The 56,554-nt window shown below is 76.1% G+C and carries 54 protein-coding genes and 1 pseudogene (1 of these 55 cut by a window edge); 32 read left to right on the forward strand and 23 right to left on the reverse strand.

Annotated features, from left to right (window positions below; translation table 11 throughout):
* Positions 1-84: 84 nt before the first annotated feature.
* The 4 genes and pseudogenes from ACRYMN_RS07230 to ACRYMN_RS07245 form a co-directional block, all read left to right on the forward strand.
* Complete coding sequence (locus ACRYMN_RS07230; protein WP_432493481.1) at positions 85-744, forward strand: enoyl-CoA hydratase/isomerase family protein; 660 nt, start codon at positions 85-87, stop codon at positions 742-744.
* A 344-nt stretch (positions 745-1,088) separates the two neighbouring features.
* Complete coding sequence (locus tag ACRYMN_RS07235; RefSeq protein ID WP_432493483.1) at positions 1,089-1,919, forward strand: helix-turn-helix transcriptional regulator; 831 nt, start codon at positions 1,089-1,091, stop codon at positions 1,917-1,919.
* 237 nt (positions 1,920-2,156) lie between these two features.
* On the forward strand, positions 2,157-2,687 hold the full coding sequence (locus tag ACRYMN_RS07240) for a YybH family protein (RefSeq protein ID WP_432493485.1): 531 nt from the start codon (positions 2,157-2,159) through the stop codon (positions 2,685-2,687).
* A pseudogene (locus ACRYMN_RS07245) lies at positions 2,606-3,304 on the forward strand (SDR family NAD(P)-dependent oxidoreductase); the annotation flags it as partial. The gene ACRYMN_RS07240 and the pseudogene ACRYMN_RS07245, both read left to right, overlap by 82 nt.
* A gap of 323 nt (positions 3,305-3,627) precedes the next feature.
* On the opposite strand, the gene ACRYMN_RS07250 reads toward ACRYMN_RS07245, so the two are convergent.
* Positions 3,628-4,386 carry an SDR family NAD(P)-dependent oxidoreductase gene (locus tag ACRYMN_RS07250; RefSeq protein ID WP_432493487.1) on the reverse strand — a complete coding sequence of 253 codons (759 nt, stop codon included), beginning with the start codon at positions 4,384-4,386 and terminating at the stop codon, positions 3,628-3,630.
* Positions 4,387-4,910: 524 nt separating this feature from the next.
* On the opposite strand from ACRYMN_RS07250, the gene ACRYMN_RS07255 reads away from it, so the two are divergent.
* The 4 genes from ACRYMN_RS07255 to ACRYMN_RS07270 all read left to right on the forward strand — a co-directional run bounded on the left by ACRYMN_RS07255 (position 4,911) and on the right by ACRYMN_RS07270 (position 7,963).
* Complete coding sequence (locus ACRYMN_RS07255) at positions 4,911-5,663, forward strand: SDR family oxidoreductase (protein ID WP_432493489.1); 753 nt, start codon at positions 4,911-4,913, stop codon at positions 5,661-5,663.
* A 96-nt stretch (positions 5,664-5,759) separates the two neighbouring features.
* Entirely contained in the window at positions 5,760-6,767 is a 1,008-nt protein-coding gene (locus tag ACRYMN_RS07260) for an MBL fold metallo-hydrolase (RefSeq protein WP_432493491.1), read from the forward strand.
* Between the two features lie 293 nt (positions 6,768-7,060).
* On the forward strand, positions 7,061-7,258 hold the full coding sequence (locus ACRYMN_RS07265; RefSeq protein ID WP_432493493.1) for a Rossmann-fold NAD(P)-binding domain-containing protein: 198 nt from the start codon (positions 7,061-7,063) through the stop codon (positions 7,256-7,258).
* A 15-nt stretch (positions 7,259-7,273) separates the two neighbouring features.
* Positions 7,274-7,963 carry an SDR family NAD(P)-dependent oxidoreductase gene (locus ACRYMN_RS07270; protein ID WP_432493495.1) on the forward strand — a complete coding sequence of 230 codons (690 nt, stop codon included), beginning with the start codon at positions 7,274-7,276 and terminating at the stop codon, positions 7,961-7,963.
* A 216-nt stretch (positions 7,964-8,179) separates the two neighbouring features.
* Here the strand turns inward: ACRYMN_RS07270 and ACRYMN_RS07275 are convergent, their stop codons facing one another.
* The 3 genes from ACRYMN_RS07275 to ACRYMN_RS07285 all read right to left on the reverse strand — a co-directional run bounded on the left by ACRYMN_RS07275 (position 8,180) and on the right by ACRYMN_RS07285 (position 12,811).
* Positions 8,180-9,673, reverse strand: coding sequence for a sensor histidine kinase (locus ACRYMN_RS07275; RefSeq protein ID WP_432493497.1), 1,494 nt, complete (start codon positions 9,671-9,673; stop codon positions 8,180-8,182).
* Positions 9,670-10,413 carry a response regulator transcription factor gene (locus tag ACRYMN_RS07280; protein WP_432493499.1) on the reverse strand — a complete coding sequence of 248 codons (744 nt, stop codon included), beginning with the start codon at positions 10,411-10,413 and terminating at the stop codon, positions 9,670-9,672. Before ACRYMN_RS07280 ends, ACRYMN_RS07275 begins: the two co-directional genes overlap by 4 nt.
* 151 nt (positions 10,414-10,564) lie before the next feature.
* A complete protein-coding gene (locus ACRYMN_RS07285) occupies positions 10,565-12,811 on the reverse strand; it encodes an MMPL family transporter (RefSeq protein WP_432493501.1) in 2,247 nt (748 codons plus the stop codon).
* Between the two features lie 688 nt (positions 12,812-13,499).
* On the opposite strand from ACRYMN_RS07285, the gene ACRYMN_RS07290 reads away from it, so the two are divergent.
* A complete protein-coding gene (locus ACRYMN_RS07290; RefSeq protein WP_432493503.1) occupies positions 13,500-14,330 on the forward strand; it encodes a helix-turn-helix transcriptional regulator in 831 nt (276 codons plus the stop codon).
* Positions 14,331-14,399: 69 nt separating this feature from the next.
* Here ACRYMN_RS07290 and ACRYMN_RS07295 read toward each other — a convergent pair whose 3' ends face one another.
* On the reverse strand, positions 14,400-15,374 hold the full coding sequence (locus ACRYMN_RS07295) for an SDR family oxidoreductase (RefSeq protein ID WP_432493505.1): 975 nt from the start codon (positions 15,372-15,374) through the stop codon (positions 14,400-14,402).
* Positions 15,375-15,691: 317 nt separating this feature from the next.
* Between ACRYMN_RS07295 and ACRYMN_RS07300 the strand changes: the two genes are divergently transcribed.
* Positions 15,692-16,537, forward strand: a complete 846-nt coding sequence (locus ACRYMN_RS07300) for a helix-turn-helix transcriptional regulator (protein ID WP_432493507.1) — start codon at positions 15,692-15,694, stop codon at positions 16,535-16,537.
* A 27-nt stretch (positions 16,538-16,564) separates the two neighbouring features.
* Here ACRYMN_RS07300 and ACRYMN_RS07305 read toward each other — a convergent pair whose 3' ends face one another.
* Both ACRYMN_RS07305 and ACRYMN_RS07310 read right to left on the reverse strand, forming a co-directional pair.
* A complete protein-coding gene (locus ACRYMN_RS07305; protein WP_432493509.1) occupies positions 16,565-17,236 on the reverse strand; it encodes a class I SAM-dependent methyltransferase in 672 nt (223 codons plus the stop codon).
* A gap of 89 nt (positions 17,237-17,325) precedes the next feature.
* Positions 17,326-17,991: a TetR/AcrR family transcriptional regulator gene (locus ACRYMN_RS07310; RefSeq protein ID WP_432493511.1), complete on the reverse strand. Its 666-nt coding sequence runs from the start codon at positions 17,989-17,991 to the stop codon at positions 17,326-17,328.
* Positions 17,992-18,110: 119 nt separating this feature from the next.
* Here ACRYMN_RS07310 and ACRYMN_RS07315 point away from each other — a divergent pair, with 119 nt between their 5' ends.
* Positions 18,111-19,010 carry an SDR family NAD(P)-dependent oxidoreductase gene (locus tag ACRYMN_RS07315; protein ID WP_432493513.1) on the forward strand — a complete coding sequence of 300 codons (900 nt, stop codon included), beginning with the start codon at positions 18,111-18,113 and terminating at the stop codon, positions 19,008-19,010.
* 30 nt (positions 19,011-19,040) lie between these two features.
* On the opposite strand, the gene ACRYMN_RS07320 is transcribed toward ACRYMN_RS07315, so the two are convergent.
* Positions 19,041-19,934, reverse strand: coding sequence for an SDR family oxidoreductase (locus ACRYMN_RS07320; RefSeq protein ID WP_432493515.1), 894 nt, complete (start codon positions 19,932-19,934; stop codon positions 19,041-19,043).
* Between the two features lie 84 nt (positions 19,935-20,018).
* On the opposite strand from ACRYMN_RS07320, the gene ACRYMN_RS07325 reads away from it, so the two are divergent.
* The 3 genes from ACRYMN_RS07325 to ACRYMN_RS07335 all read left to right on the forward strand — a co-directional run bounded on the left by ACRYMN_RS07325 (position 20,019) and on the right by ACRYMN_RS07335 (position 22,478).
* Positions 20,019-20,591 carry a TetR family transcriptional regulator gene (locus ACRYMN_RS07325; RefSeq protein ID WP_432493517.1) on the forward strand — a complete coding sequence of 191 codons (573 nt, stop codon included), beginning with the start codon at positions 20,019-20,021 and terminating at the stop codon, positions 20,589-20,591.
* Positions 20,592-20,720: 129 nt separating this feature from the next.
* On the forward strand, positions 20,721-21,479 hold the full coding sequence (locus tag ACRYMN_RS07330) for a DUF3159 domain-containing protein (protein WP_432493519.1): 759 nt from the start codon (positions 20,721-20,723) through the stop codon (positions 21,477-21,479).
* 48 nt (positions 21,480-21,527) lie between these two features.
* Positions 21,528-22,478 (forward strand): SDR family oxidoreductase, encoded by a 951-nt coding sequence (locus ACRYMN_RS07335; protein WP_432493521.1) that lies wholly within the window; start codon positions 21,528-21,530, stop codon positions 22,476-22,478.
* Positions 22,479-22,578: 100 nt separating this feature from the next.
* Here ACRYMN_RS07335 and ACRYMN_RS07340 read toward each other — a convergent pair whose 3' ends face one another.
* Positions 22,579-24,444, reverse strand: coding sequence for an AMP-dependent synthetase/ligase (locus ACRYMN_RS07340; protein ID WP_432493523.1), 1,866 nt, complete (start codon positions 24,442-24,444; stop codon positions 22,579-22,581).
* 257 nt (positions 24,445-24,701) lie between these two features.
* Here ACRYMN_RS07340 and ACRYMN_RS07345 point away from each other — a divergent pair, with 257 nt between their 5' ends.
* From ACRYMN_RS07345 to ACRYMN_RS07385, 9 genes are all read left to right on the forward strand, one after another.
* Positions 24,702-25,214: a GNAT family N-acetyltransferase gene (locus ACRYMN_RS07345; RefSeq protein ID WP_432493525.1), complete on the forward strand. Its 513-nt coding sequence runs from the start codon at positions 24,702-24,704 to the stop codon at positions 25,212-25,214.
* An 81-nt stretch (positions 25,215-25,295) separates the two neighbouring features.
* On the forward strand, positions 25,296-26,123 hold the full coding sequence (locus tag ACRYMN_RS07350; protein ID WP_432493527.1) for an amidohydrolase family protein: 828 nt from the start codon (positions 25,296-25,298) through the stop codon (positions 26,121-26,123).
* An 88-nt stretch (positions 26,124-26,211) separates the two neighbouring features.
* Positions 26,212-26,769 carry an MSMEG_0572/Sll0783 family nitrogen starvation response protein gene (locus ACRYMN_RS07355; RefSeq protein WP_432493529.1) on the forward strand — a complete coding sequence of 186 codons (558 nt, stop codon included), beginning with the start codon at positions 26,212-26,214 and terminating at the stop codon, positions 26,767-26,769.
* A 9-nt stretch (positions 26,770-26,778) separates the two neighbouring features.
* Entirely contained in the window at positions 26,779-27,870 is a 1,092-nt protein-coding gene (locus ACRYMN_RS07360; protein ID WP_432493531.1) for an MSMEG_0568 family radical SAM protein, read from the forward strand.
* A complete protein-coding gene (locus ACRYMN_RS07365) occupies positions 27,867-29,291 on the forward strand; it encodes an MSMEG_0567/sll0787 family protein (protein ID WP_432493533.1) in 1,425 nt (474 codons plus the stop codon). The genes ACRYMN_RS07360 and ACRYMN_RS07365 overlap by 4 nt, the downstream gene beginning before the upstream one ends.
* The gene (locus tag ACRYMN_RS07370; protein WP_432493535.1) at positions 29,288-30,241 is read left to right on the forward strand and encodes a carbon-nitrogen hydrolase family protein; all 954 of its coding nucleotides are present in this window, start codon (positions 29,288-29,290) and stop codon (positions 30,239-30,241) included. The genes ACRYMN_RS07365 and ACRYMN_RS07370 overlap by 4 nt, the downstream gene beginning before the upstream one ends.
* The gene (locus ACRYMN_RS07375; protein WP_432493537.1) at positions 30,234-31,550 is read left to right on the forward strand and encodes an MSMEG_0569 family flavin-dependent oxidoreductase; all 1,317 of its coding nucleotides are present in this window, start codon (positions 30,234-30,236) and stop codon (positions 31,548-31,550) included. The genes ACRYMN_RS07370 and ACRYMN_RS07375 overlap by 8 nt, the downstream gene beginning before the upstream one ends.
* A complete protein-coding gene (locus ACRYMN_RS07380; RefSeq protein WP_432493539.1) occupies positions 31,547-32,413 on the forward strand; it encodes a carbon-nitrogen hydrolase family protein in 867 nt (288 codons plus the stop codon). Before ACRYMN_RS07375 ends, ACRYMN_RS07380 begins: the two co-directional genes overlap by 4 nt.
* Positions 32,410-33,585 carry an MSMEG_0565 family glycosyltransferase gene (locus tag ACRYMN_RS07385; RefSeq protein ID WP_432493541.1) on the forward strand — a complete coding sequence of 392 codons (1,176 nt, stop codon included), beginning with the start codon at positions 32,410-32,412 and terminating at the stop codon, positions 33,583-33,585. The genes ACRYMN_RS07380 and ACRYMN_RS07385 overlap by 4 nt, the downstream gene beginning before the upstream one ends.
* Here ACRYMN_RS07385 and ACRYMN_RS07390 read toward each other — a convergent pair.
* Positions 33,524-34,033, reverse strand: a complete 510-nt coding sequence (locus ACRYMN_RS07390; RefSeq protein ID WP_432493543.1) for a MarR family winged helix-turn-helix transcriptional regulator — start codon at positions 34,031-34,033, stop codon at positions 33,524-33,526. The genes ACRYMN_RS07385 and ACRYMN_RS07390 overlap by 62 nt on opposite strands.
* Positions 34,034-34,098: 65 nt before the next feature.
* Here ACRYMN_RS07390 and ACRYMN_RS07395 point away from each other — a divergent pair, with 65 nt between their 5' ends.
* The 3 genes from ACRYMN_RS07395 to ACRYMN_RS07405 all read left to right on the forward strand — a co-directional run bounded on the left by ACRYMN_RS07395 (position 34,099) and on the right by ACRYMN_RS07405 (position 36,227).
* The gene (locus tag ACRYMN_RS07395) at positions 34,099-34,353 is read left to right on the forward strand and encodes a hypothetical protein (protein WP_432493545.1); all 255 of its coding nucleotides are present in this window, start codon (positions 34,099-34,101) and stop codon (positions 34,351-34,353) included.
* A gap of 507 nt (positions 34,354-34,860) precedes the next feature.
* On the forward strand, positions 34,861-35,718 hold the full coding sequence (locus ACRYMN_RS07400) for a polysaccharide lyase (protein ID WP_432493547.1): 858 nt from the start codon (positions 34,861-34,863) through the stop codon (positions 35,716-35,718).
* 98 nt (positions 35,719-35,816) lie between these two features.
* Entirely contained in the window at positions 35,817-36,227 is a 411-nt protein-coding gene (locus tag ACRYMN_RS07405; protein WP_432493549.1) for a TIGR03618 family F420-dependent PPOX class oxidoreductase, read from the forward strand.
* 143 nt (positions 36,228-36,370) lie between these two features.
* Here ACRYMN_RS07405 and ACRYMN_RS07410 read toward each other — a convergent pair whose 3' ends face one another.
* A complete protein-coding gene (locus ACRYMN_RS07410) occupies positions 36,371-37,084 on the reverse strand; it encodes a TspO-related membrane protein (protein ID WP_432493551.1) in 714 nt (237 codons plus the stop codon).
* Complete coding sequence (locus ACRYMN_RS07415) at positions 37,081-39,177, reverse strand: MMPL family transporter (protein WP_432493553.1); 2,097 nt, start codon at positions 39,175-39,177, stop codon at positions 37,081-37,083. The genes ACRYMN_RS07410 and ACRYMN_RS07415 overlap by 4 nt, the downstream gene beginning before the upstream one ends.
* A 70-nt stretch (positions 39,178-39,247) precedes the next feature.
* Between ACRYMN_RS07415 and ACRYMN_RS07420 the strand changes: the two genes are divergently transcribed.
* Positions 39,248-39,787 (forward strand): MarR family winged helix-turn-helix transcriptional regulator, encoded by a 540-nt coding sequence (locus tag ACRYMN_RS07420; protein ID WP_432493555.1) that lies wholly within the window; start codon positions 39,248-39,250, stop codon positions 39,785-39,787.
* A gap of 12 nt (positions 39,788-39,799) precedes the next feature.
* Here ACRYMN_RS07420 and ACRYMN_RS07425 read toward each other — a convergent pair whose 3' ends face one another.
* From ACRYMN_RS07425 to ACRYMN_RS07455, 7 genes are all read right to left on the reverse strand, one after another.
* Positions 39,800-40,762: a universal stress protein gene (locus ACRYMN_RS07425; protein WP_432493557.1), complete on the reverse strand. Its 963-nt coding sequence runs from the start codon at positions 40,760-40,762 to the stop codon at positions 39,800-39,802.
* A gap of 110 nt (positions 40,763-40,872) precedes the next feature.
* Entirely contained in the window at positions 40,873-41,769 is an 897-nt protein-coding gene (locus tag ACRYMN_RS07430; RefSeq protein WP_432493559.1) for a universal stress protein, read from the reverse strand.
* Positions 41,770-42,001: 232 nt separating this feature from the next.
* Positions 42,002-42,973, reverse strand: coding sequence for a class 1b ribonucleoside-diphosphate reductase subunit beta (gene nrdF, locus ACRYMN_RS07435; RefSeq protein WP_432493561.1), 972 nt, complete (start codon positions 42,971-42,973; stop codon positions 42,002-42,004).
* A 59-nt stretch (positions 42,974-43,032) separates the two neighbouring features.
* Positions 43,033-45,165, reverse strand: coding sequence for a class 1b ribonucleoside-diphosphate reductase subunit alpha (nrdE, locus tag ACRYMN_RS07440; RefSeq protein ID WP_432493641.1), 2,133 nt, complete (start codon positions 45,163-45,165; stop codon positions 43,033-43,035).
* 35 nt (positions 45,166-45,200) lie between these two features.
* Positions 45,201-45,593: a class Ib ribonucleoside-diphosphate reductase assembly flavoprotein NrdI gene (gene nrdI, locus ACRYMN_RS07445; RefSeq protein ID WP_432493563.1), complete on the reverse strand. Its 393-nt coding sequence runs from the start codon at positions 45,591-45,593 to the stop codon at positions 45,201-45,203.
* A 10-nt stretch (positions 45,594-45,603) separates the two neighbouring features.
* The gene (gene nrdH, locus ACRYMN_RS07450; RefSeq protein WP_432493565.1) at positions 45,604-45,849 is read right to left on the reverse strand and encodes a glutaredoxin-like protein NrdH; all 246 of its coding nucleotides are present in this window, start codon (positions 45,847-45,849) and stop codon (positions 45,604-45,606) included.
* Between the two features lie 352 nt (positions 45,850-46,201).
* Positions 46,202-46,987 carry a nitrilase-related carbon-nitrogen hydrolase gene (locus ACRYMN_RS07455; protein WP_432493567.1) on the reverse strand — a complete coding sequence of 262 codons (786 nt, stop codon included), beginning with the start codon at positions 46,985-46,987 and terminating at the stop codon, positions 46,202-46,204.
* A 91-nt stretch (positions 46,988-47,078) separates the two neighbouring features.
* Between ACRYMN_RS07455 and ACRYMN_RS07460 the strand changes: the two genes are divergently transcribed.
* Positions 47,079-47,732 (forward strand): trimeric intracellular cation channel family protein, encoded by a 654-nt coding sequence (locus tag ACRYMN_RS07460; RefSeq protein WP_432493569.1) that lies wholly within the window; start codon positions 47,079-47,081, stop codon positions 47,730-47,732.
* Positions 47,733-47,822: 90 nt separating this feature from the next.
* On the opposite strand, the gene ACRYMN_RS07465 is transcribed toward ACRYMN_RS07460, so the two are convergent.
* Positions 47,823-50,222, reverse strand: a complete 2,400-nt coding sequence (locus ACRYMN_RS07465; RefSeq protein WP_432493571.1) for a beta-xylosidase/alpha-l-arabinosidase — start codon at positions 50,220-50,222, stop codon at positions 47,823-47,825.
* A gap of 243 nt (positions 50,223-50,465) precedes the next feature.
* On the opposite strand from ACRYMN_RS07465, the gene ACRYMN_RS07470 reads away from it, so the two are divergent.
* Positions 50,466-50,678 (forward strand): hypothetical protein, encoded by a 213-nt coding sequence (locus tag ACRYMN_RS07470; RefSeq protein ID WP_432493573.1) that lies wholly within the window; start codon positions 50,466-50,468, stop codon positions 50,676-50,678.
* A gap of 27 nt (positions 50,679-50,705) precedes the next feature.
* On the opposite strand, the gene ACRYMN_RS07475 is transcribed toward ACRYMN_RS07470, so the two are convergent.
* Positions 50,706-52,091, reverse strand: coding sequence for a sensor domain-containing diguanylate cyclase (locus ACRYMN_RS07475; protein ID WP_432493575.1), 1,386 nt, complete (start codon positions 52,089-52,091; stop codon positions 50,706-50,708).
* Positions 52,092-52,151: 60 nt separating this feature from the next.
* Positions 52,152-52,814, reverse strand: a complete 663-nt coding sequence (locus ACRYMN_RS07480; RefSeq protein WP_432493577.1) for an NAD(P)-dependent oxidoreductase — start codon at positions 52,812-52,814, stop codon at positions 52,152-52,154.
* Between the two features lie 151 nt (positions 52,815-52,965).
* Between ACRYMN_RS07480 and ACRYMN_RS07485 the strand changes: the two genes are divergently transcribed.
* Positions 52,966-53,919: an exopolyphosphatase gene (locus tag ACRYMN_RS07485; protein ID WP_432493579.1), complete on the forward strand. Its 954-nt coding sequence runs from the start codon at positions 52,966-52,968 to the stop codon at positions 53,917-53,919.
* A 154-nt stretch (positions 53,920-54,073) separates the two neighbouring features.
* Positions 54,074-54,373: a hypothetical protein gene (locus ACRYMN_RS07490; protein ID WP_432493581.1), complete on the forward strand. Its 300-nt coding sequence runs from the start codon at positions 54,074-54,076 to the stop codon at positions 54,371-54,373.
* Here the strand turns inward: ACRYMN_RS07490 and ACRYMN_RS07495 are convergent.
* The gene (locus ACRYMN_RS07495) at positions 54,286-55,242 is read right to left on the reverse strand and encodes a universal stress protein (RefSeq protein WP_432493583.1); all 957 of its coding nucleotides are present in this window, start codon (positions 55,240-55,242) and stop codon (positions 54,286-54,288) included. The genes ACRYMN_RS07490 and ACRYMN_RS07495 overlap by 88 nt on opposite strands.
* A 217-nt stretch (positions 55,243-55,459) precedes the next feature.
* Here ACRYMN_RS07495 and ACRYMN_RS07500 point away from each other — a divergent pair, with 217 nt between their 5' ends.
* Positions 55,460-56,554: the 5' portion of an NAD(P)/FAD-dependent oxidoreductase gene (locus ACRYMN_RS07500; protein WP_432493585.1), read on the forward strand. The gene runs 303 nt beyond the window's last position; only the first 1,095 of its 1,398 coding nucleotides appear in the window; it begins with the start codon at positions 55,460-55,462; its stop codon lies beyond the right edge, outside the window.

Below are 56,554 nucleotides of genomic sequence, written 5' to 3' on the forward strand. Positions count from 1 at the left end.
GTGGGGGGGCCCCCCCCCCCCCCCCCCCCCCCCCCCCCCGCCCACGAACGGAGAACGCTCACGAGCACCGAGCCCTTCTCGACGTTGCGCCTCACCACGACCGACGGCGTCGCCGAGATCGTCCTCGACGACCCTCCCGTCAACGTGATCTCCGCGGTCGTGGTGCGCGAGCTCGCCACCGTCCTCGACGGGCTGCGGGTCGACGCCTCCACCCGGGTGATCGTGTTCTCGTCGGCGAACCCGGGGTTCTTCCTGGCCCACGTGGACCTGCGTCTGGCGGAGCAGCTGGAAGTCCTCCGGGAGCTGGCGGCCGACGCTCCGGAGGGCACCAACGTGTTCCAGGCGCTCGGCGAGCGGATCCGGCACCAGCCCCGGGTCACCATCGTCGAGCTCGCCGGCAAGGCCCGCGGCGGCGGAGCCGAGTTCGTCGCTGCGGCCGACCTGGCCTTCGCCGCCCGGGAGAGCGCGGGGATCGATCAGGTCGAGTCGCTGATGGGCATCGTGCCCAGCGGTGGCGGTACCCGGTACCTGCTCGAGCGCGTGGGGCGTCACCGGGCCCTGGAGATCGTGCTGACCGGTGAGCTGCTCGACGCCGAGACCGCGGCGGCGTACGGGTGGATCAACCGGGCCGTCCCCGCCGCCCAGCAGATCATGAGCGCGGCGCTGCGGAACGGCGCTCAGACCCCCGACGGCGAGGCCGACCTCGAACCGCTCCTGCGCGCGCTCGCGCCCGGAGGTCGCTGACCCGGCCGCACCGGCCGCTCCCGCTGTGCCGCACCCCCTCGTCCGCCGCAGCTGCTTCCCTCGCGGGGCACCGCGGTCCTAAAATGTGCCACTCGGCTGGAGGGACCGGCGGAAGGGGACGACGGCGTGGTGACCGGATCGTGCGCTCGGGGCGCAGCTCCTGCGGCACCGGCCGCGCACTCCCGCGCCAGGTGCTCCGCCCCGTCCTCGTCGACCCCGGACCGACCCGGTCGGTGAGCACGGAGCATCTGCCGGTGGTGGCGACGGCGACGTCCTCCCACGCCGCGGGCGGGCGCGTCGTCCTGGCGAGGACCTGGTAGTGGATCGAGTGCGGAGCGCGGGACGTGGTTGACCGGGCAGGTCTGGCCGCCTTCCTCCGTCACCGACGGCAGCTGCTGCAACCGGAGGACGTCGGCCTGCCCCGCGGAGAGCGCCGCAGGACGGCCGGGCTGCGCCGGGAGGAGGCCGCGGTGCTGTGCCACATGTCCAACGACTACTACACGCGCCTGGAGCGCGGGCGCGGCCCGCAACCGTCCGCGCAGATGGTGGCGGCGATCGCGCAGGGGCTGCACCTGGCGGTGGACGAACGCGACTACCTGTACCGCGTCGCCGGGCACAACGCGCCGCCGCGGAGCGCGGTCGGTGAGCACATCAGCCCCGGCATGCTGCGCATCTTCGACCGGATCGGGGAGGACTCCCCCGCCGAGATCGTCACCGAACTGGTGGAGACGCTGCGGCAGAACCGGCTGGGCGTCGCCCTCAACGGTGACTGCGCGGTCCACGAGGGCCCGGCGCGCAGCGCGATCTACCGGTGGTTCACCGAGCCGGCCGACCGGCGGCGGTTCGCGGTCGACGACCACACGTCGTGGTCGCGGATGTTCGCCGCCCACCTGCGAGGACTCGTCGCGCTGCGCGGTCGCGGCTCGCGGGCCGCGTTGCTCGTCGACCTGCTGCAGCAGGAGAGCCCGGAGTTCCGCGAGGCCTGGGCCGTGCACGACGTCCGCGTGCCCCCCAGCGGGTCCACCCGCTTCGGGCACCCGGAACTGGGCCTGCTGGAGCTGGACTACCAGTACACGACCGACCCGGTGCAGGGGCACTCCCTCGTGGTCTTCACCGCCGTCCCCGGCAGCCCGAGCCACGCCAAGCTCCAGCAGCTGTCCGGGGTCGCGCTGTAGACCGGCCACCCCGTAGACCGGCCGCGGGACGACGCCGTCAGCGGCTGCGGGCGAGCTGCGAGGGAGGCCCACCGCCGGCCCGGGAGCTCCGGACCCGGTGGGTCGGGCCCGACCGGGGATCGGCAGACCCTGGTCGTCCCCACCCCGAGCCGCGAGGATCGGCACGAGACGCCCGCAGGACCGCACCACCCGCTCCCACCACGTCGCGGTGAACACCTCCGCCGAACAGGGGAAGACATGAGCACCACGCACCCGGACACCACGCACCCGGACACCACGCACCCGGACACCGCGCACCCGGACACCGCGGCCGAGCTCACGGTCGCTCGCTCGCAGCGCGACTGGATCCTGCGCTGGGACAAGCGCCCCGACCAGCAGCTGGGCGCGTTCGAGGACGTCTTCGCGGAGCACTACGACTTCGACGCACCGGTCATCCTGTTCGACGACTTCGACCCGCAGCGGCGGGTGTTCCGCACGGTCCGGGACTACGCCGAGGCGTTCTGGCCGGGCTTCCAGCGGATGCGCTCGGCCGAGCACGGGATCGAGGTCGAACCCGAGGTGCTCGTGTCCGGGGACCTCGCGGCCACGCGCATGGTCTTCACCGCCGTCCTGGAGCTCGCCGACGGGACGGTCGTGGCGAACCGGTGCACGAACTCCCAGGTGTGGCGGCGCACCGGTGGGCTCGGCTGGCGCATCGCCCGCGACTACACGAGCGTGGCGGCGGTGGAGATCGAGGCGGCGCGGCGGCTGGTCGCAGCCGGACGTTGAAGGGCCGACGGCTGCGGGCACCCGGGGCGGGCGCCACCGCGGTGCAGGGCGACATCACCCGCCCCGAGGACCTCGATCGCCTCTACGCCGCCGTCGCGGCCCGTGGTCGGGGACTGGACGTGCTCTTCGCCGACGCGGGCACCGCGTCGTTCGCGACCATCGAGACGATGACCGGTGACGGCATCGACCAGGTCTTCGACGTCAACGTCAAGGGCACCGTCCTGACGGTGCAGAAGGCCCTCCCGCTGCTCAACGAGGGCGCCTCGGTCATCGTCAACGCGTCGACGGCGGCCGACCACGGCACCGCGGGCTTCGGCGCCTACGCCGCCTCCAAGGCGGCCCTGCGCACGTTCACGCGCACCTGGGCCGACGAGCTGAAGGGCCGCGGCATCCGCGTGAACGCCGTCTCCCCCGGACCGACCGACACCTCCGGCATCACCGAACTCGTCGGGCCGGCGGACGCCCCCGCCTTCAAGGCCAGCGAGGGCGCCCGCATCGCCCTGGGCCGGATCGGACGCCCCGACGAGGTCGCCGCCGCGGTGGCGTTCCTGGCCTCCGACGACAGCAGCTTCATGCTCGGCGCCAACCTGTACGTCGACGGCGGGGAGAACCAGATCCGACCGCCGCCGCACCCGTCGGGCGGGCAGGGCGCCGGTGGCCGGGTCCTGCCACAGCAGCGGCACGTAGCGGAAGGACCGGCCCTCGGGGCTGTCGGGTCCCGGGCCGTCGAGCACGGTGCTCGGGCGGTTCCGCGCCCGGCGCGGTGAGCCGGACCGCCCCGGAGCCCGCCGAACCCGCGCCGGCGCCGACGACGGCCGCCTGCAGCACCGCGCGGCGCGACGGGTGCGGCAGGCGCCGGCGGTGCGGGGCGCGTTCTCCTGCGGCCCGTCCCGGTCACTCGGTGCCGGTGGTGGTCACGGGACCCCGCCCGGGGTCGCGGTCACAGTCGCGCGCCGCCGGAGAGCTCGATGCGCTGGGCGGTCATCCACCGGTTGGCGTCGGACACGAGGGAGGCGATCGCGTCACCGATGTCGTCCGGTTCGCCGGCACGCCCGAGCGCGACCTGCGATGCGATGGCGGTCTTGAACTCCTCGGTCTTCATGAACCCACCACCGAAGTCCGTCGCGGTGGGACCGGGGGCGACCGCGTTGACGCGGATCCCGCGCGTGCCCAGCTCCTCGGCCTGGTACCTGGTCAGCACCTCGACGGCTCCCTTCACCGCCGCGTAGGCGGCGTTGCCTTCAGCCACGAAGCGGGTCAGGCCGGTGGAGAGGTTGACGATGCTGCCACCGTCCGCGATCAGCGGCAGCAGCGCCTGCGTCAGGAAGAAGACACCCTTGAAGTGGACGTCGACCATGTCGTCGAACTGCTGCTCGGTGGTCTCGGCGAAGGGCGCGGCGTGGGCGAAACCCGCGTTGTTGACCAGGATGTCGAAGTCCTGGCGGCCCCACAGCCGGCTCAGCGCATCACGCAGCACGACGCGGAAGTCGGCGAAGCCGGCGACGAGGGTGGTGTCGAGCTCGAGGCTGAGCGCCTCGCGCCCCTTGGCCCGCACCTGCGCGACGACCTGCTCGGCCTCCTCCTTGCCGCTGCGGTACGTCAGGACCACGTCGACACCGGTCTCGGCCAGGGCGATGGCGTCGGCGCGGCCCAGGCCGCGGTTGCCGCCGGTGATGAGGGCGATCTTCTGCTGAGGCATCGTGGTTGTCCTCCTGCGTGTGGTGATCCGGTAGTGGTGGTCATCCAGCGGTGGTCGCAGGTCCGCCGGGCAGCACCCCTGCCGCGGGCCGAGGCGCCGCTGGCAGCGATCTGGCCGGTCGGCTCGCTGCTGGTGGACCCTTCTCCACCGTGGTCTCGCACGACCACGGTGGCGCCCCGGCGCCGGGTCAACCAGGGCCTGCGAGTCCCCGTCTCGGCGGAGTGGCCGTTGCAGGACCACGCGTCCACAGCCGTCCTCGTCGGGGCGGGTGCGGACGACGCTCGCCACCTCCCCGGGCTGCGGAACCACCGGAGCGGTCCGGCCCCGAGGTGGTGGTCGACGGCGGAGCACAGCACCCACCACACGTCTGGAACTGCCACCCAGCGCCCGCCGCGACGGAGACGGTCCCGCACTCCCGGAGCGCGGCGACTCCGTTCCTCGATCCTCTGACTCACGGGTCCTGGTTGATCCTGCGCGGGCGGTCCACCGTGGTTCCACGACGAGACGCGAGAGAGGAACCCACCATGACCGACCTGACCGGAAAGGTCGCTGTCGTCACAGGATCGGCGCGCGGCATCGGCAGAGCCATCGCACAGCGCTTCGCATCCCTCGGCGCTGTCGTCGTCGTCAACTACTCCGGCGACGAGGACAGCGCCGGACGGACGGTGGCCGAGATCCAGCAGGCCGGGGGCCGTGCCCTCGCCGTGCGCGCCGACGTCTCGTCCCCGCAGGAGCTGGACACGCTGTTCACCGAAGCCGTCGCGGCGTTCGGTCGCGTCGACATCGTCGTCTCGAACGCCGGACTCGAGATCGTCGGGGACCCGGTCCTGGAAGCCACCGAGGACGACTTCGACCGCTCGTACGCGGTCAACGCCAAGGGCGCCTTCTTCACCTTGCAGAAGGGGGCGAAGGTCCTCTCCGAGGGCGGTCGCCTCATCCACATCGGCTCCACCACCGTCGCCGGGGCTCACCCGGGCTCGGGGCTGTACTCGTCCAGCAAGGCTGGCGCCGTCCAGCTCGTGCGCGTGTTGGCCGTCGAACTGGGACCGCGCGGCATCACCGCCAACAGCATCCTGCCCACGGCCGTCGCCGGCGCCGGGGTGTTCACCGACCTGGACGAGGGGGACGAGTTCTACCGGATGAACTCCGCGCGCCCGCTGGGCGGGCGACCGGCGACCCCCGCTGACGTCGCCGACGCGGCCGAGTACTTCGCCGGCGAGCTGTCCGGCTGGGTCAGCGGCCAGACGCTGCTGGTGGCGGGCGGGCTGGACCACTGAGTCGCCGGCGGGCGAGGCACGCCCGCCGGTCGAGGAGGTGTTGCACGAGAGATGGCGAACCACCACTGGACCACGAGACGCAGGAGGACGACCACCATGTCCGAGCAGAAGATCGACCTGATCACCGGCCGCGACCGCGGCCCGGGCCGGCCCGACGCCACGTCCTCCGCCGACGAGAGGCAGAGCCTCACCCTCGGGCAGGTCGAACTGTCACGCGTCGTCGAGTGGACCGGTGGCTACGCCACGACCGACGAGCTGTTCCCGTCCCTGCCGAGCGAGTTGTGGCGTCAGCACTCGTCGTGGCTCGCTCCGGAGTTCTTCGACGCCGAGTCGTCCGCGTGGCAGGCCAACGTCCAGACCTGGGTCCTCAAGAGCGCAGGCCGCACGGTTCTCGTCGACACCGGGCTGGGCAACGACAAGCAGCGGGAGGTAGCCGTCTTCCACCGACGGACGAGCGACTTCCTCGACCGGCTGGCCGCCGCGGGGGTGGACCCGCAGGACGTCGACCTCGTCATCAACACCCACCTGCACAACGACCACGTCGGGTGGAACACCCGACTGGTCGACGGCGAGTGGGTTCCCACCTTCCCCGACGCGCAGTACCTCATCAACCGCACCGAGTTCGACTACTGGAACCCCGCCAACGGCCACGTCCCCCGGTCGCCCTTCCAGAACGCCACCGACACCGGCGTGACGTTCGACGACAGCGTCTTCCCCGTCCACCGGGCCGGTCAGGCGGTGCTGTGGGAAGGCTCCAGCCATCGCATCGACGACAACCTCGTGCTGGAGCTGGCACCGGGTCACACGCCCGGTTCGGCCGTCCTGCACCTGGAGTCGGGCGACGAGCGAGCCGTCTTCGTCGGAGACATCATCCACACCCCGCTGCAGGTGATCCACCCGGACCACGACACGTGCCTGAGTGAAGACCCGGCCCGAGCCAGCCGGTCCCGGCGTCGCATCCTGCAGGAGGCGGCCGACACCAACAGCCTGGTCGTACCGGCTCACCTGCGAGGCCCGGGCGCGTTCGAGGTCTCGCACGCCGACGGGGGGTTCACGCTGAGCGGGTGGGCCCCGTTCCCGAGCACGTGGGTCCCCGAGGGGTGATCGACCCGTGGACGTGCTCAGCGACCCCGTCGGCAGCACCCGCGCAGGGCGGCTCCCGCTCCTGCCGGGGAGGGCTGAGCCCTCGTGCATGACGACGGTCCAGGCGTTCGACGGGGGTGGCTCCCGCGTGGTCACCGCAGGACGTCCCCGGCTGGACCCAGCCGAACGCTCCGGTGCCGTCGTGACGTCCGGGTCTGCACCGAGCCGGAGCGGCACCGGGGTAGGCACCGGCCGGCGCGGTGGTGACCGGCCCGGCTCGTACCCCCGGAACCCCCGAGCCTCGAGGAGCCAACGTGTCCACCATCCTGATCACTGGCACCGGCACGGGTCGGCTCGCCGCACGCACCCTGGCCGCCGGCGGTCACCAGGTCTACGCCTCCATGCGTGACCCGGACGGCCGCAACGGCCACGAGGCGGCGGACGTGCGCGGCTTCGGGCGGGAGAACGGCTACCGCCTCGAGGTCGTCGAGCTCGACGTGCTCAGCGAGTAGTCCGCACGTGACGCCGTGGCGCAGGTGGTCGAGGCATCAGGTCGTCTCGACGTCGTCGTGCACAACGCGGCCCACCTGCTCCACGGCACCACTGGAGCCTTCACGCCCGAGCAGGTCCTGTCCGCCTTGGACACCAACACCGTCGGGGCTCTCCGCGTCAACCGTGCCGCGCTGCCGATCGTGCGCGAGCAGGGCTCGGGTCTCCCGCTGCGGGTGGGGAGCGGGACCAGCGTCGTGGTCCCGCCGTTCCTGGCGCCCTGCACGGCCGCCAGGGCCGCCACGGACTCCTTCGCCGAGTCGATCTCCGTCGAGGTCGCCCGCTTCGGGATCGAGACCTCGATCGTGGTGCCCGGCCCGTCCACGCGAGGCACCGCCCACTTCCCCGACGCCACCCCCGCTCGCGACCAGCGCGTCACGGCGCAGTACGAGGACCTCTACGGGCGGTCCACCGCCCGCAACGCGCAGGCGACCGAGTCGCTCTCCGCCCCCGGGGTCGTCCAGGACGTCCAGGCAGTGGCCGGCGAGATCGCTCGGATCGTCGACCTCCCGCACCGCCGCCGGCCCCACCGCACCTCGGTGGACTCCTCCGACCTCGGTGACGCCCCGGTCGCCGCGGTGGCCGAGGTCCAGTGCACGCGCCTCCTCCACCGGATGGGGCTCGCGGACGTCCTCTCACCCGCCGCCACCGGGAGAGCTGACACGTGACAGCCGGCTCCACGGTGACGTGCAGGTTCTCCGGATCGCCCGGTCCTGGATGCCCCCGGACGGGCACTGCACCCCGGTCGACAGGCAGCGGCCCGGTGCGCCGGCACCCCTCGGGTGGGGCACCGGCCGCCGGAGGTCACACCCCACCACCCGTCCCGGAGCGGGAGCTGGTCGACCTGCGGAGGCTCGCGCCGGGACCTCCTCGAGCGGAGCGGTTCAGGCGCTCGCCGGCGCAGCGGTGGTGCTCGGCAGCGGCAGCTCGATGTCGACGCGGGTGCCGGTGCCGCAGCCCGTGGTGGTGGAGTGGACGGCGACGGTGCCGCCGTGGGCGTGGACGATGGCCTCGACGATGGCCAGGCCCAGGCCCGAGCCGCCGTAGGCGCGGCTGCGGCTGGCCTCGGCGCGCCAGAAGCGCTCGAAGACGCGTGGCAGGTGCTCGGGGTCGATGCCCGGGCCGTCGTCGTGGACACCGACGCGGGCGTGCGGTCCGAGGGCTCGCACGCTCACGCGCACCGAGGTGCCGGCAGGGGTGTGCTGGACGGCGTTGCCCACGAGGTTGCGCAGCACCTGCTGCAGGCGCGGCGCATCACCGGTGACGTGGACGGCCTCGGGCGCGTGCAAGGTGATCGAGCGGTCGGGGTCGATGACCCGGGCGTCCTCGACGACGCCGGCGGCCAGCTCGGCGAGGTCGACGTCCCGTTGCTCCAGCGGGCGCCCGGCGTCGAGCCTGGCCAGCAGACCCAGTTCCTCGACGATCAGGCGCATGCGTCCGACCTCGACGTCGATGTGCGCTATGGCCGCATCGACCGCTCCTCCGGACAGCGCCCCCTGGTGGTGCAGGTCGAGCCAGCCGGAGATGGTGGCCAGCGGGGTGCGCAGCTCGTGGGAGGCGTCGGCGGCGAAGGTGCGGGCGCGGGCCTCCGCGCGGGCCTGGGCGTCGAAGGCCTGGTTGACCGCGCGGGCCAGGGCGTCGATCTCGGTGCGCCGGCCTTGCAGGGGCAGGCGTTCGGCCAGCGAGCCGGCGGCGATGGCGTTGGCGGCGCCGGCCATCCGGCGCAACGGCCGCAGACCCACCCGCAGCACGGCCACCGCCACAGCGCACAGCACGGCCAGCACCGCTGCGACCAGCAGGGCCTGGCGCAGGACCAGCTCGTCGACCGTGTCGTCGTCCAGGCGGGTGTCGGTGACCAGGACCAGCGCGGAGGCTCTCACGGGTGCGGCGCCGGCACGCGCACCGAGGTCGTCGGTGACGCGCAGTCCGGGGCTGGGGATGCGCACGGCGATCAGGTCCTCGGTGTTCGCACCGTCGTCACCGCTCGCACCGTCGTCACCGCTGACCAGGTGGCCGGCCGGCGCCGAGGACGTCATCCGCACCAGCGCCCAGGACGCGTCCTCCGCGGAACCGGCGCTCTCGATCACGGTGTCCCCGGCGCCGACGACCACGATGCCCATCGGTGGTCCCAGCAAGGCGGCGAGCTGGTCGGCATCGGCTGTCTGCGGGCCGGTGGCGAGCACGGAGCGCACGCGTTCGGCGGTGTCGTGCAAGGTGTTCTCGTAGCGGCGCTCGAGGAAGTCGTCCAGCAGCAGCGCGCTGGTCAGGGTGCTGGCCCCCATGCCCACCACCAGCAGCGCCGTCAGGCCCACCAGCAGGCGCCCCCGGATGCTGGAGGTCGACCACGGCATCGCCGGGACCTCGTCGGCCGTGCTCACCGCGCGGGCTCGGAGCGCAGGCTGTACCCGATGCCCCGCACGGTGTGGATCAGCGGCGGGTGGTCGTGATCGACCTTGCGCCGCAGGTTGGAGACGAACCGCTCCACGACGACCGATCCCCCACCGAAGTCGTACTCCCAGACGGCCTGCAGGATCTGGGACTTGGACAGCACCTGCCCCTGGTGCGTCAGCAGGAACCGCAGCAGGCGGAACTCCGTGGGCGAGAGCTCGACGTCCCGGCCGGCGCGGCGCACCTCGTGGCGGGCGTCGTCCAGTTCCAGGTCCGCGCACCGCAGCAGACCGGCGGGGGCGGAGGCGCTGTCGCGCGAGCGACGCAGCAGGGCGTGCAGTCGGGCGCCGACCTCCACGACGCTGAACGGCTTGGTGACGTAGTCGTCCCCACCCAGCTGCAGGCCCCGCACCCGGTCCTCCACGGCCTCGCGGGCGGTCAGGAACAGCACCGGGGTGCGCACCGAGCGGGAGCGCAGCAGTTGCAGCAGGTCGAAGCCGTCACTGCCGGGGAGCATGACGTCCAGCACGATCACGTCCGGCGGTTGCTCCTCCAGCTCCTGCAGGGCCTGGACCACGTCAGCGGCGACGGCGACCTCGAAGCCGGCGAAACCCAGCGCGGACGTCAGCAGCGCCCGGATGCCCGGGTCGTCGTCGACGACCAGGACCCGCTCACGCACCACCTCGCCACCCGCACCTCGCGCGGCGTGCTCGGCGCCGCTCCCGTCCACGAGCCTGGGATCTTCCTGCGAGCCCATCGAACTCCTCCGTCCTCCGAGGTGCTGCGGGGTGTTGCGGACGCGGTCGCGCTGAGGCCGCGGCGCCGGTCCGCTGGACGGCGCAGCCGGGTCGGGCAGGGCCCGACCCGGCGTGCGCCCCCGCTCAGGAGGGCGTGCGCTCACGGCCCGCACCCGCTCGCTCGCCGGGCTGGGAGGGGACGTCGCCCGCAGCGGTGTCCACACCGCCGTTCGCGGCCCGGGTGCGGGCGAGTTCAGCGCCTTCGACGTCCACGGTGGGCACGACGCGCTCCAGCCAGCGCGGCAGGGACCACGCCCGCTCACCCAGCAGGGCCAGGACCGCGGGCACCAGCGTCATCCGCACGGCGAAGGCGTCGATGAGGACGCCGACGCCCAGGCCGAAGGCGATGGGCACGATGTCGGGGTCGCGCGAGGGCAGGAAGCCGGCGAAGACCGCGATCATGATCAGGGCGGCGGCGGTCACGACCCGGGCGGCGTGGCGGGTGCCGGTGACGATCGAGGCCTTCGCGTCACGGGTCCTGGCGTGCTCCTCGCGGATGGAGGAGACGAGGAAGACCTCGTAGTCCATCGCCAGCCCGAACAGCACCGCCATGACGATGATCGGCACGAAGCTGCCCACCGGGCCGGTGCTGGGGACTCCCAGCAGCTGCGCCAGCCACCCGAACTGGAACACCGCGACGATGGCGCCCGAGGTGGCGCCCAGGGACAGCAGGAACCCGACGGTGGCCTTCAGCGGCACCGCGACGGAGCGGAAGGCCACCAGCAGCAGCAGCAGGGACAGACCCACCACCACCAGGGCGAAGGGCAGCAGAGCGGAGCTGAGCTTGCCGGCCACGTCGATGCCGACGGCGGTCTGGCCGGTGACGGCGACCTCGGCGCTGCCGGAACGGGCGGCGGGTGCCACCGCGGCGTCCAGGCGGGTGACCAGCTCGGCGGTGGCGGCGTCACGCGGACCGGTGGTGGGGACTACCTGGATGCGGGCAGCCAGACCGTCCTCAGCGACGTCGATGCCGCTGGTGGCGGCGACACCGCGCACGCCGACCAGGGACGAGGCCGCCTGCTCGGCAGCGCGGGAGACCGCGGCGGGGTCCGCTGCGGTGACCAGGACGAGCAGGGGCCCGTTGGCGCCGGCGCCGAAGGCGTCGGAGATCATGTCGTGCGCCCGGCGCTCGGACGTGCCGACCGCCTCCGAGCCGGCGTCGGTCACCGCGGTCTCCATCTGCAGGGCGGGCGCCGCCGCCACCAGCAGCCCGGTCACGACAACGACCACCGCCAGGACCGGACGGCGCACGACGGCGCTGATCCAGCGGGTGCCCAGGGGTGTGCGCGCCGGAGCGGTGAGTCGGCGGGCGGTGCGCGAGCCGGGCCTGGGCACCAGGCGCCGACCGGCCAGGCCCATCAGCGCCGGCAGCAGGCCCAGGGCTGTGGTCACCGCCACGGCGACCGAGCCGGCCGCGGCCAGGCCCATCGAGGTCAGGATCGGCACACCGGCCACGGACAGCCCGCACAGGGCGATGACCACGGTCGCGCCGGCGAAGACGACGGCGCTGCCGGCGGTGGCGGTGGCCGTGGCGATGGACCGGCGCACCTCCATGCCCTCAGCCAGCTGGGTGCGGTGGCGCGAGAGGATGAACAAGGCGTAGTCGATGCCGACCGCCAGGCCGATCATCGCCGCCAAGGTGAGGGCGTTGTCGGAGATGTCGAACACCGAGGACAGCCCGATGAGCGCGGTCGAGCTGACCACGACGCCCACGACGGCGATCACCAGCGGCATGCCGGCCACGAGCAGGGAGCCGAAGGTGACGGCCAGCACGGCCAGGGCGGTGAGCACACCGATCAGCTCGCTGGGCCCGGCCAGCGAGGCGCTGGTGGAGAAGGCGTCCCCGGTGACGACGACCTCCGCGCCGGCGTCCTCACCGAGCGAGGCGGCGCGCTCCAGCGCGCTCAGGGTCGCCGCCGGGACGACGGCGTCCTCGGGGGTGGAGAAGGTGACTCGCGCGACGGCGGTGCGCCCGTCCTCGGACAGCGTGCCGCTGGTGGACGGATCGCTGACGCCGCTGACCCCCGGCACGGCGCCCGCCGCGTCCAGCACGGAGGTCAGCGCGGCCCGCAGGTCCGGCTCGCCCAGGGTGCGCCCGGCCGGGGCCTGGACCACGATCTGCGCGGACTGGCCGGAGGAGGGGAAGTGCTCGTCCATCGCGGTCAGGGCCGCCTGCGCCGGCGAGCCGGGGATGGAGGAGCTGGACGCGAAGGTGCCGGCACCCAGGACCCCCGCCACCACCACCCCCACCACGAGCAGGGACCACACGATCAGGAGAGTGCCGGGACGCCGGGCGCCCAGGCTGCCCAGCCGGTACAAGAACTTCGCCATGGTGACCACGGAGCCTTCCGCAGGAGGAGGTGCGACCCGTCGATCGTGGAGGACGAGCTTGACGGCACAGCTCCCGCGACCTTGACGGTTCCTTGACGGCTCACGCCCACCCGTCGGCGGTGCGCGTGGTTCGCGGGAGGAGCTGCCGGGTTCGATCGGAGCAGCACGTGGAGCCGCTCACGGACGCGCGAGGTCGCACGGGGGCGCGCCGGCCCGGGGAGCCCCGCGCACGGGCCGGGGCGCGGGCCGTCAACCGCTTCGAGCGGTGGCACGGATCGCCTCTCGTGACGACGGGCACGACGGGCACGACGGGCACGACGGGCACCACTGCGCCGGAGCGGTGCCGACCCGGCTGCTGCTCCGGCTCGGTGAGGTCTCGCCGGACGTGGCTTAGCATGCTCCGGTCACCGCACCGACCGGCGGATGGAGGCGACGGCGTGGCGATCCAAGCGCGCGGGACGGGCGGACCTGTCGCGACACCGGCCGCGCACCCCCTCGCGAGGCGCTCCCCACCCACCCCCGCCGGTTCCGGACCCGGGACCGGCGCGGTCGGTGCGCGCAGGCCTTCTCCCGCAGGTGGCGGCGACGTGCCCGCACGCCACCGCCGGTCCACGTGCCGCGGTGAGGGGTCGACGGCGCCGCCGCCGTCGCGGGCACCGGGCGGTGCACCGAGGACGGAGCGCGGGCGGTGATCGACCGGGCAGGTCTGGCCGCCTTCCTGCGCCAGCGCCGGCAGCTGCTGCAACCGGAGGATGTCGGCCTCCCCCGGGGGTTGCGCCGCAGGACGAGCGGACTGCGGCGGGAGGAGGCCGCGCTGCTGTGCCACATGTCCACCGACTACTTCACGCGCCTGGAGCGCGGGCGCGGCCCGCAACCGTCCGCGCAGATGGTGGCCGGGATCGCGCAGGGGCTGCACCTGTCGATCGACGAACGCGACTACCTGTACCGCGTCGCCGGGCACAACGCGCCGCCGAGGGGCGCCGTCGGTGAGCACGCAAGCCCCGGCATGCTGCGCATCTTCGACCGGATCGGGGAGGACTCCCCCGCCGAGATCACCACCGAGCTGTCGGAGACGCTGCGGCAGAACCGGCTGGGCGTCGCCCTCACCGGCGACTGCACCGTTCACGACGGCCCGGCGCGCAGCGCGATCTACCGGTGGTTCACCGAGCCGCCCGACCGGCGGCGGTTCGCGGTCGAGGACCACCCGTTGTGGTCGCGGATGTTCGCCGCGCAACTGCGCGGGATCGTCGCGCTGCGCGGTCGCGGCTCGCGGGCGGCGTTCCTCGTCGACCTGCTGCAGCAGGAGAGCCCGGAGTTCCGCGCCACCTGGGCCGCGCACGAGGTGTGCGTCCCGCCCGGCGGGTCGATCCGCTTCAGGCACCCGGGACTGGGCCTGCTGGAGCTGGACTGCCAGTACACGACCGACCCGGTGCAGGGGCACTCCCTCGTGGTCTTCACCGCCGTCCCCGGCAGCCCGAGCCACGCCAAGCTGCAGCAGCTGTCCGGGGTCGAACCGTAGGCCGACGTCCGTCCGCCGGCCCTCCTCGCTGCGCCACCGCCCCCGTGCTGGAGCTGCTCACCCGCCCGCTCAGCCTTCGGTCCCTGAGCGCAGCACCGGGGACCCGGCCGCGGGGAAGGAGGTGCCGGTGAGGTCCTCGGAGAGGCTCCAGACGCGCCCGGCGTCCTCCGTGCTGCGCAGCGGCCGGTACAGCCGCTGCTCCGCCGGACCGCCGCTGACGTGACCCGGGCCGTCGGGCCCGTACAGGCGGCCACCGAGGGCGCTGGGCGAGGTCGCTGCGAGCAGGGCGGGCAGCAGCGCGGTCTCGACGGTGCCGGCCAGGCCCACCCTGGACATCAGGCCGATCAGCCGCCTCCCCCCGGTCTCCCGCTCGCGCCCGACCTCGGGACGCGCGGCGAGCAGGTTCGTGGGGGCGATCCCGGGGTGCGAGAGGTTGCTGGTGATGCCCCAACCGCCGGCGCGGGAACGCCGGTCGAGCTCCAGGCCGAAGAGCCCGAACGCGATCTTCGACTGGCTGTAGGCGCGCTGGCCGTCGTAGGAGCGCCGCCAGTTCGGGTCGTCCCAGTTGATGCGCCCGGAGCGGGCGGCGACGCTGATCTGGGAGGTCACCCGGGCGCGCCCGAGGCGCAGCAGCGGCAGCAGGTGAGCCACCAGGGCGAAGTGGCCCAGGTGGTTGGTGCCGAACTGCAGCTCGAAACCGTCGGCGGTGGAGCCCCGCTGCGGCGGCGTCATCACGCCCGCGTTGCCGACGAGCACGTGGATCGGGCGGCCCTCCTCGCGCAGCGTCGCCCCGAGGGCTTCGACCGACGCCAGCGAGGAGAGGTCCAGCTCGCGCAGGGAGACCTCCGCGCGCGGGACGCGCTGCAGGATCGCGGCGACGGCGGCCCCGCCCTTGCGCGGGTTGCGCACGGGCAGGACCAGTTCGGCGCCGGCGGCGGCGAGCCGGGTGGCCAGGGCCAGGCCGACGCCGTCGCTGGCCCCGGTGACGACGGTGCGCCTGCCGGTCAGGTCGGGGACGGCGGTCTGGGGACGGGTGCGCGGCACGGTGGCCTCCTGGGTGTCGGTCCTGCGGGGGCCGGGCGCCTGGACCGGGTGGTCGGGGCCGCTCGGGGATCTCCGCACCGGCGGACGAGCCGGCGCGTGCCACCGAGGGTGCTCCCGCCGCGCGGGGACGTCCACGGCCCGGCGATCCCCGGCTGGGCGGCGTCCCCGGGCGAGGAGCGCGGCCTCCCACCAGGGGGGGATCGCCGGGCCGTGGTTGAGCGGGACCGCCGGTGCCAGGATCGGCACGGCGGTCGGGCGAGCGGGTTCGACGCGCTGCGGGATCGGCGCTGCGGGAGCGGCGGAGCGGGAGGGGCGCAGTGGCGGCGATCGATCGAGCGGGGCTCGCGGACTTCCTGCGCCGGCGGCGCGAGGCGCTGCAGCCGGAGGACGTGGGGCTGCCGCGCGGGCAGCGCCGGCGCACCGCGGGGCTGCGCCGCGAGGAGGTCGCGGCCCTGTGCCACATGTCCACCGACTACTACACCCGCCTGGAGCGCGAGCGCGGCCCGCACCCCTCCGAGCAGATGGTCGCCTCCATCGCGCAGGGGCTGCACCTGGGCCTGGACGAGCGCGACCACCTCTTCCGCCTGGCCGGGCACCACCCGCCGGCGCGCGGGGAGCTCAGCGAGCACGTCAGCCCCGGCATGCTGCGCGTGCTGGACCGCCTGGACGACACCCCCGCCGAGATCGTCACCGAGCTGGGCGAGACGCTGCGCCAGTCCCCGATGGGCGTCGCGCTCACCGGCGACGCCACCCTGCGCACCGGCCCGGCGCGCAGCCTGGGGTACCGGTGGTTCACCGACCCGGCGACGAGGGAGATGTACGACCCGCGGGACCACGCGTTCCTCTCGCGCCTGTACGCCTCGGGCCTGCGCGAGGTCGTCACCCGGCGCGGGCCGGGTTCGCGCGCGGCGCGCCTGGCCGAGCTGGTCCTGGCGCGCAGCGAGGAGCTGCGGCGCCTGTGGGAGGTGCACGAGGTGGGCCTGCGCCCGCACGAGGTCAAGCGGTTCGTGCACCCGCAGGTCGGCGCGCTGGACCTGCACTGCCAGACGCTGCTGGACCCGGAGCAGTCGCACCGGCTGCTGGTCTACACCGCGGTGCCGGGCACCGAGAGCCACGAGAAGCTGCAGCTGCTCTCCGTCCTGGGGGCGCAGGCGCTGGCGTGAGGGCCCGCGGCGGGCGTCACCGGTGCGTCAGCGGTGCGGCGCGTCCTTGCGGAGTTCCCACAACCCGTACCGCACGACGTAGGAGTACTCCTCGTGCCGCCAGGCGGGCACGAACCGGTACGAGGTCGGGGAGAGCCCCGCGGCCGTGACCGCGGCCAGCTGCGCGGTGGCGTCGTAGGAGTTCATGTCCACGCCCGGCAGCCCGTCCTGGGAGAACGCGCGGCGCGAACGGCCGCGCACGCCGGAGGAGCGGTCCTCGACGACCCCGACGAGCAGCCACGCGCCCGGCGCGCACGCGTCGGCGAGGTTGCGCAGCGTGGCGTCGAGGTCGCGGCAGAACTCCAGGCACCCCACGGCCACGACGACGTCGAAGCGCTCCCACGCGCGCGGCAGCGCCTCGTGGAAGTCGTGCAGCTCGTAGCGGCCGCCGGGCCGGCCAGCGCGGGCGGCCGCGAGCATGCGCGGGGAGAGGTCGATGCCCGTCACCGCCACGTCCGGCGCCAGGTCGCGGGTCAGCTGACCCGGCCCGCACCCGACGTCGAGCACCCGGCACTGCGGTGTCACGGTGCGCAGCAGGAAGTCCGCCACCAGGGGGCCGTAGTGCTCCAGGGTGCGCCACCCCGGCACGTAGTGGTCCGCGAAGTCGTCGTAGTACCGCTGCAGGGCCCCGCTCTCGCCGGGCCTCGGATCGCCGTGCACGCCTCGCTCCCTGCTCCTGCGGCGGGTCGCCCGCGGTCGCGGGGGCGGGATCGAGGGTAGCGGTGCGCCCCGCGCGCGGGCGGGCGGCGTCAGCCGCGCGGGACGGCCCCCAGGAGCAGGGTCCGCAGCGCCAGCTGCAGGGAGTCGTCGAGGTCGAGGTGCAGGACGGCGAGCGCCGGTTCGGCCTCGTAGGCGGCGCGCACGCCCGGCGGTGGGGAGCTGTAGGGGGCCAGGGCGCCGGCCAGGACCATCGCGTGGAAGCAGAACCCCTCGGCCGAGGCACCCAGCTCGGGCACGTACCGGCGCAGGAGGTCGGCCCCGGCGGCGAGCCGGTCCAGGGCCGCGCGCTTGTGGCGCGCGACGACCTCGGCGGTGACGTTGCGCTCCAGGACGCCGCCCTGCGCACCCAGCAGGTCGCACAGCACCGGGTGGCCGGCCAGGGACCGGGCCAGCACCGCGGAGAGCTGAGCGGAGCGCGGCACCAGCGGCAGCCCGGGCTCGACCCCCGCGGCGAGGTCGTCGCCCAGCTGCTCGAGCCACTCCCGCAGCTCCGCGTCCATCAGCTGCAGGAGCACGTCCTCGCGCGAGTCGAAGTAGCGCAGCACGTTCGACTTGGCCAGGCCGACGCGGCGGCTGAGCTCGTTGAGGCTGAGGTCGGCCACCGGCATCTGCTCGAGCATGGCGGCCGCGGTGTCGAGGACCGCCCGGCGCCGGGCCTCGCGCTGCTCCTGGCTGCGGGCGCGCTGGAACGTCACGGCGCAGACCCTAGCACTGTGCAGACCGCCGGTCTCTTGACAGCAGACCGGTGGTCTCCTAGCGTTCCGATCACAAAAGACCACCGGTCTCTAGGGATCGGGGAAGCGAGGAGGACGGCATGAGCACGAACTGGACGGCCCGCGACGTCCCGGACCAGCGCGGCCGGGTGGCCGTGGTGACCGGCGCGAACACCGGCCTGGGCATCGAGACCGCGCGGGTCCTCGCCGAGCGCGGCGCCACGGTGGTGCTGGCGGTGCGCGACGTCGCCAAGGGCGAGCGGGCGGCGCGGGACACCGGCGGCGACGTCAGCGTCCAGCAGCTGGACCTGAGCTCGCTGGAGTCGGTCCGCACGGCCGCGGCCGAGCTGCGCCAGGCGCACCCGCGCATCGACCTGCTCGTCAACAACGCCGGGGTGATGTACACCCCGAAGCAGGTCACCCGCGACGGTTTCGAGCTGCAGTTCGGCACGAACCACCTCGGCCACTTCGCCCTCACCGGGCTGCTGCTGGAGTCGATGCTGCCGGCGGAGGGCTCCCGCGTGGTGACGGTCAGCAGCGTCGGGCACCGCATCCGCGCGGGGATCCGCTTCGACGACCTGAACTGGGAGCGCTCGTACTCGCGCGTCGGCGCGTACGGGCAGTCCAAGCTCGCCAACCTGCTGTTCACCTACGAGCTGCAGCGCCGGCTCGCCCGCCGCGGCACGACGGCGGCGGTGGCCGCCCACCCCGGGGTGTCGAACACCGAGCTGGTGCGCAACTCCCCGGCTGCGCTGCGGGCGGTCTCGGACTGGCTGTCCCCGCTGCTGAGCCAGCCGGCGGCGATGGGCGCCCTGCCGACGCTGCGGGCCGCGACCGACCCGGCCGTGCTGGGCGGGCAGTACTACGGTCCCGACGGGCGCGGCGAGACCCGCGGGCACCCGCGGCTCGTCACCTCCAGCGCGCAGTCGTACGACCTCGCGCTCCAGCAGCGGCTGTGGGCCGTCTCCGAGGACCTCACGGGCGTGCGGTTCCCCGTCTGAGCGCGGCCGCGGTCGCCCCCGGCGCGGGGTTCAGCGGTCGTAGTGCCCGGCCGCCACGTCCTCCAGCAGCGTCGGCCCGACCGGCCGCCAGCCGAGCAGCTCGCGCGTCAGCGCGCTGGAGGCGGGGACGTCTGCGGACAGGAACGCCCCCACGAAGGGCAGGTCCCGCGCGAGCTGCTCGGGCGCCACGGAGCTCACCGGCAGGTGCAGGCGCTGCGCGAGCGCGGCCGCGATCTCGCGCACGGGCACGCCCTCCTCGGCCGCGGCGTGCACGACCGAACCGGCCGGGGCGCCCTCCAGCGCCAGGCGCACCAGCACGGCGGCGTCGGAGCGGTGCACCGCCGGCCAGCGGTTCGCCCCCTCGCCGGGGACCGGCACGGCCCCGGTGCGGCGGGAGTGCTCGGCGAGCAGGGCGACGAAGCCGTGGTCGCCCTCGCCGTGCACGGTGGGCGCGAACCGGGCGCTGACCACGCGCACGCCCCGCTCGGCGTGGGCCAGCGCCAGGTTCTCCGCGCCCCCGCGCGGTGCGTCCGGCCCGTGGGCGTCGCTGCGGTCGTGCTCGGTGGAGGCTCGCCCCAGACCCGGCAGGGCCAGGCCCGCGGCCAGCACGAAGGGGCGCCCGGACCCCTCCAGCACCTCCAGGAACGCCTGGACGGCGGTGCGCTCGGCGCGGTTCGACTCCGCCGGGTTCGTCCAGTCGTGCTTGTTGGCCAGGTGGACGACGCCGTCGGCCGCCTCGGCGCCGCGGCGCAGGGACGGCAGGTCGTCGAGGTCGCCGCGCAGGGCGCGGGCGCCGTCCGCCTCGACGGCGGAGGCCGAGGCGTCGGTGCGGGCCAGGCCCACCACCTCGTGGCCGGCGGAGAGCAGCTCGCGGACGACGGCCGTGCCGATGAAGCCGGACGCCCCGGTGACGAAGACGCGCACGGTGGTACCCCCTTCTGATGTCAGTGGCTGTCATCAACGACGGTAGCAGCGATGTCAGCCGCTGTCATCAGTTACGATCGCCGCATGGGACGCTGGCAGCCGGGCGCACCGGATCGCCTGCGCCGGGCGGCGCTGGACCTGTTCGGCGAGCAGGGGTTCGACGCCACGAGCGTCGCGCAGATCACCGAGCGGGCCGGGGTGACCGAGCGCACCTTCTTCCGGCACTACGCCGACAAGCGCGAGGTGCTCTTCACCGGCGACGAGTTCCAGGAGCCGTTCCTGCGCGCCGCCGCCGCCGCACCCGCCGGCACCCCGGTGCTCGACGTGGTCGCCGCCGTGCTGGAGGCGGCCTGCGCGGCGTTCGAGGCCGGGCGCACCCGGCACGACGCCCGCGCCCGCCAGCGCATCATCGACGCGCACGCCGGCCTGCGCGAGCGCGAACTGCTCAAGCTCACCCACCTCGCCGACGCCCTGACCGCCGCCCTGGGCGAGCGCGGCACCGCCGCGCTGCCCGCGCGGCTGGCCGCCGACCTCGCCGTCTCGGTGTTCGTCACGGCCTTCGGGGCGTGGATCGCCGAGGGCGAGGAGCGCGACCTCGTGCACCTGCAGCGCGAGGCGCTCGCCGAGGTGCGCGCCCTCGTCACCGGCACGCGCTGAACCGGCGCCCGCCGGAGCGGCGCGGGTCGCCGGTCGAGGGGGTTCGCGCCCAGGGGCGGATCCGCGGGCCCTGGTTGAGCCCGGCACCGCGGTCGAGGCTGGTGGCACGCCCCGATCGAGGAGGAACCCGTGAGCCACGCACCGACCGCCGCCCTCCACGACCCCCGGCAGGCCCGTCCCGGCCGGACGGACCCCGGCGTCAGCGCGAGGGTGCGCCGGGTGCTGGACCTGCCCGAGCCGGTGGAGCGCTCGGCCGGTCGCGCCGTGGCGCACCGCGCGCTCGAGCGCCTGGGCGGACCGGTCGGCCTGCTCGTGGCCGCGGCCCCCACCGTCGCCTTCGTGGCCGCCGACGCCGCCGCCGGGCTGGGCGCGGCCCTCGTCGCCCTGGCCCTGGCCGCGGTGCTCGGGTGCGCGGTGCGCCTGGCCCGCCGCGAGCCGCCGGGGGCCGCGGTCGCCGGGGTGCTGGTCGCGGCGCTCTGCGCGGGCGTCGCGGTCCTCGCCGGCGAGGCGCGCGCCTTCTTCCTGCCCACCACGCTCCTGCCGGTGGCCTTCATCGTCGCCTACGCGGTCTCGCTGCTCGCGCGGCGGCCGCTGATGGGCGTCGTGGTCAACCCGCTCGTCGGCGGTCCGCGCGCCTGGCGCGAGCACCGCGACCTGCGCCGCGCGTACACCGCCAGCACGCTGATCGTCCTGGCCCTGGCGAGCGCGAACCTGCTCGTGCGGGTGGTGTCCTACCTCGAGGGCCAGCTCGCGGTACTCGCCGGCCTGCAGGTCGGCGTGCCCGTCCTGTTCGCCACCCACTTCGCCCTCACCGTGGTCGTCGCCCGCCGGGTGGTCCGCAGGTCCACCACCGGCTCACCCACCACCCCGCTCCCCGCCCACGCCTGAAACCGCCGAAACCCCGAAACCCCGAAACCCACGAGCACAGGAGCAGTCATGCCTCGCACCCACCACCTGACCCTGCCCGACCTGTCCGGCCGGCGCGCCCTCGTCACCGGCGGCAGCGACGGGATCGGCTTCGGCATCGCCCGGCGGCTCGCCGCCGCCGGCGCCGAGGTGGTCCTGCCCGTGCGCAACCGCGCCAAGGGCGAAGCCGCCGTCGCCCGCATCCGCGACGAGCACCCGGGCGCCCGGTTCTCCCTGCACGACCTGGACCTGTCCTCGCTGCGCTCGGTGGCCGCCCTGGGCGAGCGGCTGCGCGCCGAGGGCCGTCCGGTCCACCTGCTGGTCAACAACGCCGGCGTCATGCACCCGCCGCAGCGGCAGGTCACCGTCGACGGCATCGAGCTGCAGTTCGGCACCAACCACCTCGGGCACGTCGCGCTGGTCGCGCACCTGCTGCCGCTGCTCATCGCCGGCCGGGCGCGCGTGACCTCGCAGACCAGCGTGGCCGCCAGGAGCGGGCAGGTGAACTGGAGCGACCTGAACTGGGAGTCCTCCTACGACGGCATGCGCGCCTACAGCCAGTCGAAGATCGCCTTCGGCCTCTTCGGCCTGGAGCTGGACCGGCGCAGCCGCGCCGCCGGCTGGGGCATCACCAGCAACCTCTCGCACCCCGGGGTCGCCCCCACCAGCCTGCTCGCGGCGCGCCCGGAGATGGGCAGGGAGCGCAACACCCCGCAGATCGCCGTGATCCGCCGCCTGTCCCGCGCGGGGATCCTGGTGGGCACCGTCGACAGCGCGCAGCTGCCGGCGCTGATGGCCGCGACCTCGCCGCAGGCGCGCGGCGGCGCGCTGTACGGACCGGGTGGCCCGGGCCACCTCGGCGGGGGCCCGGTCGAGCACGGCCTCTTCCGGCCCCTGCGCGACGCGGCGGAGGCCGAGCGCGTCTGGCGGGTCTCGGAGGAGCTGGCCGGGGTCTCCTTCGCCGAGCACGCGGCGGCGTGAGGGCCGGCGCGCCCGCACCCTCCCCCGCCCCGCGGGCGCCGCACCCGCCCACCGCCCGGGCCACCGGAGCGGTGGGCGGGTGCGGCGCCGCTGCGGGGCCTCAGCGGTAGAGGGCCTCCAGGTCGGCGGCGAAGACGCGCAGCACCTCGCTGCGGCGCACCTTCAGGCTCGGCGTCAGGCAGCCGTTCTCGAGGCTGAGGTCCTGGCCCAGCACGCGGAAGCGGCGGATGGACTCGGCGCGGCTGACGGAGGTGTTGGCCGAGTCCACGGCGCGCTGCAGCTCCGCCTGCACCGCCGCGTCGCCCGCCGCGGTGGCCAGGTCCAGGCCGGGGCGCCCGTGCAGCTGTCCCCACGCGGCCAGCGCCTGCTCGTCGAGGGTGAGCAGGCACGCCACGTAGGGGCGCTCGTCGCCGACGACGACGGCCTGCGAGATCAGCGGGTGGGTGCGCAGGCGGTCCTCCAGCGGCGCCGGGGCGACGTTCTTGCCGGCGGCGGTGACGACGATCTCCTTGGCGCGCCCGGTGATGCTGAGGTTCCCGACCTCGTCCAGGCTGCCCAGGTCGCCGGTGCGGAACCAGCCGTCGCGGAAGGCCGCCGCGGTCTCCTCGGGGCGGTTCAGGTACTCGCGGAAGACGCCGATGCCGCGCACGAGGACCTCCCCGTCCTCGGCCAGGCCCACCTCCGTGCCCGGCAGCGGCAGACCCACCGTGCCGATGCGCAGGTCGCCCGGGCGCGTCACGCACGCCGGCGCGGCCGTCTCGGTCAGGCCCCACCCCTCGAACACGGTCAGGCCGACGCCGCGGAAGAAGTGCCCCAGGTGCTCGCCCAGCGACGCGCCGCCGGAGACCGCGCGGGTCAGCCGCCCCCCCAGGGTGGCGCGCAGCTTGCCGTACACGAGGCGGTCGAACACCGCGTGCTGCGCGCGCAGGCGCGCTCCCGGGCCACCGGCGTCCAGCGCGCGCGAGTACGCCACGGCGGTCGCCTCGGCCCGCGCGAACAGCGCCGCGCGCACCCTGCCACCGCTGGCGGCCTTGTGACCGGCGGCGGCGTGCACCTTCTGGAACACCCGCGGGACGGCGAGCACGAACGAGGGGCGGAACGACTGCAGGTCGGCCACCAGCTCGCGGCTGTCGGGGGCGAAGGCCAGGGGGATGCGCACCGAGAGGCACAGCACCTCCACGAACCGCGCCAGCACGTGCGCCAGCGGGATGAACAGCAGGGTGCTGGCGCCGGGCTCGTCGAGCATGTCGGGCATGACGGCGTGCGCGTTGGCGGCCAGGTCCACGAAGTTGCCGTGGGTGAGCACGCAGCCCTTGGGGCGGCCGGTGGAGCCGGAGGTGTAGACGATCGTGGCGGTGGTGCCCGGCCCGGAACCGGCGCGCGCGGCGCGCAGCGCGTCCTCGCCCACCCCCCGCCCGGCCGCGACCAGCTCGTCGAGGCCGCCGTCGTCGATCACCCAGGAGTGGCGCAGCGCGGGCACCTGCGCGCGCACGTCCTCCAGGACCGCCGCGTGCGCGGCGGTCTCCACCACGCACACCACGGCACCGGAGTCGGACAGCACCCAGGCCACCTGCTCGGGCGAGGAGGTGTCGTACACCGGCACGCTGACGGCGCCGGCGAACCAGCAGGCGGCGTCGACGACCGTCCACTCGTAGCGGGTGCGCGAGACCAGCCCCACGCGGTCGCCCGGGCGCACCCCGGCCGCGACCAGGCCGGCGGCCACCTCCCGCGCCCGCGCGGCGAACTCCGCCACGCCCGCGGTGCGCCAGGCGCCGGTGGCGTCGCGGCGGCTGAAGCACACGGCGCCGGGGTCCTCGCGCTCCCAGTCCAGCACCAGGTCGGCCAGGGTCCCGGTGGTGACGGGCGGCACGGCCGGCGGGACCGTCACCACGCGCGAGGGCCGCCACGCGGCGGTCGCGGGCGTCTCGCGGCCGGGCGACGGCCTCGTCACGTCAGCAGACGTCATCGGCTGCTCCTCGGTCCGCGCCGCCGGCCGTCCGCCGGCGGCGGTGCGCAGTGGGACCTCGATCATCCGCTGGCGCGCGGGGCCGGTCAAGGCGGCGCGCCCCCCGGACGGGGGACCGGGCGCGCCCGCGCGCCGGGCCGCGGCCGGGCCCCCGTCCCGGGGACGGGGCACGCGGACCCCTCGGGGCCCGGGAGCACCCGCGGGAGGGCGCCTCCCGCGGAGCGCACCGCCCCGGGGGTCCTGGCTAGGCTCGCGGCGTGGCGGCAGCGAGCGTGCGGGCGACGACCGAGGACGACTGGCGCGAGGTGCGCGCGCTGCGCCTGGAGATGCTGCGCGACACCCCGCACGCCTACCTGGAGACGCTGGAGGCGGCGCTGGCGCACGACGAGGCGGAGTGGCGGGTGCGCGCCCGGCGCGGCACCTCCGCCACGAGCACCTCGCTGGTGGCGGTGGACGCCGACGGGCGCTGGGTGGGGACCATGGGCGGCTGGGTCCCCGACGCCGCGAGCGGCCCGCTGCTGGGGGGCGTGTACGTCGCCCCCTCGCACCGGGGCCGCGAGGCCGGGGTGGCCGACGCGCTGCTCGACGCGGTCGAGGCGTGGGCGCTGGCGCACGGCCCGCGGCTGCGCCTGGAGGTGCACGAGGACAACCACCGCGCGCAGGCGTTCTACGCGCGGCGGGGTTTCCGGCCCACCGGGCGCTGGGCGCCCTACCCGCTGGACCCCTCGCGGCGGGAGATCGAGATGGCCAGGGACCTGACGGGCCGCTGAGACCCGGCGGGGAGAGGTTCCCGTCACACGCGTTGTTCCGGCCGTAACCACGGTGAAACAGCGGCCGCCTTGACTTCTGCCGTGACCGGGACCGCCACCCACGACGCGCACCGCCACCTCGGCCGGCTGCCGGCGTACCCGTTCTACGGGGGCCCACCGGTCAGCCCCGACACCACCGCGCGCGACCAGCTCGCCGACCTCGTCGCCGACCTCGACCGCGAGGGCACCGAGCGGGCGCTGCTGCTGCCGAACTACGGCGTCCCGGTGGCCGGGGCCTCCTTCGCCCTGAACGACCTCGTGCTCGAGGCCGCCGCCGCGGACGACCGGTTCGTCTGCGGCCTGTGGACCTCCCCGCGCGCGCAGGACGCCGAGCTGACCGAGCGCGCGCTGTCGCTGGCCGGCGAGCGCGGCGTGGTGGCGCTGAAGACGAGCTTCCTGCTCGGCGGCGGCGTGGACGACCCCACCTCGCAGCCGCAGCTCGAGCGCATCTTCGCCACCGCCCGCGAGCACGGCCTCGTGGTGCACGTGCACACCTCCCCCGGCGGCGCCTCGGACGTGGACCGCGTCGGCGAGCTGGTCGAGCGCCACGGCGACGACGTGCGCATCCACCTGGTGCACCTCGGCGGCGGGGTGAGCGGGCACCTGAAGCTGATCGGCGGCCGGTTCTTCGACTGGGTCGAGGCCGGCAAGAAGGTCTACACCGACACCAGCTGGGCGGTCGGCTTCGCGCCGCGCTGGCTGGTCGCCGAGATCGAGCGCCGCGGCGTCGGCGCCGACCGGGTCCTGTTCGCCAGCGACGAGCCGTGGGGCGACCACGCGGGCGAGCTGGCCCGCCTGCGCGCGGCCGCCGGCGACGGCGAGCTGAGCAGGATGCTCCTGCGCGAGAACTTCACCGCGCTCTACGGCTGAACCACCCGAACCACCCGAACCACCAGGACCCGCCCGAACCCGACAGGACCCGCCAGAACCCGCTGCAGAAGGACCGGAGGGAACCCCCGTGACCCAGACCACCACCTCCCCGAGCACGACGGCCACCGAGGTCGAGGAGCAGATCGCCGCGAACATCGCCGCCGCGCTCGCGGAGATCCCGCACCCCTCGACGCCCAAGGGCACGAACATCTACGGCTCGACGAAGGTGTTCCCGGACTACCGCGCCGAGGGCGGGGAGTCGTACTTCACCCTCGTGCACGGCATCGCCCACGAGTCCTCCGTCAGCTTCGTCGCCGTCCTGCAGGCGACGCGGGCGCTGCGCAAGGGCTTCGAGTCGGCCATCTACTTCTACGGCCCCGGGTCGATGAACTGCATGGCCACCCGAGGGTTCCCCACCACCGGCGACTCCGGGTTCCCCGGGGAGCAGAACATCAACGGCGCGCTGGAGACGTTCATCGCCGAGGGCGGCACCGTGTACTGCTGCCGCTTCGGGCTGGCGCTGCACGGCCTGCGCGAGGAGGACCTCATCGCCGGCGTGATCCCGTGCCACCCCCTGGACGTGCAGGACGCGGTGATCCACTACGCCCGCAAGGGCGCCATCATCAACTCCACGTACATGGTCTGAGGCGCGGTCGTGAGCGGCGGCGGGACCGTCTCCACGCGCGTGGACGTCGCGATCCGCGGGGTCCGCGCCAGCACCCCCGTGCACCGCGCGGGCGGGGCCGGGCCCAGCGACGACGGCCACGTCGTCCTGGGCGGCCTGGCCACCGCGCTGCCGCTGCGGGCCGACAGCCCGTACCTGGTGCGCGACGGCCGGCTGCTGCGCGAGCGCTCGCGCGGCGGGCTGCTGGAGGTGACCGACCTCGGCGTGGAGGTCACCCCCGTGCAGCGGCCGCGGTTCTACGACCTGAGCACTGCCGACGGCGTGCCGTACGAGAAGGTCGCCCGGCTGCACGGGCGCGACGTGCTGGCCACCACGGTGGTGCAGACGTGCGCGCGCTACGACCCGAGCCAGCGGTGCCGCTTCTGCGCGGTGGAGGCCTCGCTGGAGGCGGGCACGACGATCGCGGTGAAGTCCCCGGCGGTCCTGGCCGAGGTCGCCGAGGCCGCCGTGCGCCTGGACGGCGTGCGGCACGTGGTGATGACGACCGGCACGTCCACGGCGCCGGACCGCGGCGCCCGGCACCTGGCGCGGTGCGCGCGGGCAGTCACCGCCGCCGTGCCGGGGCTGCCCGTGCAGGTGCAGTGCGAACCGCCCGCGGACCTCTCGGCGCTCACCGCGCTGCGGGAGGCCGGTGCCACCTCGATCGGCATCCACGTGGAGTCCCTGGACGACGCGGTGCGCCGGCGCTGGACGCCGGGCAAGGCCACCGTGCCGCTGAGCGGGTACCTCGCCGCGTGGGCGGAGGCGGTGCGCGTCTTCGGCCGCAACCGCGTCTCGACGTACCTGCTCGTCGGGCTGGGCGAGGACCCCGACGAGCTCGTCGCCGGTGCCGCGGACCTGGTGGCGATGGGCGTCTACCCGTTCGTGGTGCCGTTCCGCCCGCTCGCCGGCACGCTCGCGGTCGACGTCGACGACGTCGGCGCACCGGACCCCGCGGTCGTGGAGGACGTCACCCGCCGCGTCGCGGCGCTGCTGCGGGCCGCGGGGATGCGCGGCGCCGACCAGGGCGCCGGCTGCGCGGCGTGCGGGGCGTGCTCAGTGCTGCAGGACCTGGGGGCGTGATGGACCTGCGCACCCCCCACCACCTGCTGCCGCCGCTGGAGGTGCCGTTCCTCACCGGCGCGCCGGTGCCGCGCTTCCGCGTCGAGGTCGCCGACGGCGACGGCGAGCGGGCCCACCGGGCGCTGCGCCGGGAGGTGTTCGTCGGCGAGCAGGGCCTGTTCGAGCGCGACGACGCCGACGACGCCGACGACGACCCGCGCCGCCTGGTGCTCGTGGCGCGCACCCCCGGCGGCGCCGTGCTCGGCGGGGTGCGCCTGGCGCCGGCCCTGCCCGGGCCGGACCTGGGCTGGTGGCGCGGCAGCCGGCTCGCGGTGCAGCCGCGCGCGCGCAGCCTGGGCGGGGTGGGCGCCGCCCTGGTGCGCGCCGCGTGCGCCCACGCCGAGCGGCTGGGCGCGCTGCGCTTCGAGGCGACCGTGCAGGCCGCGAGCGCGGTGCTCTTCCGCCGGCTGGGCTGGCAGGCGGTGCGCGAGGTCCGCGCGCACGGCACCGCGCACGTCCTCGTGCGCTACCACCTCGACCGGTTCCAGCGCCTGGTCGAGGCCACCAAGGCGCCGCTGGGCGCGCTGCTGGGCGGGCTGGACACCGGCGGCGCCGCGCTGGGCGGTGCCGGTTTCCGCGGCGACGACGCGGCACCGGTGCCCGCCTCGGACCTGGTGGCGGCCTGCGACGCGGTGCTGCCGTCCATGGTGGAGCGCGACCCGGAGTGGGCCGGCTGGTGCGCGGTGCTGGTCAACCTCAACGACCTGGCCGCCACGGGCGCCGAACCCGTCGGGCTGCTGGACGCGCTGGCCGCCCGCGACGCGGCCTCGGCCGCGCGGGTGGTGGCCGGGCTGCGCGCGGCCGCCACCGCGTGGGACGTGCCGGTGCTCGGCGGGCACACCCAGCTCGGCGTGCCCGCCGCGCTGTCGGTGACGGCCCTGGGGCGCACCGCGCACCCCGTCCCCGCCGGCGGCGGGCGCCCCGGCGACGAGCTGCACCTGACCGCCGACCTCGGCGGCGGCTGGCGCCCCGGGTACCGCGGCACCCAGTGGGACTCCACCACCGCCCGCCGCGGCGAGGAGCTGCGGGCCATGGGCTTGTTCGTGGCGCGCTCGCGCCCGGCGGCGGCCAAGGACGTCAGCGCCGCCGGTCTGGTGGGCACCACCGGCATGCTCGCCGAGGCCAGCGGGTGCGGCGCCGAGCTCGACGTGGCCGCCGTGCCGCGCCCGGACGGCGCCGGCGCCGGCGACTGGTTCACCTGCTTCCCCGGTTTCGGGATTGTCAGCGCCGCCCGGCCCGGCTGGTCCCCCGCGCCGGCCGGGCCGGCCGGCACCGCGGTGTGCGGGCGCCTGACCGGCGGCGCCGGGGTGGTGCTGCGCTGGCCCGACGGGGAGGTGACCCCGGCGGTGCGGGGCGCCGTGACCGGTTGGGGGCGCGCGTGAGCACGACGCGGCTGGCGGCCGTGGCCGAGGGCTTCGGCCGCGACCTGGAAACGGCGTACGCGACGATCGGGCGGCTGCTGGAACGCGCCCGGGCCGAGGGCACCGGGTTGCTGGCGCTGCCGGAGGCGTGCCTGGGCGGGTACCTCTCCGACCTCGGCGCGGCCGGGCAGCGCGGCAGCGCCGACGACCGCCGGCGCGGCGGCGGCCCCCCGGCGCTGCGCCTGGACGGCCCGGAGCTGGAACGGGTGCGGCGCATGGCCGGGGACGTCGTGGTGGTGCTGGGCGTGTGCGAGGACGGCGGCGAGGACCGCTACAACACCGCGGTCGCCCTCGACGGCGACGGCGTGCTGGGCGTGCACCGCAAGGTGCACCAGCCGCTGGGCGAGAACCTCTCCTACGCCGCCGGGGACGTCTTCGAGGCGTTCGACACCCCGGTCGGGCGCATCGGCCTGCAGATCTGCTACGACAAGGCGTTCCCGGAGGCGGCCCGCGCCGCCGCCCTCGACGGGGCGCGGATCGTGGTGAGCATCTCCGCGTGGCCGGGCTCGCGCACCGCCCCCGCCGCCGACCTGGCGCGGGACAGGTGGAAGGAGCGCTTCGACCTGTACGACCGGGCGCGCGCGCTGGAGAACCAGGTCGTGTGGGTCGCCTCGAACCAGGCCGGCTCGTTCGGCTCGCTGCGCTTCGTCGGCAGCGCCAAGGTCGTCGGCCCCGGCGGCGAGGTCCTCGCGGCCACCGGCGTGGACGCCGGCGTCGCGGTGGCCGACGTCGACGTCGACGAGGCGCTCGCCGGCGCGCGCCGGTCGATGTTCGCGCTGCGCGACCGCCGCCCGGACGCCTACGGCGCCCTGCTGCGCCGCGGCACCCCCTCCGGCACGCCTCCGGGCGCCACCCCCGGGAGCACCCCCGGCACCACCCCCGGCGCCACCCGGGAGCCGAGCCGTGCCTGAGGGGACCCCTCCCACGGCCGGGGGCGGCGAGCAGCACGAGGTCGTCGTCGTCGGGGCCGGGCAGGCCGGGCTGTCGCTGAGCTGGCACCTGGTGCAGCGCGGCGTGCAGCACGTCCTGCTCGAGCGCGCCACCGTCGGGCACGAGTGGCGCGACGGCCGCTGGGACGCCTTCACGCTGGTGACCCCGAACTTCCAGTGCCGGCTGCCCGGGTGGTCGTACGGGGGAGGTTTCGGCGGCACCGACCCGGACGGGTTCATGGCCCGCGACGAGGTGCACCGCTTCGTCACCTCCTACGCCGCCTCCTTCGGCGCACCCGTGCGCGAGGGCGTGGAGGTGACCTCGCTGCGCCGCTCCGGCGGCGGTTTCGCGCTGACGACCACCGCCGGGGAGCTGAGCGCCGGGCAGGTCGTCGTGGCCACCGGCGGCTACCACGCACCGGTCCTGCCCCGCGTGGCCGAGCGCGTGCCGCGGCACCTCGTGCAGCTGCACTCCTCCGCGTACCGCTCCCCGGGCGCGCTGCCCGCCGGGGCCGTCCTCGTCGTGGGCTCGGGGCAGTCCGGCGCGCAGATCGCCGAGGACCTGCACCTGGCCGGGCGGCGGGTGCACCTCGCCGTCGGCAGCGCCCCGCGCTGCGCGCGCCGCTACCGCGGGCGCGACTGCGTCGCCTGGCTGGAGGAGATGGGCACCTACGACGTGCCCGCCGCGCGGGTCCCCGGGGGCGCTGCGGCGCAGGAGAAGACCAACCACTACGTCACCGGGCGCGACGGCGGGCGCGACGTCGACCTGCGCGCGTTCGCGCTGGAGGGGATGCGGCTGCACGGGCGGCTGGAGGACGTGCACGACGGCGTCGCCCGGTTCGCCCCCGGCCTGGAGCGCTCGCTGGACCGCGCCGACGCCGTCGCCGAGAGCATCAAGGACTCCATCGACCGCCACGTGGCCGAGCGCGGCCTCGACGCGCCCGTCGAGGCGCGCTACGTGCCGGTGTGGCGCCCGCCGCGCGAGGAGCTGGAGCTCGACCTCGCCGCCGCGGGCGTCACCTCCGTCGTGTGGAGCGCCGGGTACCGCGCGGACCACCGCTGGGTCGAGGTCGGGGTCTTCGACGGGCGCGGCCGCCCGCGCCAGACGCGTGGCGTCACGGACGTGCCGGGGTTGTTCTTCCTCGGGCTGCCGTGGATGCACACCTGGGGCTCGGGCCGCTTCGCCGGGGTGGCCCGCGACGCGGAGTTCCTCGCCGGCCGGATCGCCGAGCGGGTCGCCCGGCGCGGTGCCGGGCCGCGGGTGCCGGCGCCGGCGGCCGGCCGGGCGTGATCACCCGGACCGCCGCGGTGGCGGGCAGCTTCGGGCGCGACGTCGAGCGCGGCCTGTCCAAGGTGCTCGGCATCGTCGAGCACGCCCGGCAGCGCGGCGTGCAGCTGCTCGTCCTGCCGCACGCGGTGCTCGGCGGGTACCTCTCGGACCTGCGCGACGTCGGCGCGACGGGGCTGCCCCCGGCCCTGGACGGCGACGGCCCGGAGGTCCGCCGCGTCGCCGAGGCCGCCCGCGGCGTCGTGGTGTGCTTCGGCTACACCGAGGCCGAGGGCGCGCGCCGCTGGAACTCCGCGGTCTGCGTCGCCGACGGCCGCGTGCTGGGGCGCCACCGCAAGGTGCACCAGACCGCCGGGGAGGGGCGCCGCTACGCCGCCGGGGACGCGTTCCGCGCGTTCGACACCCCCGTGGGGCGGCTGGGGCTGCTCATCGACTACGACAAGACGTTCCCCGAGTCCGCGCGCACGCTCGCCCTGGACGGCGCGCAGGTGCTGTGCTGCCCCTCGGCGTGGCCGGCCAGCGTCACCGACCGCGCCGCGCGCCTGGCGCACGACCGCCAGTCGCGGCTGTTCGACCTCTACGACGGCGCGCGCGCCGCGGAGAACCAGGTGGTGCTCGTCTCCGCCAACCAGACCGGCGTGACCGGCCGGCTGCGGTTCCTGGGGCAGGCGAAGGTCGTCGGCCCCGGCGGGGACGTGCTGGCGCGCACCGGGACCAAGGGCGGCATGGCGGTGGTCGACCTGGACCCGGCGGCGGAGGTGCGCCGGGCGCGGCGCACCCTGCGGCACCTGCAGGAGCGGCGCACCGGCACCTACCGCGGCCTGCTCGAGCCCGCCGCGCACGAGGCGGCGGCGGTGCTGCCGTGAGGGTCGCGCTGGCCACCTACTCCACCAAGCCGCGCGGCGGGGTCGTGCACACCCTGGCCCTGGCCGAGGCGCTGGTCGAGGCCGGCGCCGAGGTGTCGGTGTGGACCCTGGGCCGCGGCGGGGACCGTGCGTTCTTCCGGCCGGTGGACCCGCGCGTGGACGTGCGGGTGGTGCCGTTCGCGCCGCGCGAGGGCGAGGACGTCGGCGCCCGCGTGCTGCGCTCGGTGCGGGTGCTGCGCGAGGGTTTCGACGCGGCCGGCTACGACGTGGTGCACGCACAGGACTGCATCAGCGCCAACGCCGTGGGCCGCTGCGTGCGCACGGTGCACCACCTGGACACCTTCACCACGCCGGAGCTGGCGGCGTGCCACGAGCGGGCCCTCGTCGAGCCGTACGCGCACGTGTGCGTCTCGCGCGCCGTGGCCGCCGAGGTGCGCGCGGGGTGGGGGCTGGACCCCGTCGTCATCCCCAACGGGGTGGACGCCGCACCGTTCGCCGCCGCCGCCTCGGGCAGCGCCGCCGCCCGCGCGGCGCGCCGGGCCTGGCGCGAGCGCTTCGGCCGCTACGTGCTGGCGGTCGGCGGCATCGAGCCGCGCAAGGGCAGCGTGGACCTGCTGCGCGCGGTGGCGCTGCTGCGCGAGCGCGTGCCCGGGGTGCGGCTCGTCGTCGCCGGCGGCGAGACGCTGTTCGACCACCGCGAGTACCGGGCGGGTTTCGACGACCTCGCGGTGCGCCTGGGCGTGCGCCCGCACGTCCTGGGCCCGGTGCCGCAGGAGGACCTGCCGTCGCTGGTGGCCGCGGCGGCGGTGGTGGGTTTCGTCTCCACGAAGGAGGGTTTCGGGCTGGCGGCGATGGAGGCGCTGGCCGCCGGGGTGCCGCTGGTGACGCGCGAGCTGCCGGTGCTGCGGGAGGTCTTCGACGGCGCGGCGCTGTTCGCCGCCGACCCCGCCGGCACCGCCGCGGCGCTGCACGAGGCCCTGACCGCCGCCCCGGGCGACCCGGCGGCCGCCGCCCGGCGCCGGCGGGGCCTGGCGCTGGTGGCCCGGCACACGTGGGCGCGGGCCGCCCGGGCGCACCTGGAGCTGTACCGCTCGCTGGTCCCCGCGGCGCTCAGCCCGCCCGCACCTGCGGGTCGTCCTGCGGCTCCGCGGCGGTCCGCGCCGCGGCGATGACCCTGCTCAGCCCGTCGCGCAGCGCCTCGAGCTCGTGCACGTCCACCCCGAGGCGCTCGACGACCTGGGCCGGGACGCGCTCGGCGCGCGCGCGCAGCGCGCGGCCGGCGCCGGTGAGGGAGACCGCCAGCGAGCGCTGGTCCTCGGGCAGCCTGCGGCGCTCGAGCAGGCCGGCGGCCTCCAGGCGCTTCAGCAGCGGCGAGAGGGTGGGCGCGTCGAGCTGCAGCGCCTCGCTGAGCTCGCGCACCGACATCGGCTCGCGCCCCCACAGCGCCAGCATCACCAGGTACTGCGGGTGCGTCAGCCCCATCGGCTCCAGCACGGGCCGGTAGACCGACAGGACGCTGCGGGCGGCGACGACGAGGGCGAAGCAGACCTGCCGCTCCAGGGCCAGCGGGTCCTCCGCCGCCGGGAGGTGGGTGCCGGCCGGGTCCGCACTGGTGCTCACGCGCACAGCGTACGATGCTTAATGCACGAAGTGTTGCACCGCGAAGGATCGACCCGAGGACCGACATGCCCTTCGACGACACCCGTGGCCTGCCGGCCCACCTGCAGCGGCCCCGCTCGAGGAACCGCTGGATCGACCTGCTGCTCGACGCCGCCTTCTCCTTCACCGGCCCGGCCCAGGTCTCCGAGGAGGAGGGGCCGCAGCGCGGCCCGCGCACCCCGGAGGAGGCGAGCCGCGGGTACGCGCAGTGGGAGCGCGTCACCGTCGACGGGCACACCTACCTCGTCGAGCGCCGCCCCGAGGACCCCGCCGGTCCCTGAGCACCCCGCCGGTCCGCGAGCACCCCGCCGCGGGTTCCCGAGCACCCCGCCGCGGGTTCCGCGCAGCCCCGGCGCGCCCCCCGCGGGGGGTCCGCGCGCCAGGGGCGGGGTGCGCCGGGCGTGGCGGTCACGTGCGCACGCCGTGGCAGAGGCGTGACGAGTTCCAGGTGGACCCTGGTCCGTTCACCGTTCACCTACCGCTATGGTTCGACCGCGCCGTCGGGTCCGGACCGATCGCGTGCTGCCGACCGGCCCCTGCAGTGAGGACTTCGATGGCACCAGCACGGCCCGACCACCGCACACCCCCGGCGAGCGGGACCACCCACCCCGCCGCCGGGAACCGTGCGACGGGTCGTCGCTGCACCTGACGAGGTCCACCCGCCCGCCTCCCCCCGGCGAGCGGTCCACCGGTCCCGCACCCGCTCCCCCGTCCACCCGACGTGCCGACGCCCCCCGTCGGCACCGACGCGCTGCCCCGTGCCATCCCCCCGGCGATACGGAGAAGCCATGTCCCCGCACGTCCCCCCGTCCCACCCGCCGCGATCCGCCCCCCGGGCCGCGCGGGCCCGGCGCTCGCTGACCGCGTTCGCCTGCGCGTTCCTCGCCCTGGCCCTCGGCCTGGGTTCCGCCGGCACGGCCGTCGCCGCCGGCTGGGGCACCGGCCCCGCCACGCTGCAGCAGATCGTCGCCAGCGGCGGCGCGGTGCAGGCCTCCCGCGAGAACCTGACCTCCCCGTCCACCGGGGTCTCGCGCGTCCACCTGGACCGCGGGCAGATGAACGGCTACAAGCTGCGCAGCAGCATCGACGCCCGCGAGCAGATCACCCTCTCGTACCAGGTGCGCGTGCCCCGGGCCACGCACGACCAGGGCCTGGCGAAGGTCGACCTGAAGATGCCCGGGCTCGCGGGCATCCCCGTCGGCAAGGACCCCTGGTACGCCCCCTCCGGCGGCACGATGCGCCCCGACGCGTTCTCCGTGCGCCTGCACACCCGCGCCTCCGCGCACGACAGGATCGGCTACCCGTGGTGGGACGCGTACGTGTACGCCCCCTGCGCCGACGGTCAGACGCAGACCCGCTGGGGCATCTCGGCCAGCCTGAACGGCCCGGACGGCCGGCGGCTGGGCATCCCCGTCGACCGGTGGTTCGAGGTGAGGATCCGCGTGGCGGTCAACACCCCCGGCCGCGACGACGGCGCGCTGGACGTGTGGATCGACGGCGTGCAGGGCCTGGCGCTGCGCGACGTGCAGTGGCGCGCCTCGGGCGTGCGCACGCCCGTGAACCAGCTCATGGCCGAAACGTTCTTCAACTCGCCCGGTTCCCCGCTGGACGGCTACGTCGACTACCGGGAGTTCCGCGTCTCCTGACGCCGCGACGCCCCGGTGCGGCCGGGGCACCCCGCCCCGCGGGGTGCCCCGGCCGTACCATCCGGGAGGACCCGCCCGGACCGACGACGGAGAGCACCGTGCCGAACCCTCCCCTGCCGCAAGACGTCGCCGCGCTGCTCGCGCAGCCGAACCCCGCCGTGATGGCGACCGTCCACCCCGACGGGCACCCGGTGAGCGTGGCCACCTGGTACCTGCTGCAGGAGGACGGCCGCGTCCTGCTGAACCTCGACGCGGGACGTGCGCGCCTGCGCCACCTGCGCGCCGACCCGCGCGTCTCGCTGACGGCGCTGGCGCGCGACGACTGGTACACGCACGTCAGCGTGCAGGGGCGCGTCGTGGAGTTCCGCGACGACACCGACCTGGCGGACATCGACCTGCTCTCGCAGCACTACCTGGGCCAGGCCTACCCCACCCGCGACCGCGCGCGCGTCAGCGCGCTCGTGCAGGTCGAGCGCTGGCACGGCTGGGGCGCCGCCCAGCAGGGGTGAGCACGACCCGACCGCGCGCAGCGGCGGCCGCGCAGGAGCCCCGAGGGCCGCGGGGAACCCCACTGGGAACCCCGGGAAACCCGCGCGGAACCTCGGGAACGCCGCGCGGGAGGCGCCGGACCGGGTCCCGGCCGGCGCGCGCCTCAGGGCCGCGCCGGCTGCCGGGCGGAGCGGGCGCGCGCCAGGAGCGCGGCCGCGGCGACGAGCACCAGCCCCACCGCCGCGGCCGCGGCCAGCGCGCTCGCCCCGGCGGAGGCGGTGGAGACCAGCACCCCGAGCAGGGCCCAGCCGCCCGCGGCGGGGAAACCGGCGCTCCCGCGGGAGAGCAGGGTGCCGACGGTGACGGTGAGCACCGCCCCGGCGAGCAGGGCGAGCAGGGTCGCGGTCCCCGGGTCGGTCAGGACGGTGGCGGTGTTCACCCACACCGCCGCCGCGCTCCAGCCGGCGTAGGCGCCCAGCGTCCCGCGCACCAGGGCCGCGTCGCGCCGGCCCACCCCGCCGTCGCCCGCCGTCACGGCGGCGCGCAGCGCGACGGCGAGCGCGAGGAGCATCCCGGCGAACAGCGGCACCGTGAGCACCGGCGCGTCCGCCGCCGCGAGCAGCCAGAGCACGAAACCGGTCTGCGCCAGGGTCAGCGGGGCGCGCACCGCGCGGAACAGCGGCGCCGCCGCGCGCGGGGGCGCCAGGCCGCGCACCGCCACGGCCAGGCAACCCAGCAGCACCACGCCCCACACGGCGAAGAAGGGACCGGGCGGGACCACGACCGGGTCGTCGCCCGAGCCCTGGTCGAACCCGGCCGCGAGCGGGGAGAGCGCCTGCGCGAGGGCCGTTCCCGCGAGGACCCAGCGCCCCCTCACGGCACGAGCTCCCGCTCGCGCGGTGCCGGGGCGCGGTCCAGCCGGCTCGGCCACCAGGTGCGCGGGCCCAGCAGCGCGACGATCGCGGGCACGAGCAGGGTGCGCACGAGCAGGGTGTCCAGCAGCACGCCGATGCACACCACGACGCCGATCTGGGTGAGCGTGATGAGCGGCAGCACGCCCAGGACGGTGAAGACCGCCGCGAGCAGGACCCCGGCGCTGGTGATGACGCCGCCGGTGACGGCCACCGCGGTGCGGATGCCCTCGCGGGTCCCGGCGGTCAGCGCCTCCTCGCGCGCGCGGGTGACGAGGAAGATGTTGTAGTCCACGCCCAGGGCGACGAGGAACAGCAGGCAGAGCAGCGGCACGCCGGTGTCCAGGGCCGGGAGGCCGAGGACGTCGACGAACAGCCGGTTCCCGGCCCCCAGGGCGGCGGCGTAGGTGGCCAGCACGGTCGCCACCAGGAGCAGCGGGCCGACGAGGGCGCGCAGCAGCACGACGAGGACCGCGAGCACGACGAGCACGACGAGCGGGCCGACCACGAGCAGGTCGCGCCGGGAGGCGTCGCGCTCGTCGACCGCCTCGGCCTCGGCGCCGCCCACGAGCGCGTCCGCGCCGGGCACCGCGCCCACGGCCTCGCGCAGCCGCTCGACGGTGGCGCGGGAGGCGGCCGAGCCGGGCTCGGCCTCCAGCTCCGCGTCCACGCGCACCAGGCCCGCGCTCTCGCCGGTCACCTGCGCCGAGGCCACCCCGGGCACCGCCGACGCGGCGGCCACCACCGCCTCGGCCGCGCCGGCGGCGGCGACGACCCGCGCCGCCTCGCTGCCCCGCCCGGGGAAGTGCTCGCGCAGCGCCTGCGCACCCTCGACGGACTCGGCGGCGGTGCGGAAGCGCTCGGTCTGCGCCAGGCCCTGCTGCACCCCGACCAGCCCGGCGCTGAGCACGGCCAGCAGCACCAGCGAGAGCAGCACCACCGGCCGGGGCCGGCGCACCACGCGGGCGGCGATCCGCGCCCAGACGCCGGTGCGGGCGGTGTCCCGCGAGCCCACGCGCGGCACGAAGGGCCAGAACAGCCCCCGCCCGCACACCACGAGCGCGGCGGGCAGCACCACGAGCCCGGAGATCCCGGCGACGACGATGCCGACGGCCACGTCGATGCCGAGCGAGCGCGTGGACGGCAGCACCGCCGCGAGCAGGGTGAGCACCGCGAGCACGACGGTGGAGGCGCTGGCCAGGACCGCCGGGCCGGCGCCGGCCAGGGCCCGGCGCATCGCCAGGCGCCGGTCGGGGGTGCGGCGCAGCTCCTCGCGGTAGCGGGCGATGAGCAGCAGGGCGTAGTTCGTGCCGGCGCCGAAGACCAGGACGCTGGTGATGCCCGTGCTGGAGGGGTCGGCCGGGGTGCCGCCGATGCGGTCGACGACGGTGAGCAGCCCGGCGGCGGTCCGGTCCGCGACGCCGACGACGGTCAGCGGCACCAGCCACAGCACGGGGCTGCGGTAGGTCACCAGCAGGAGCAGGGCGACGACGCCGGCGGTGACGAGCAGCAGGCGGGTGTCGGCGCCGGAGAAGGAGTCCGCGATGTCCACGCCGAAGGCGGGCCCGCCGGTCACCTGCGCGCGCAGGTCCGCGGGCAGCTGCTCGCGGGCGGCGGCGCGCACGTCGCCGACCTGCTGCGCGCTCTCCTCGCCGGTGACGTCGGAGGGCAGCGGCACGACGGCCAGCAGGGCCTCGCCGTCCTCGGAGGGCACCGGCCCGGCGGCGCGCCCGCCGACGGCCAGGGCGCCCAGGCGCTGCGCGGCGGCGGCGGCCGCCTCGCGGTCGGTGTCGGTGAGGGCGCCGCCGTCGGTGCGCGTCCACACCACCAGGGCGGGCGCGGTCTCCTCGCCGGGGAAGCGCTCGAGCAGCTGCACGGCCCGGGCGGACTCGGCGGCGGCGGGCAGCCGCGCCCCGCCGGCCTCGGTGGGCGGCGCCTCGCCCTCGCCGGCGACCACGGCGCCGGCCAGGACGAGGGCGACCAGCAGGACGAGCCAGGCGCTGACGCGGCCGGTGACCAGGCGTCCCAGGGCCCGGGTGGCGTCGGGGTTCTCGGTCACGATCCTCCTCAGCGGCATGAAGTCTCAGTGACTGAGATGTTAAACAGACGTGAGGTAAGCTGGCAAACCGATGAGCACCCAGCCCCCCGGCCCCCCCGGCATGTACCGCCCGCGCGACACGCCCCGCGCGCGCCTGCAGGCGGAGGTCCTCGACCTGGTGCGCGACCTGGGCGCGCAGTCCCAGCGCGTGGCCGACGACTTCGCCGGCCGGCGCGGCCTGCACCCCACCGACATGCGCGCCCTCCTGCACGTGATGCGCCGCGAGGGCGAGGGCGACCCGATGACCACCGGGGAGCTGGCCACGGCCCTGGGCCTGACCTCCGGCGCGGCCACCGGCGTCGCGGACCGCCTCGAGCGCGCCGGGCACCTGCGCCGCGAGCGCGACACCGCCGACCGGCGCAAGGTGCACCTGCGCTTCGGCGAGCGGGGCGCGGCGGTGGCGGTGGAGTTCTTCGGCCCGCTGGGCCGGCGCAGCGACGAGCTGATGACCCGCTACGACGACGCCGAGCTGGAGGTGGTGCGCCGCTTCCTCACCGACATGACCGACGCGCTGGGGGCGCACGGCACCGGGGCGCAGGGCACCGGGGCGCAGGGCACCGGGGCGGGCTGACGCGGCGCGGCCTCAGCCGGCGGCGTGCGTCAGGCCGGCGGCGCGGCGGCGCCCGCGGGCCCGCGCGGCGTCGGGCACCACCAGCACCGGCTGCTGGGCGCGCTGCAGGACCGCGTGGCTGGTCGAGCCCAGCAGCGCGCGCAGCAGGGCGCCGTGCCCGCGCGAGCCGACCACCAGCAGCCGGGCGTCGGCGGCGGCGTCCAGCAGGGCGTCCGAGGCGTACGCGTCGCGCAGCACGACCTGCTCGACCTCGACGGCGTGGCGGGTGCGCACCTCGCGCACGGCGTCCGCCAGCACCCGCCAGGCCCGGCGCACCTCCTCGTCGCGCAGCCGCTCGCAGGCGGCCGCGTCCACGGCTAGCGAGGGGTCCAGCAGCAGGTGCACGGCGTGCACCGCGCGCAGCGGCTCCCCCAGCCGGGCCGCCTCGGCCGCCGCCCGCTCCAGCGCCGCGGCCGAGGCGGGTGAGCCGTCGAAGCCCACCGCGACCCCGCGGGCGCCGGCCGGCGCGTCGCGGGTGACCACCACCGCCGGGCACGGGGCGTGGGCGGCCAGGAACAGGCCGGTCGAGCCCAGGCGCAGCCCCGGCACCGGCCAGCGGCGCTCCTCGTGCCGGCGCGCGCCGGTGACCACCAGCGCCGCGTCCTCGGCGGCGCGCAGCAGCACCTGCCGCGGCCCGCCGCGCTCGACCGAGGTCGTCACGGCCACGGCGGGCTCCTGCGCGCGCACCAGCTGCGCGGCCTCCTCCAGCACGGCACCCGCGGCGGCGTCGAGGTCGGCCAGCAGGCCCGTCAGCGCCCACGCCGTGGACGCGTCCGTCGTCACCGGGTACGGCACGGCCCGCACCAGGTGCAGCGGGGCGCCCCACCGCCGCGCCTCGGCCGCCGCCCAGCGCAGGGCGGCGGCGGCGGTGGCCAGCGCGTCGACCCCGACGACGACCCTGCTGCCCGTGGTGCCCGTGGTGCCCGTGGTGCCCACGACGTCCTCCTCCGCGCTGCGCCCGCCGCCGCCGGGGCGCGCCCACGGCGCCCCGGTGGCGGTGACCCTGCCCCCGGGGCGCGCCGGCGGACAGGGACCTCGGTCCCGGGTCAGGCCCCGACCAGCGCGCCGGCACCGGGTGCACCGCCCGCACCCGGTGCGCGGTCGACGGTCGTGGGCGGGACCACCACCACGGGCACGTGCGCGCACCGCAGCACCCCGCGCCCGGTCGAGCCGAACAGCGCGGAGAGGAACGAGGGGTGCGCGTGCGCGCCGACGACGAGCAGGCGCGCGCGGCGGGACCTGCCCACCAGCACGTCGGAGGCGAAGGCGCCGGTGACCAGCACCACCTCGGCCTCCACGCCGTGGCGCCGGCGGACCCCCTCGACGACCTCCTCGACCGCCGCCGCCGCCAGGCGCCGGGCCGCCCGGCGCGCCTGCGGGTCCTGCTCGAGCAGGTGGCCCACCGGGGGGTGCGCGACGTGCACGACGCGCAACCGCTCCCCGCGCAGCGCCGCCTCGGCGGCGGCGAACTCCAGCGCCGCCGCGGAGGCGGGGGTGGCGTCGAAACCGGCGACGACCCCGTGCCCGCCGGTGGGCGCGGACCCCACGCAGACCAGCGGGCACGGGCAGCGCTCGGCCAGGACCTGCCCGGTGCGCCCCGGCCGGGCCCCGTGCCGGTCGGTGCCCGTCACCACGAGGTCGGCGTCCGCGGCGGCGCGCAGCAGCGCCTCGTGCGCCGGGCCGCCCACCGCCGAGGAGCGCACCGCCACGCCCGCGCCGACCGCGCGGACGAGGTCGCCGGCGCGGCGCAGGGTGACCGAGACGTCCTCCCCGCCGCGGCCGGGCGGCTCCTGCGCAGCGGCGTCGGCACCGCGCGCGAGGGCGTGCACCAGGTGCAGCCCCGCGCCCCGGCGGGCCGCCTCGCGCACCGCCCAGTCCAGGGCCGCGTCCGAGGCGCGGCCCTCGGCGACCCCCACCACGATCGTGCTGTCCCTGCTGCTCACGGCTCCTCCTCGGCGGCACCGGGCGTCCTCGCGCGGTCCCTCCGGCCGCGACGGCGAGGCCCCGGCCCCTCCATGGTGCGCCGCCGCGGCGCCGCGCGGTAGGGGTCGGCCCGCGGGGCTCGCGCCGGGACGAGCGGGGGCCGGCCGTCACGCTCGCGCGCGCCGGCCGGCCCCCGTCCGTGTGCGCGCCGCGGGCCCGTCGGGTGTGGTCACGACGGGCCCGCGGCGCAGATCAGAACTCCCAGTCCTCGTCCTCGGTGGCCACGGCCTTGCCGATGACGTAGCTGGAACCGGAGCCGGAGAAGAAGTCGTGGTTCTCGTCGGCGTTGGGCGACAGCGCCGAGAGGATGGCGGGGTCGACCCTGGTGGTGTCGGCGGGGAACATGCCCTCGTAGCCGAGGTTCATGAGCGCCTTGTTCGCGTTGTAGTGCAGGAACGTCTTGACGTCCTCGGTCAGCCCGACGTTGTCGTACAGGTCCGAGGTGTACTTGCACTCGTTGTCGTACAGCTCGAAGAGCAGGTCGAAGGTGTAGTCCTTCAGCTCGTCGCGCTTGGCCTGGTCCACGCGCTCCAGGCCGCGCTGGTACTTGTAGCCGATGTAGTACCCGTGCACGGCCTCGTCGCGGATGATGAGGCGCACGAGGTCGGCGGTGTTCGTCAGCTGCGCGCGCGAGGAGAAGTGCATCGGCAGGAAGAAGCCGGAGTAGAAGAGGAACGACTCCAGCAACGTGGAGGCGACCTTGCGCTTGAGCGGGTCGTCGCCGTGGTAGTAGTCCAGCACGATGGACGCCTTGCGCTGCAGCGCCTCGTTCTCCTCCGACCAGGTGAACGCCTCGTCGATCGCCTGCGTGGAGGCCAGGGTGGAGAAGATCGAGGAGTAGCTGCGCGCGTGCACCGACTCCATGAACGCGATGTTCGTGTAGACGGCCTCCTCGTGCGGGGTCAGCGCGTCCGGGATGAGGGAGACGGCGCCGACCGTGCCCTGGATGGTGTCCAGCAGGGTCAGGCCCGTGAACACGCGCATCGTCAGCGTGCGCTCGGCGTCGGACAGGCGCGCCCACGACTGCACGTCGTTGGACAGCGGCACCTTCTCCGGCAGCCAGAAGTTGCTCGTCAGGCGGTTCCAGACCTCGAGGTCCTTCTCGTCCTGCACGCGGTTCCAGTTGATCGCGTTCACGCGATCGATGAGCTTGAGCTTCTCCACCGTCTCGTCCTCGTCCCTCGTCCCGTCCAGCGCCCTCGCCGTCCCGTGCGTGCCGATCGTCAGAGCATGCAGCTGACGCAGCCCTCGACCTCGGTGCCCTCCAGCGCCATCTGGCGGATGCGCACGTAGTAGATCGTCTTGATCCCCTTGCGCCACGCGTAGATCTGCGCGCGGTTGACGTCGCGGGTCGTGGCGGTGTCCTTGAAGAACAGGGTCAGCGACAGGCCCTGGTCGACGTGCTGGGTGGCCGCCGCGTACGTGTCGATGATCTTCTCGGGGCCGATCTCGTACGCGTCCTCGTAGTACTCCAGGTTGTCGTTCGTCATGAACGGCGCCGGGTAGTACACGCGGCCGAGCTTGCCCTCCTTGCGGATCTCGATCTTGGAGGCGATCGGGTGGATCGAGGAGGTGGAGTTGTTGATGTAGCTGATCGACCCGGTCGGGGGGACGGCCTGCAGGTTCTGGTTGAAGATGCCGTGCCGCTGCACGGAGGCCTTCAGCTCGCGCCAGTCGTCCTGCGTGGGGATCGCGATGCCGGCGTCGGCGAACAGCCGCGCGACGCGCTCGGTGGCCGGCACCCACTCCTGCTCGGTGTACTTGTCGAAGAAGCTGCCGTCGGCGTAGGCGGAGCGCTCGAAGCCCTCGAACGCCTGCCCGGCCTCGATCGCCAGCTCGTTGGAGGCGCGCAGCGCGTGGAAGAGCACCGCGTAGAAGTAGATGTTGGTGAAGTCGATGCCCTCGGGGCTGCCGTAGTGCACCCGCTCGCGCGCCAGGTAGCCGTGCAGGTTCATCTGGCCCAGGCCGATGGCGTGCGAGCGCGCGTTGCCGTGGGCGATCGAGGGCACCGAGCGGATGTCGCTGGCCACCGAGACGGCGGTCAGCGCGCGCACCGCGGTGCCCACGGTCGCGCCGAGGTCGCCGCCGTCCATGGCCAGCGCGATGTTCAGCGAGCCGAGGTTGCAGGAGATGTCCTTGCCGACGACCTCGTAGCCGAGGTCCTCGCCGAGCCTGCTGGGCGTGTTGACCTGCAGGATCTCCGAGCACAGGTTCGACATGTTGATGCGGCCGTCGATCGGGTTGGCCCGGTTCACCGTGTCCTCGAACACGATGTACGGGTAGCCCGACTCGAACTGCAGCTCGGCGAGGGTCTGGAAGAACTCGCGGGCGTCGATCTGCGTCTTCTTGATGCGCGGGTCCGCGACCATCTCGCGGTACTTCTCGCTCACCGGGACGTCGCCGAAGGGCACGCCGTAGACGCGCTCGACGTCGTAGGGCGAGAACAGGTGCATCGGCTCGTTGTTCTTGGCGAGCTCGAAGGTGATGTCGGGGACGACGACGCCCAGGCTGAGGGTCTTGATGCGGATTTTCTCGTCCGCGTTCTCGCGCTTGGTGTCGAGGAACCGCGTGATGTCCGGGTGGTGCGCCGAGAGGTACACCGCGCCGGCGCCCTGGCGCGCGCCGAGCTGGTTGGCGTAGGAGAAGGAGTCCTCCAGCAGCTTCATCACCGGGATGACGCCGGAGGACTGGTTCTCAATGCGCTTGATGGGCGCGCCGTACTCGCGGATGTTGCTCAGCAGCAGCGCCACGCCGCCGCCGCGCTTGGACAGCTGCAGGGCGGAGTTGATGCCGCGGCCGATGGACTCCATGTCGTCCTCGATGCGCAGCAGGAAGCAGGAGACGAGCTCGCCGCGCGAGGCCTTGCCGGCGTTGAGGAAGGTGGGGGTGGCCGGCTGGAAGCGGCCGCTGACGATCTCGTCGGTGATCGCGGTGGCCAGCGCCCGGTCGCCGGCGGCCAGGGTCAGGGCCGTCATCACGGCGCGGTCCTCGAAGCCCTCGAGGTACTGCTTGCCGTCGAAGCTCTTCAGCGCGTAGCTGGTGAAGAACTTGAAGGCGCCCAGGAAGGTGGCGAAGCGGAAGCGCGCGGCGTGGGCGCGGTCGGTCAGCTCGCGCACGAAGGCGCGCGGGTAGCGGTCGAGGACCTCGGCCTCGTAGTACCCCTCGGCGACGAGGTGGTCCAGGCGGGCCTCGAAGCTCTCGAAGCGCGGGGTGCTGGGCAGGACGTGCTGCAGGAAGTACTGGCGCGCCGCCTCGCGGTCCGCGTCGAACTGGATGCGCCCGTGCTCGTCCCACAGGTTCAGCATCGCGTTGAGCGAGTGGTAGCCGGCCGAGGCGGGGGCCGAGGGGTGCGGCACGGCCCCGGAGACCTCGGGGGCGTCGGAGGTGAGGGTCACAGCGTGTCCAATCCGTCGCGGACGCGACGCACGTCCTCGGGGGTGCCGAAGAGCTCGAAGCGGTACAGGAGGGGCACGCGGCACTTGGCGGCGACGATGTCGCCGGCCACGGCGTAGTGGGCCCCGAAGTTGGTGTTGCCCGCGCCGACCACCCCGCGGATGAGGGAGCGGTTGACCGGGTCGTTCAGGAAGCGGATGACCTGCTTGGGCACCGCGCCCCGCCCGTCCCCACCGCCGTAGGTGGGCAGGACCAGGACGTACGGCTCGCTGACGCGCAGGTGCTCCTCGTGCGGGCGCAGCGGGATCCGCCGCGCCGTCACCCCCAGCTCCTCGACGAAGCGGTGGGTGTTGCCGGACACGCTCGAGAAGTAGACGACGTCGAGCGGCACGGCGCCCTCCTCAGGCGGAGACGGCCGCGGAGCGGTCGGCGAGGGCCTCGATGCGGTCGGGGCGGAAGCCGGACCAGTGCTCGTCGCCGCTGACGACGACGGGGGCCTGGACGTAGCCGAGGGCGCGCACCGTCGAGAGCGCCTGCGCGTCGCTGGTGACGTCGACGACCTCGTAGGGGAGGCCCTTGCGGTCGAGCGCGCGGTAGGTCGCCTTGCACTGCACGCAGGACGGCGTGCTGTAGACGGTGATGCTCATGGGAGTGGTCCTTCCCTCGGGTGCGAGCCCGGCGTGCTGGGGTGACTCAGACACTACCCCTGGGGGGCGACAGCGCAAGGCACCACAAGATGGTGTGTCACACCGATGTGATTTCCCCAGGCTGTGGACGCGGTGGACGACGGGGTCCCGCAGGGCCGTGACCTGCGCCGTTGCTCCGTGCGGGGTGTGGGCGGGGTGTGGAGAACCCACAGCGAGTGACGGAAAAGTTGCTGAACGTGACCCGGCGTGTCGCGCGCGTCGCGCCGCGCCGCGCGTCCCGGCGGACGCCCCCGCCGGCCGTGGCGGCGGTGCCCGGCGCCTGCACCGCCCCGCCGGGCTGAGCCCGGGTGCCTCAGAACCGGCGGTTCGCCAGCACCGGCAGCACCTCCCGCGCACGCACCACGGCGGCCGGGTCGACGTCGACGACCAGGCGGCCAGGCTCGGGGCCCAGCTCGGCCAGCACCGCGCCCAGCGGGTCCACCGCGCGCGAGCGCCCCACCCCGGCGGGCGCGCCGGACGCGCCGCCGCCCTCCGGCGGGGCCGCCTGCCCGCAGGCGAGCACGAAGCACGTGCTGTCCAGCGCGCGGGCGCGCACGAGCAGCTCCCACTGCTCGGCCTTGCCCGGCCCGTCGCCCCAGGACGCCGGCACCAGCACCACCGACGCGCCGCGCTCGGCCAGCGCGGTGAACAGCCCGGGGAAGCGCACGTCGTAGCAGGTGGCCAGGCCCACGCCCACCCCGTCGACGTCGACGACGACCGGCTCGCGGCCCGGCTGCACGGTGTCGGACTCGGCGAAGCCGAAGGCGTCGAAGAGGTGGACCTTGTCGTAGGAGGCGCGCACCCCGGCGCCGCGCACCAGCAGGGTGTTGCGCACCCGCCCGCCCTCCCCCGGCGTGAAGGCGCCGGCGACGACGGTCAGGCCCGCCGCGTCGGCCAGGCGCTCCAGCTCGCGCGCCCACGGCCCGTCCTGCGGCTCGGCCACCGGCGCCAGCGGCACCCCGAAGCGGCACATCGTCGCCTCGGGCAGCACGAGCAGGCGCGCGCCGGCGGCGCGGGCCGCGTCGACCTCCGCGGCGACCAGCGCCAGGTTGGCGCGCGGGTCGTCGGTGCTGCGGATCTGTCCCAGCGCGATGCGCACGGCGTCCTCCGGTGCGGCGGGGGTCGGGCGCGGAGCGCGCCCGGGGGCATCCTGCCCCGGTGGCGCGCGGCGCGCCGGGCAGACTCGGCCGGTGAGCACCGCGCACCTGCTGCTGGCCCTGGACCTGGCCGGGGTCTTCGCCTTCGCCCTGGACGGGGCGCTGACGGCGATGCGCCGCACGACGCTGGACCTGTTCGGGGTGGTCGCCCTGGGCGTGGTCACCGCGACCGGCGGGGGGATGCTGCGCGACGTGCTGCTGGGCCAGCTGCCGCCGGCGTCGCTGCGCACCTGGTACTACCTGGCGGTGGCCACGCTCGGCGCGCTCGTGGCGTTCCGCGCGCACGCGCTGCTGACGCGCATGGCCCGCCCGCTGCTGGTCTTCGACACCCTGGGCCTGTCGCTGTTCGCCGTCACCGGCGCGCAGGTGGCGCTGGAGGCGGGCGTGGGCCCCGGGCAGGCGGTGCTGTTCGGGGGGCTGACCGCCGTGGGCGGCGGGACGCTGCGCGACGTGCTGGTGCGGCAGGTGCCGGGCGTCCTCACCGGCGGGCTGTACGCCGTCCCGGCGCTGGTGGGCGCGGCGGTGGCGGTGCTCGGGCCGCTGGCGGGCGGGCGCGAGCTCGCCTGGGCGCTGGCCGGGGCGGCGGTGTGCGCGGGGCTGCGCGTGGGCGGGGTGCTGCGCGGCTGGCGGGCGCCGCGGGCACCGCGCGCGACGCCGCACGGCCCCGGGGAGCCGGAGGGGGGCTGAGCCCTCCCCCGGCGCCCGGGGCCGCGCGGGCCAGGTGGACCGGGTGGACCGGGTGGACCGGGTGGGCCGGGCGGCGCCGGACCGGGGGCGTCAGGCCAGCGGCGAGACGCGCACCGGGGTGGTGCTGACGCGGTCGAAGCCGACGGTGCGCAGCGCGCCGGTCAGCTCGAAGGCGCCGGTGCACGGGGTGTCGGCCGAGGAGGAGCCGACCATGACCTCCACGCGGCCCGGCTCGACGACGCGCTCACCGGCGCGGCCGGTGAAGCTCGTGCGGTCGGCGTGCACCTCGAAGGTCACGCGCGCGGCGGCGCCGGCCTCCAGGTGCACGCGGGTGAAGCCGGTCAGCTCGCGCACCGGGCGGGTGACCTGGCCGAGCACGTCGTGCAGGTACAGCTGCACGACCTCGTCGCCGGAGCGCTCGCCGGTGTTGCGCACCGTCACCGACACCTCGAGGGTGCCGTCGGTGGGCACCTGCTCGGCCGACAGCTGCAGGTCCTCCACCGCGAAGGTGGTGTAGGAGATCCCGTGCCCGAACGGGAACAGCGGGGTGGGGTCGAGGTTGCTGATGCCCTGGCTGTCCGCGCCCAGCGGCGGCTGCAGGTAGGTGCCCGGCTGGCCGCCGTGGCTGACGGGCACCTGCACGGGCAGCTTGCCGCCGGGGTTGACGCGCCCGGAGAGCACGCCGGCGATGGCGCCGCCGCCCTCCTCGCCGGGCATGAAGGCCTGCACGACCGCGGCGGCGCCGGTCAGCGCGCCCAGGGCGTAGGGGCGGCCGGAGACGACGACGAGGACGACGGGCGTGCCGGTGGCCAGCAGCTCCAGCACGAGCTGCTCCTGCACGCCGGGCAGGCGCAGGTCCTCCGCGTCGCAGCCCTCGCCGGAGGTGCCGGCGCCGAACATGCCGGCGCGGTCGCCGACGACGGCGACGACGACGTCGGCGCCGCGCGCGGCCTCCACGGCCGCGGCGATGCCGGAGGTGTCCGGCTCGCGCACGTCGCAGCCGCGCTCGTGCACGACCTCCCACGCCGCGCCGGGCTCGGCGCGCAGCGCCTGCAGCACGTCGGGGACGTCCATGCCCAGCCCGAGCTGCGGGTAGCGCGGCAGCACGTGGTTGGCGAAGGCGTAGCAGCCCATGAAGGTGTTGGGGTCGTCCGCGCAGGGGCCGACGACGGCGATGCGGCGCTGCGCGTCCGGCGCCAGCGGCAGGGTGCCGTCGTTGGCCAGCAGCACGATGCTGCGCTCGGCCAGCTCGCGGGCGATGGCGCGGTTGCGCGCGGAGTCCAGCTCGCGGCCCTCGCCGGCGGCCACGGAGCCCTCCGGGGTCCAGTCGGCGTCCAGCAGGCCCAGCTCGGCCTTCTGCGTCAGCAGCCGGCGCAGCGCGCGGTCGACGTAGGACTCCTCCACGACGCCGCCGCGCACGGCGGCCACGAGGCGATCGCCGTAGCAGAGGGTGTCGGGCAGCTCGACGTCGATGCCGGCGCGCAGGGCCTGCACGCCCGCCTCGGCCTCGTCGGCGGCCGTGCGGTGCATCGAGGCCAGGAACGCGATGGCGGAGTAGTCCGAGACGACGGTGCCCTCGAAGCCCCAGCGGTCGCGCAGCAGCTCGGTGAACAGCCGCTCGTCGGAGGCGGCGGGCACGCCGTCCACGTCGGAGTAGGAGTTCATCACCGAGCGCGCCCCGCCGTGGCGCAGCGCCGCCTCGAAGGGCGGCAGGACGACGTCGGCGAACTCGCGCGGGCCCATGGAGACGGGGCCGTGGTTGCGCGCGGCGCGCGAGGCGGAGTAGCCGGCGAAGTGCTTCAGGGTGGCGACCACGCCGCTGCTCTCCAAGCCGCGCACGTACGCCGCGCCCAGGGTGGAGGTCAGGTGCGGGTCCTCGCCCATCGTCTCCTCGACGCGGCCCCAGCGGTAGTCGCGCACGACGTCCAGGACGGGCGAGAGGCCCTGGTGCACGCCGACGGCGCGCATGTCGTCGCCGATGGCGGCCGACATGCGCTCGACCAGCTCGGGGTCGAAGGTGGCGCCCCACGCCAGCGCGGCCGGGTAGACGGTGGCGCCGAAGGCCGTGAAGCCGGTCAGGCACTCCTCGTGCACGATCGCCGGGACGCCCAGGCGGGTGCGCTCGACGATGGAGCGCTGCAGGCGCACGACCTCCGCGCGGCCCTCCTCGACGCTGACCGGCTTGCTGCCGAAGACGCGGGTCAGGTGGCCCAGGCCGTGCTCGCTGGCCTTCTCGAACTCCACCGCGCCCGCGGAGAAGACGTCCTGCAGCGGTGCGACGTTGCCGGTGCCGGTGACCTCGGCGGGCGCCACGGCGCCCTCGCCGCCGCCGTGGCTGTTGCCGACCCAGCGGCTGCCCAGCTGCGCGACCTTCTCCTCCAGCGTCATCGCCGCGAGCAGCGCCTCGGCGCGCTCCGCGGGCGAGAGGGAGGTGTCGTGCCAGGGCTGGGTGCGCCCGGCGGGCGCGGGCGGCTGGTCGAGCGTGGTCATGCTGCTCCTCGGTCGGGGTGCGGCCGGGGGTGCCGGCGGCGGGGCGTGCTCGGGCGGGCGCGGTCGACCCTTCCGGAAACCCTACCGGAGCCGGTCCACCCCCGGCCGGGACCGCGCGGCCGGCCCACCGGTGCACCGCCCGGCGCGTCGGGGGGCTGGCGCCGACCCCCCGATCGGCGGTCTGATGCAGGTCCTGCAGCACGCGGTCGACCGGTCCGCCGGTCACGACACCATGGAGAAGACGTGGTCGAGACGTTGCACGACGCGGGTGTGAAGTCGGAGTGGGCCTACGCGGCGGGCTTCGCCAGCATCGGCCTGTCCTTCCTGGCGTGGTCGATCTCGCGCCGGGTGGAGGACTCCGGCATCGACCGGGCCGACCGGTGGGGCATCTTCATCGGCCACTGGGCACCGACCTTCTTCGGGCTGGGCAACGCCCTGCGCACCTACGAGCGCTGAGCGGGCCGGGGCCGCGGCGGCGCCGGGTCAGGACCGCGGCGCCGCGGCCTCGACGACCCTGTCGCGACCGGACTGCTTGGCCGCGTACAGCGCGTCGTCGGCCCGGCGCAGCACGTCGTCCGGGGGCTCGGCGCCGCGCCGCTCGGCGAAGCCGATGCTGCAGCTGCGCGCGGGCCGCACGCCCAGGCGCACCCGCTCCAGCAGCGCGCGCGCGTCGGCGGCGCAGCAGCCCGGCAGGGCCAGGGAGAACTCCTCGCCGCCCCAGCGGGCCACCACGTCGCCGGTGCGCAGCTCCCGGCGCACCAGCCGGGCCACCTCGGCGAGCAGGCGGTCCCCGGCCAGGTGCCCCTCGGCGTCGTTGTAGGCCTTGAAGCGGTCCACGTCCAGGACGGCGACCGTCAGCGGTTCGCCGTCGCGCTCGCACACCGCGGCGGTGCGGGCCAGGTGCTCCTCCCAGCCGCGGCGGTTGGGCAGGCCCGTCAGCGCGTCGGTGACGGCCGAGGAGGCCAGCTCGGCCAGCACGCGCGCGTGCTCCAGGGCCGCCGCGGCGCCGTCGGCCAGCCGCAGCACCGAGCGCACGGGTTCCTCCTCCGGCGTCGCGACCGGGTGGTCCCAGCGCACCGCGAGCACGGCGCCGGCCGCGCCGGAGGTGCTCAGCGGCCGGCACAGCAGCGAGCCCGGGCCCGCCGCGGGCGTCACGCCGGGGCCGGCGACGGGCTCGCGCTCGTCCGGCACCAGCAGGACGCCGCCGGTGCGGTGGGCGACGGCGACCGGGTGGGGCCCGTCGGGGTCGACGCGGGCGCCGACGCCCCCGCGCCCGCAGGCCGCCGTCACCACCAGCGCCGGGGCCGCGGCGCCCGCCGGGGCGGGCTCGAACAGGGCGACGCGGTCCGCGCCGCCGACGGCGCACACCGCCTCGACCACCTGCCGGCGCGGGTCCTCGCCGGCCTGCACGCACCGGGCGGTGCGGTCCAGGGCGGCCAGGACCGCCTCGGAGGCGCGCAGCGCCAGCTCCGCGGCCTTGCGGGCGGTGATGTCCTGCGGGGTGACGAGGGTCCACTCCTCACCGCCCGGCCCGGTGGTCGTCGTCACCGTCAGCCACACCCACACGACCTCGCCGCCGGGGCGCACGTAGCGCTTCTCCAGCTGCACGGCGTCCTCGCCGCGCGCCGCGGCGGCGCGCAGCCTGCCCTCGATGTCGCGGTTGGTGTGCAGGTCGTCGGGGTGGGTGAACGGCACGGTGGACGAGCCCAGCAGCTGCTCCTCCGGCCGGCCCAGCAGGGCGCACATCGCCGGGTTGACGGCGATGAAGACGCCCCCCTCGCACAACCCGATCGGCACCGGCGCCGCCTCGAAGACGAGGTCGCGGAAGTCCGCCGGCGCGCGCCGGCGCGCGCCCGGCGGGGCGTTCACGCGCGCTCCCGCGCGAGCGCGGGCGCCGGAACCGCGACGACGACCCGCCCGCCCACGGCCTCAGCGCCCCCCGGCGACCGGCCCGCTCGTCACGAGCAGCCGGCGCGCACCGCCGCGGGCGCCCGCCTGCTCCAGCAGGACGCCGGCGACGGCGGCGATGGACACCTTGGGCACGCCGCGCAGGCGGGGCGCTCCCTCCAGCGGCACGACGGCGAGCGGGGCGCGGTCCGGCGAGGTGGTGAGCATCACCGGGTGCACCACGGTCCAGTCCAGCCCCTCGGCCGGCAGCAGCGCCTCCGCGCGGGCCTTGTCGGTGAAGATCGCCCGCAGGAAGGTGCGCGCGGCGAAGCGGTCCGCCAGGGAGGCGCGGGCGGCGCTGTCGCCGACGCCGAGGGCGGAGGTGAGCACGAAGCGCGGCACGCCGGCGGCGCGGGCGGCCTCCAGCACGCGCGGCAGGGCGCGCTGCATGAGGTCGGTGCGGCGCACCGCGGCCGGGCCGGGCCGCGCGCCCAGGCAGGAGACGACCGCGTCGGCGCCGCGGAACGCCGCGGTCAGGGCGGGCAGGTCCTCCAGGTCGCCGCCGACGACCGTCAGGCCGCGGCGGGCGGGCACCGCCTCGGGCCGGCGCACGTACGCGGTCACCTCGTGCCCGGTGTCCAGGGCCCGCCGGACCAGCTCGCCGCCCAGCCTGCCGGTCGCTCCCAGCACGACGATCCGCACCACGGCTCCTCCCGCCGCCGGCGCACCCGGCCCGCGGCGCGACCACCGTAGGCGCGCGCGGGCGCGGCCCGGCGGGGCGCGGCCCGGCGGGTCCCTGACGGGTGCGCGGCCCGCGCCGCTCAAGGTGCGCGCGCGGCGTGCCGATGGGGAGCGCGTGACCTCCCCGCAGACCCTCCTGACGGCCGGCCCGTACCGGCTGGTGACGCGCAGCGACTTCGACGGGCTGGTGTGCGCGGTGCTGCTGCGCCAGCTCGACCTGGTGGACGAGATCACCTTCGTGCACCCCAAGGACGTGCAGGACGGCACCGTGGAGATCACGGGGCGCGACGTGCTGACGAACCTGCCGCACGACCCGCGCGCCCGCGTCGTCTTCGACCACCACCACTCCGAGACGCTGCGCGCCGCCGGGGCGGCCAACCACGTCATCGACGCCGACGCCCCCTCCGCGGCGCGCGTGGTGTTCGACTTCTTCGGCGGCGCCGAGCGCTTCCCGAAGGTCTCCGACGAGCTGATGCGCGCGGTGGACCAGGCGGACTCCGCGGCCTACGACGTCACCGAGGTCCTGGAGCCGACCGGCTGGACGCTGCTGAACTTCCTCATGGACAGCCGCACCGGGCTGGGCCGCTTCCGCGACTTCCGCATCTCCAACTACCAGCTGATGATGCAGCTCATCGAGCACTGCGTGACGTACCAGGACGTCGACGAGATCCTCGCCCTGCCGGACGTCGCCGAGCGCGTGGACCTCTACCGCGCGCAGGCGCAGCTGTTCCGCGCGCAGCTGGAGCGGGTGACCACCGTGCACGGCGACGTGGCGGTGCTGGACCTGCGCGACGAGGACGTCATCCACGCCAGCAACCGGTTCCTGGTGTACGCGCTGTTCCCGGCCGCGCGCGTGTCGATCCACGTGATGTGGGGCCGCGCGAAGCAGAACACCGTGTTCGCGATCGGCAAGTCGATCGTGGACCGGACCTCCCCCGTGGACGTCGGCGCGGTGTGCCTGGCGCACGGCGGCGGCGGCCACGTGGCCGCCGGCACCTGCCAGGTGCCGCACGAGGAGTCCGCCGCCGTGCTGGCGGACCTGGTCGCCTCCCTGCGCTCGGAGCGCTGAGGCACCACCCCGATCGCCGCGCGGCCGGCCGGTGCCCGGCCCGGCCGGCCGCGCGGCAGCCACGTCCCCGGACCACCGGGGCACCGGGCCACCTGGTCCCGGCGGCACCGCGCGCCGTCGAACGCGCGTTCGAAGCGCGTGCCATCCTGGGCGGGTGTCGGGCGGTCGGTGGAGCCGGGTGCAGGAGGAGGACCACCGCGCCGCCCGGGCGGGCGGCGGCCCCGTCCCCCCGGGCTGGGGCGCGCCGGCGCCCGCCGAGCGCACCGCCGCCGTGCACTGCTGGGTGCTCACCCCGCGCGACGGCGCCCGGCCCGGGGTGCTGCTGGCCTGGCGCCGCGAGGGCCGCGGCTGGCTGGGGCGGGCCGCCTACGTCCTGCTGGACGCCGAGGGGCGCCCGGTGCTCGTCGACGGCTGGGTCCCGGCGGCCGCGCTGCGCCCGGCGGGCCCGCCCTGAGCCGCGCCGCGGGCGGTGGCGGTGTCGGGCAGCACCACGGTGCGCGGGGCGCGCGGCACGAGCACGATGGGGGCCCGCAGCGTGCGCACCGGCAGGGTCGCCGCGTCGGCGGTGGCCGCCACGACGAGGTCGCCCACCCGCGCGCCGCGCGCGACCGCGTCCCCGGGCGGGGCCTGCACGACGTCGGCGACCACCGGCCGGTGCGCGGCGGCGGCCAGGCGCTCGCGGGCGCCGCGGTGGCGCTGCAGCGCCAGCGGCGAGCGCCGGTCGCGGGAGGCCGGCGTGCCCGGCGGCGGGCTCCAGGTGGTCAGCAGCCGCACGTCCCAGCCGGTGGCCCGCGCGCGCTGCGCCGTGAACTCCACCGCGGCGTCGGAGGCGGCGGCCAGGGCGGCGTCGGAGACCACCAGCAGGCGCCGCGGCGGGGTCAGGACCGCCTGCGGGCCGACGAGGACCACCGGCACCGGCGAGCGGGCCAGGCACCCCCGCAGCACCTGCCCGTCGCCGGGACCGAGCGGGCCGACGCGGCGCCCGCAGCCGAGCACCAGCCACCCGCACGAGGCCGCGGCCACCAGCAGGGCGGTGACGGGGTCGCCGGTGACGACCGAGGTGGTCACCGGCGGGAAGCGGCCGGGCAGGTGCTCGCGCTCCTCGGCCAGCGCGGCGGCCAGCGAGGCGGAGGGCAGCGGCGCCGTCGGCGGGGCCGGCAGCGAGCGGCTCGGCGGCGGCCCGTGCGGCGGGTCCACCGCGACGACGTGCACGGAGCCGTGCGCGTCCAGCGCCTCGGCCAGGGCCCAGCGCAGCGCGCGCCGGGAGGCCCCCGACCCCGACCAGCCGACCGTGGTGCGTCCTCGCGGGACCCCCTCGTTCACGACACCGCCTCCTCGCGGCCCGGGGGCGGGCGACGCCGCCCCGTGCACCGATGGTCCGCCCCCGCGCCCGCGCGCACAACCGCGCGCAGCGGGTCGAGCGCGACCGGGCGCTGCGCCACCGCGACCGAGCGCCACCGGCCACCACGGACCACCGCCCGCCCGCGACCCCCCGCCGGGGGGTGGACCGCGGGCCGGGCGTCGGGGTAGGAAACCCGCCGTGCCCTTCGCCCCCGCGACCACCGCCGCCGTCGAGGAGTCCCTGCGCTGGGCGGTGGGCACCCCGTTCTGGCTGGACGACCCGCACCGGCCCGCGGCGCTGCCGCCGCTGACCGCCGCCGCGCGCGCCGACCTCGTCGTGGTCGGCGGCGGGCTGACGGGGCTGTGGACGGCGCTGCGCGCCAAGGAGCGCGACCCGGACCGCGACGTGCTGCTGCTGGAGGCCGCCCGCACCGGCTGGGCCGCCTCCGGGCGCAGCGGCGGCTTCGTCGAGGCGAGCCTGACGCACGGGCGCGCCAACGGCCGCCGGCACCTGCCGCACGAGCTGGAGCGCCTGGAGGAGCTGGGGCTGCGCAACCTCGACGGCATCGAGGCCAGCGTGGCGCGCCACGGCTGGCGGTGCGGCTTCGAGCGCACCGGGCTGCTGTCGGTGGCCACCGAGCCGCACCAGGTGGCGTGGCTGCGCGGGCGCGAGGGGTTCCTGGACCGGGAGGCGGTGCGCGAGCAGGTGCGCTCGCCCACCTACCTGGCCGGGGCGTGGGACCGGCGCGGCGCTGCGCTGGTGGACCCGGCCCGCCTGGTGCACGAGCTGCGGCGCACCTGCCTGGAGCTGGGCGTGCGCATCGCCGAGGGCACGCCCGTGCGGGCCCTGGAGGGGGAGGCGGGCGGGGTGCTGGTGCGCTGCGAGCGCGCCGCGGTGCGCGCGCGCCACGTCGCCCTGGCCACCAGCGCCTTCCCCTCCCTGCTGCGGCGCTACCGCCTGCACACCGTGCCGGTGCACGACTACGCGCTCGTCACCGAGCCGCTGCCGCCGGCGCTGTGGGAGCAGGTGGGCTGGCGGGGCCGGCAGGGCGTGGAGGACCTGGCCAACCGCTTCCACTACTACCGGCGCACCGCCGACGGGCGGGTGCTCTTCGGCGGCTACGACGCCGTGCACCGCTTCGGCGGGCGCCTGTCCGCGGCCCACGACCAGCGCCCGGCGACGTTCCGGCGCCTGGCCGCGCACTTCGCGCAGACGTTCCCGCAGTTCGAGGGCGCGCGCTTCACGCACGCCTGGGGCGGGGCGATCGACACCTGCACGAGGTTCTTCCCCTTC

Source organism: Kineococcus gypseus (genome assembly GCF_050871305.1).
Lineage (GTDB): Bacteria > Actinomycetota > Actinomycetes > Actinomycetales > Kineococcaceae > Kineococcus > Kineococcus gypseus.

Bases quoted from the DNA above. Each gene is read 5' to 3' on its own strand.
- ACRYMN_RS07240 (WP_432493485.1), top strand. From the start codon at position 2,157: ATGAGCACCACGCACCCGGACACCACGCACCCGGACACCACGCACCCG.
- ACRYMN_RS07250 (WP_432493487.1), bottom strand. From the start codon at position 4,386: ATGCCTCAGCAGAAGATCGCCCTCATCACCGGCGGCAACCGCGGCCTG.
- ACRYMN_RS07255 (WP_432493489.1), top strand. From the start codon at position 4,911: ATGACCGACCTGACCGGAAAGGTCGCTGTCGTCACAGGATCGGCGCGC.
- ACRYMN_RS07260 (WP_432493491.1), top strand. From the start codon at position 5,760: ATGTCCGAGCAGAAGATCGACCTGATCACCGGCCGCGACCGCGGCCCG.
- ACRYMN_RS07285 (WP_432493501.1), bottom strand. From the start codon at position 12,811: ATGGCGAAGTTCTTGTACCGGCTGGGCAGCCTGGGCGCCCGGCGTCCC.
- ACRYMN_RS07315 (WP_432493513.1), top strand. From the start codon at position 18,111: ATGAGCACGAACTGGACGGCCCGCGACGTCCCGGACCAGCGCGGCCGG.
- ACRYMN_RS07325 (WP_432493517.1), top strand. From the start codon at position 20,019: ATGGGACGCTGGCAGCCGGGCGCACCGGATCGCCTGCGCCGGGCGGCG.
- ACRYMN_RS07335 (WP_432493521.1), top strand. From the start codon at position 21,528: ATGCCTCGCACCCACCACCTGACCCTGCCCGACCTGTCCGGCCGGCGC.
- ACRYMN_RS07340 (WP_432493523.1), bottom strand. From the start codon at position 24,444: ATGACGTCTGCTGACGTGACGAGGCCGTCGCCCGGCCGCGAGACGCCC.
- ACRYMN_RS07395 (WP_432493545.1), top strand. From the start codon at position 34,099: ATGCCCTTCGACGACACCCGTGGCCTGCCGGCCCACCTGCAGCGGCCC.
- ACRYMN_RS07400 (WP_432493547.1), top strand. From the start codon at position 34,861: ATGTCCCCGCACGTCCCCCCGTCCCACCCGCCGCGATCCGCCCCCCGG.
- ACRYMN_RS07420 (WP_432493555.1), top strand. From the start codon at position 39,248: ATGAGCACCCAGCCCCCCGGCCCCCCCGGCATGTACCGCCCGCGCGAC.
- nrdH (WP_432493565.1), bottom strand. From the start codon at position 45,849: ATGAGCATCACCGTCTACAGCACGCCGTCCTGCGTGCAGTGCAAGGCG.
- ACRYMN_RS07465 (WP_432493571.1), bottom strand. From the start codon at position 50,222: ATGACCACGCTCGACCAGCCGCCCGCGCCCGCCGGGCGCACCCAGCCC.